Origin of the sequence: Legionella bononiensis (assembly GCF_016786215.1) — a bacterium.
Lineage (GTDB): Bacteria > Pseudomonadota > Gammaproteobacteria > Legionellales > Legionellaceae > Legionella > Legionella bononiensis.
On the sequence record NZ_JADOBG010000021.1, the window covers coordinates 1 to 57,671 of the forward strand.

Sequence of the window (57,671 nt, forward strand, 5' to 3'; positions counted from 1 at the left end):
GGGCCCAGGAATGGTACGCCTTAAAGAGGAATAATGGACCCTCCGCCTTCGCGGAGGGCGACGGTGTATTTATAGAGCATCGGTGTTTGTATTGGATGCCAATGCCTTGCATAGAGCGCCGATGCTTACAATGGACGACATTGCTTGCGAGGCTGGTGATACATTCCCCAACTTCGTCACCCACCGCGAAGGCGGGGGGTCCATTATTCATTTTTAACTACAAATATCTACATATAAATCGTCCCATTTGGGATTGATGGACTCAATTAGGTTTATTTTCCAAGCCCTAAGGTATTTTTTTAATCTTTTTTCCCGTTTAATTGCCTCAAGGATATCGGAGTGTTGTTCATAATAAACCAGACGCGTACAACCATGCTTGTTTGTGAAACCTTCAGTAGCTTTGTTCTTATGTTCCCACACTCTCTTAATGAGATTTGATGTGATTCCAATATATAAAGTTCCGTTTTTTTTATTTGTTACAATGTACACATACGAATATTGTTCCATGTTTTTCTCTTTTGGACTTACTATTCCTGGGCCCCCGCCTTCGCGGAGGGCGACGGTGCTTGTAGTTGCATAGGACGTCAATGATTGCATAGTGATCAAGTGCTTGCATAAAGCGCAAGTAACTACACTGGGCGACTTTGCTTGCGAGGATGGCACATTACTCCCAACTTCGTCACCCTCCGCGAAGGCAGCGATTATCCTGATCTGGATCATCACATAAATACATTCCATTTTCTATTGCGGAGTGGCCTCTGTAGTTGGAATCAAAATAATAAACACTGATACATTTTTTAAAAAAATTCTGAAGATTGGATGAAATTACTTCATCAGTACTAACTGCAACGATAGGTTATCATTTTGATTGACAAAGTCATTTTGAAGGGATTAATCAGGTTTATCGGGGCTAAGGCCTAAGAGTCTTTAACAGAGTGTGTACCCCGCATCTGATTGTTGCCATTTGCGGGATTCTATTCAGATGTACTAATTTATTCGGCAAACATTGAGCTGACTGATTCTTCAACATTCACTCGTTTGATTGCTTGCGCTAACATATCAGCAAGACTTACTACACGTATTTTTTCACAACTTTGAGCTTCGGCAGATAAGGGGATGGTATCGGTCACAACTACCTCGTCAAGACCAGAATGTCGTATATTTTTTACCGCAGGACCAGATAATACTGGGTGCGTGATATAAGCTCTGACACTTTGAGCCCCATTCTTTTTAAGCTCATGGGCTGCTGAACACAGGGTTCCAGCTGTATCCACAATATCATCGACGATAATGCAGTTTTTGCCTGCTGGCTCGCCAATAATATGCATTACTTCAGATTTATTGGGTCCGCTACGACGTTTATCAATTATGGATAACTCAGCATCATCCAGTCTTTTAGCAACGGCTCGTGCTCTTACTACGCCACCAACATCAGGTGAAACAATCATGATATTGTTCAGGTTTTGTTTTGCTATGTCTTCAATAAGAATAGGCGTTGAGTAGACGTTATCAACAGGCATGTAGAAGAAGCCCTGGATTTGATCGGCATGTAAATCAACAGTCAGAACGCGGCATATACCCACCGATGCCATCATGTCCGCAACTACTTTTGCTGTAATGGGAACACGTGCTGAACGAACTCGTCTGTCTTGCCGAGCATAACCAAAATAAGGAACAACAGCAGTAATACGACCGGCTGAAGAGCGTCTTAGGGCATCTGCCATAATCAGCAGTTCCATTAGATTGTTATTGGATGGCGCGCAGGTTGATTGAAGAACAAAAACATCTTTACCACGGACATTTTCTAATATTTCGACCATGGTTTCCCCATCGCTGAATGTACCAACGGTCGCTTGACCAATAGGTATTTGCAAATGAGAGGAGATTTTAAGCGCCAATTCAGGGTTAGCATTCCCGGTAAAAATCATCATCGTGGACATGTGTAAAAAGCCTTAGATTTAGGTTAATCGCTTAACTTAAACACATAGCAGAAGACAGCCAGAAAGATATTATTATTATTTGAGCGATACGAAGAACGCATCCTTCCAGGGTATCTTCTGCCGTCTGTTTACTTGTACCTAGATTCAACTACTGTTCTAGGTTGAATCAACAAGAAAGTGGCAGGGGTGCTAGGATTCGAACCTAGGTATGCAGGGATCAAAACCCTGTGCCTTACCGCTTGGCGACACCCCTAAAATTTGTAGATTCTTACATCATCCATGAGATAAAACTGCTATCATCCCTGCAATGTGCTGCGTATTTTGCAGTGGTTTTTGGATGATGTCAACTTTAGAAAGCAAATATTTATTAAATTTAAACTCAAATGACTTTTTAACCTTTTAGCAGCAGCATAAATGATCTGTTGTGCTAATCAATTGTTACCCACAAAGAGTACTTATTTTGCGGGTAACTTTATTGTTGATGCCGTTAAACAGTCCAATTCTTTATCACAACTTTAATCATAACCCCATTCCCTTCAAGACGAATCATGCTGGGCAGATCGATGCCTTTCACAGAAGTATATTTTGTGAAATCAATGGTATACCCACTTTGTCTTAATTGGACCAGATGATTAAATTGATCATGTTTCTCTGATTGAACCCCACCTGGAGCAGGCAATCCTCTAACCCAGTAGTACAGGTTATTCACTGGAAGACGAATTCCTGTTTGTTTCAGGAGTAATTCATCCGCGTTGCTGGAGGTAGATGTTTTTGGTCCATCCTGGAAGGTTACTGTGCCGCCACTTTTGTTAATTAGAACCGTACCACCACCTAATGGTCCCATTAACCGAATCTGATAAGATCCAGGGCCATGCTGTACCCAATTCATGGTAGCTGACCAACCTTTTGTTTTACTTTTGGCAGCTAGAGCACCTTTAATGTCCCATGAAGAAATAGTAGCGGTTTCTGCTTTACGCGCTGCCAGCGGAATCACTTTATTCGTTGGAAGTTCTTCAGCAGGGCGTGGGGGCGCACACGCAGTCAGAAAACAAATAGATACAATTGCACAACGTTTTAATGCATTCATTGCTCACCTCAATTCCATTTCTGTAGTTTTTCAATTAACAATACGCTAGACTGCATTTATATGCAATCAGTGTTAAAAAATATGAAACAAAAAGCAATATACCCAGGCACATTTGATCCTGTAACTAACGGTCACATTGATATTATTTCTCGTGCCGCGCGTATTTTTCCAGAACTTACAGTAGCCGTAGCCAGCAATAAAATGAAACGGCCTTACCTTGCTCTGGAAACACGAATTCAATTATTGGAAGAAGCTGTTGGTCATTTTCCGGGTGTTCAAGTGGTTGGATTTGATAGTTTATTAATTGATTTTGTTCTTGAACAAAACGCAGGTATTATTTTACGTGGTTTACGCGCTGTATCCGATTTTGAATACGAATTTCAACTAGCCGGTATGAATAGGAAACTTTCGAAAAAGGTAGAGACTTTATTTTTAACGCCTTCTGAAAATTTGATGTTTATTTCATCTACCCTGGTGCGAGAAATCGCCGCGTTAAATGGTGATGTTTCCCAATTTGTTCCTCCCGGCGTCGTTAAGGAATTAAATAAGAGACGAAATGAAACTCAACTCTAAGTGGTCTAAAAGTTTACTCCTTTTAATTTTAAGTGCATCACCGGTATATTCAGATACAGTACCTAATTTGCCACCTGGTTATGCGATAGCCAGTGCTCATCCATTAGCCACCAATGCAGGTCTGGAGATTATGGCTGCAGGTGGAAATGCATTTGATGCTGCAGTAGCTGTTTCCGCTGCACTGGCGGTAGTAGAACCTTATCATTCAGGATTAGGCGGCGGTGGATTTTGGTTATTGCATCAGGAACGAACCCATAAAAATATATTTATTGACGGTCGAGAAGTAGCTCCCAAAGCTGCTTCAAAGAATATGTTTCTGGATCATGAGGGTAATGTTAAACCTGGATTATCATTAAACGGTGGGCTAGCAGCTGCAATACCTGGTGAGCCTGCTGCACTGGTTTATATCGCCAGAAATTATGGACGTCTTCCGTTGGCTAAAACACTGGCTCCAGCTATTAAACTGGCGCAAGAAGGATTCCCTGTAGATGAACGATTCATCAGTTACTCAACGATGTATGACCGGATGGATCAATTAAAAAAATATCCTGCGAGTGCGGCTATTTTTCTAAAGAATGGTCAACCTTATGCTATTGGTGATCGACTGGTTCAAACCGATTTGGCAAACACTCTAAAACTTATAGCGGAGCAAGGTGAACAGGGTTTTTATAAAGGGGAAACGGCGCAACGATTGGTTAAGGGCGTTAATGCCGCTGGTGGAATCTGGACCCTGGAGGATTTGGCTCAATATCAAATAAAGGTGAGAGAACCTTTAATTGGCGCCTATCATAATATGTTAATTATTACAGCTCCACCTCCATCAGCAGGAGGTGTTGCATTATTAACCATGCTCAATGTATTAGCTAATTTTCCATTAGATACCTATAACAAATTACAATGGATACATTATGTTATTGAATCAATGCGCTTGGCGTATTGGCAACGAGATCAGTTTTTAGGGGATCCGGATTTTGTAACAATCCCTGTAGATAACTTAATCAGTGCAGAAAATGCGAAGTCATTAAGTACCTTAATTTCTCCTGATAAACCTATTTCCAGTAAGGCATTAAAAGGTGAATCTTCTGAACATAAATCGAAGACAACGACAACGCATTTTTCAATTATTGATGCTGAAGGAAACCGAGTTGCTGCAACAATGACGGTGAATTTTATATTTGGATCCAGTGTCGTTGCTGAGGGAACTGGAGTTTTACTCAATGATGAAATGGATGATTTTTCAACCAAAACAGGAGTTGAAAATGTTTTTGGTATTGTGGGCAGCGATAAAAATGAAATAATGCCTGGTAAAAAACCCTTATCCAGCATGACGCCTACTTTTCTTGAACTACCCGGTCGCGTGGCTATTTTAGGTACTCCCGGTGGGAGCAGAATCCCTACCATGGTATTAATTGCCTCATTACTTTTTAACGATGGATATGGAGCGATTAGCATGGTATCCGCCATGCGTTTTCATCATCAATATTTACCCGATCTGGTGCAATTTGAACCGGATACCTTCCCGAAATTTATCCAGGAGGGATTAAAGGCAATGGGCTATCAATTAATGCCGCTTGATCAAAATTATGGTGATATGCAGGCGATCACCTGGGATAAAGAAAAAAATGTGTTGACCGCAGCTTCGGATCCCAGAGGAATTGGTTTATCGGCGAAAGTTGCAACGACGCCAAAAGGTTATGGAGTGAACTATTAGTTATCTTTTTCTCCTATCAGCTCTTTAATAGCCTGGTAGGTTTGATTAATCAATTCGTCTTTATTATCAACTGTAAATTCTGACGCTTTTATTGGTTTTCCGATATGAATTTCTGCTTTCTGATTCAGATTAATCTGAAATGATCGAGCAGGAAGAATATCAAAAGCTCCTCTGATGCCTATAGGGATTATTGTTGCTTTTGCCTGTATGGCCGTAATGAATGAACCTTTTTTAAATGGAGCCAGTTTGCCATCCTTCGAACGGGTGCCTTCCGGGGCAATCCAGATAATAATCCCACTTTCCATGAGCTGTTGTGCATAAGCCAGATCTTTAATTGCCTGATATCTGTTTTTTCTATCTACAAAAGGAAACTCAGCTGCTTTCATACCTTTTCCGAGTATGGGAATCCTGGACAGCTCTTTTTTGGCCAGCATCCGGATTGAATGATTGGGAAAAGCTTTGAACCCTAAGGGGATATCGTAAGCACTGGAATGGTTGCACATCAAGATAGTTGCTTCTCCAGGCTGAGGCTGGACGTTTAAATCATTGATAACCTTGTAATCTACTTTTACTTCATTTAAAAGTTGATCTATCCAATGATGAATGGTTTTATCTACCCAGGGTCGGGTTGGCGTACTGAAATAGTATTTAAATATAGAACGCAGACTCACTACTGTTGTATAAAAACATAATGCGAGGACTATCCAGGCAGTTCTTAATCGGCTTATTTTCATTATCATTGCGTTTGGTTTATTGACGGGTAATCATACAGCAAGCCAATTAAATTGCCTAGATGAATTATGATAGCAGAGATTGTTAGATAATCTTCTGTAATTAGGATCCAAATATACGGCTTAGTCGTGACAATACATCGTTATCTACTGGTTCAATATCATGGATATCAAAACCTTCAGACATGAAGCGTGTCTCATTCCACCGTTCTTCCATCCACATGGTGTATTTTGTCGTATTTAAATAAGCCATGTTCTCTATTTCATCTCTAACATCATGACGTCTCTCGTCTTCAGCAAGCTCGTAATAACGTAATCGATAATAAGGATTTTCAGACATTACCTCTGCTGCCTTTTTAAAATAAGGGAGAGCTTCTTGTCTATTTCGAGTATAGAAGTGAATTAGATCGCCTTTGATATAATAGATTTTACCCAGAACGGCTCTAATGTCTTTACCGGGTTTCTGTTCATTCAGAGTTATGAATGAAGAAAGATTTTGGTGTAATAAATCCAGCCACGGTTTAATTTGTGGTACAAATTCTTTTCTAACGGATAAACTATCATTAAAATCGATGGGAACGCGAATTTTTTCAATGATACACTCGATTTTCCGCAGCAATAATTCATTATATCGTTGTTTATACTGCGGTACATTTTTCGATAGATTGCAACTATCTAATACTTTTTGAGCCTCATTCAATTGCTCGAGACTTGCCTCTTTAACATCAGGAAACATTTTTTTATCGATGTCAATCAGGGTTCCCGCATAGTCAATGGTCACTGGGATAAGTGGATTATCCTGAGGTGAGATTCGGGCAATCTGCTGAGCAAGATAAATATTTTGCTTTGCCGCATCTTCTGCCGTAGGGAAATTCATGTGTTCCAATTCCTCTCTGATCGTCTCCTGGTTCTCTGCTAATTTGGTCAGGTAGTAACTTTTTAATACATTCAAATTATTTTTATCGAATTTAATATTGGTGTGAGACTCGAATAAGCTTGTTGCTTCCTTGAAATCTCTGTCTTTAATGGCTTCATTAAACAGGTAGGTAATCCATTCTTCCTTTAAAACGATGTCCTGCATTGAATGATCCTGATCTAAAATATCAGGTGCAAGTCGTACAGCTTGCGCCAGGAGAGTTATAAAATTAGTTCCAAACAGTAATTTGGTTAAGGGAAATTTGCTTTTTTCTTTTTTAGCATCCTGTAAATAGGACTGAGCTACAAACTTCCTTAATTCAGAATCAGGTTCCAGATGAGTTAATTGTTCCGATGTACTCATATGCTTTTTAATATAAGCAACAGATTTATTTTTATCTTCAATTCGTGGTGATTGAAACAAGGTTTCTATAAGTTCAATCGCGTATTTTAATGCATTAAAAAGAGAGTGTTTTCTGGGCAAATAAAAGTCGATGTACTCTTCTACAAATTGATTTTTGATTTCTTCATGCCAGTTTAATGCCTCAAGATACTGTTCTTGACCTACCAGATAGGTTGCATAAAGTTCTGCAAAATGACTGTTTTTCATGCATTCCCTTAGCTCAAGTCGTTTAAAGCGATAATGTAATCCATCGATTGCGCTTAAAATAACGGAGTCATCCTGAGCATCAATGCTGGGAATGAATTGGTACAATTCTTCACTAAGTAAGGTTTGTCCAAAAGGAAAAGCCAGATGCACTGGGGAACCCCAGTGAGTGATTTGATCTGAATGTGTAATATAATAACTCATGAGCAGTTGTTGTAACTCTGTAGAGTTCCTGTTCTCTCTTGGCTCGTTGAGTAATGATTCAAAGCGGTCAGATATAATGGGCGGATCAAATTTAAATTGATTAGGCGCATGAAATCCTTTCAGATAACCTTGATAGGCGATTTTAGCGAGAGTCATTTCTACTTTATTGGCCTGGCAATGATTTTCAAAACCCAGCCACCCTTTAAGTGACTGAAACAGTGATTGCAACCAACTTACTCGAAACACCTGTATCCCATCAGTATATAACTGGCCTTTTGGATGTTTTTTAATCTGTTCCCAAAATCTGCGATACTCTGCTTCATCAATGTCGTAAATGATAAAATCAGGACGATATACGATGCCTCTTTCTTTATATCGTCTGATAGTATGACTTCCTAATTTGATACGCAGCATTAAGTGCCCTTATGACGCTTTTAGAGAGTGGTATTTTATAGTAAAGCTCACTGTTGTTCAAATTATTTGTAATCTGGCTTTAATTGTCGCATTTTAGAGTGGGCTATGAGACACTATGTATCGGTTGGCATTGAGGACAAAACGCTGAATGGCGACCAGCGATTACGATGCTCTCGATGATAGAGGCGCAACGGTAACACGGTTGTTTTTTTCGACCATATACTTGAAGCGATATACTGAAGTAGCCTGGTTTACCATCGAAGGTATAAAAATCTTTTAATGTGGTTCCACCTGCTGCTATAGCTGATTCCAGCGTTTTTTTGATATGGACAGTTAACCGACTTAAAATCTTTGCTGATATATTCTTGACTGGGGTTAATGGATGCAATCCTGTCAGATAAAGACTTTCCGTGGCGTAGATATTGCCAACACCTACTACTATTTCATTGTTCATTATGAACGATTTAACCGGTTGATTTTTATTCTTCGCTCTTTGGATTAAATAATCAGGGTTAAAATCTTCAGATAGAGGCTCTGGTCCTAAATGACTCAGGAGTGAGTGTTGATGCGGGTTGTCTTCTATATAAAGGAACAAACCAAATCGTCTGGGGTCACAGTACCTCAGTATTAATCCGTTAGCAAGAAGCATATCAATATGATCATGCTTTTCTGCTTTTGTTCCTGCGGGCACTATTCTTAAATGCCCCGACATTCCTAGATGAATCAGTAAATATCCTTCATCAAGGTGAATCAACAGGTATTTAGCTCTTCGTGTGATGGCTAATATCTTTTTACCTATACACAGCTCGTCAATATTCGAAGGAACTGGTATTCTGAGTGAGTAATTACGAATGCTGACATTCTTAATTATTTGACCCTTCAGATGGGGTTTAATTCCTTGTTTTGTGGTTTCAACTTCAGGTAATTCAGGCATTATTTTTTATCATCATGCTCAATGATTCGTCCTTGTTCCTTTTTAGTTGATTCACTGGGGAAAAAATACTGTTTTGCAAGGGCAGCAAGATATAAAATGCCACCGATTACCACGCCCCAGATAGCGACGTAGAAAAACATGAATAATAATCCGATAACAATTGCGATACCAACTCCAATCACTATAAATGGAACTAAATTTTCAAAAATCTTTTCTAATTTATCGTTCATGGCTTCATCCATATGAAAGTTATTAATTAATTATCGGCTACATAATGAAATCATGCAATGTTATCATTGAAAATGTGTTATCATTATACTATATGGATATAATGTTTTTGAAATAGTACTTCCAGATGGTGGATGTATTATTTTTTTATTACCTATTTTTATCTAAAGCGGGGTTTCTATGGTTTTCGGATTTTTAAACCTGTCCTTTTGGGGGTATGTTCTTGCAACTGTAGTTTTAACACAAATAACTATAGCGGCAGTAACAATTTATCTTCATCGCAATCAAACGCATAGAGCGTTGACATTGCATCCAATCATCAGTCATTTCTTTCGTTTCTGGTTGTGGTTAACAACAGGTATGGTTACTGCTGATTGGGTTGCTATACATCGTAAACATCATGCTACAACGGATGTTGAGGGTGATCCTCATAGTCCTGTGGTATTAGGCATTAAGAAAGTGTTTTGGCAAGGAGCTGAACTGTATCGCGCCGCACGAAAGGACCGAGATATGGTTGCGAAATACTCACACGGTACCCCTGATGATTGGTTGGAGCGTAATGTTTATGCCCGTCATTCCGCTAAAGGTATTATGTTGATGTTGTTCATCGATTTATTTTTATTTGGCGCTCCTGGATTGACCATTTGGGCCATTCAAATGATTTGGATTCCATTGTTTGCTGCCGGAGTAATTAACGGTATTGGGCATCATTGGGGTTATAGAAATTTTGAATGTCTGGATGCAGCAACCAATATCATCCCCTGGGGATTTTGGATAGGCGGTGAAGAATTGCATAATAATCACCATACCTTTGCGTCATCAGCCAAGTTTTCTGTTAAATGGTGGGAGTTTGATATTGGCTGGATGTATATTCGCGTTCTTTCATTTTTTGGTTTGGCTAAAGTTAAGAAATTACCGCCAAAACTGGCTATGGATGAAGGTAAGCTGCAAGTGGACATCGATACAGTTAAAGCGGTAATTTCCAATCGCTTCCAGGTCATGTCCAATTATTATAAAGCTGTAATCAGACCGATACTCAAGCAAGAAAAAAGTCAAAGTATCGAGACTAAAGAAGACAAAAAGCTGTTTCAACGTGCTGGGCGATTGTTACGTCGTGAAGACAAGTTACTATCAACCAAGGCTAAAACACGGTTGCAAACTCTTTTGGAAGCTCGTGAGCAATTACGTATTGTTTATAGTTACAAACAATCTTTACAGAATGTATGGATGAAAACTGCCACATCACAAAAAGAACTGATTGAAGCACTACAACAATGGTGCCGTCAGGCTGAAGAGTCTGGTCTTGAAGTATTGAGACAGTTTGCTCAACAGTTAAAGGGTTATGTTCCAGTTTATGCTAAGTAGTATTCAAATAAGAGTGTGGTTTTTATAAACCACACTCAATTTCTCTTCAAAGCTTATCCTATTTATTAAGTCCAGAATTTACTATCTTAAATTTAAACCGTATTAGCCTGTATTAATGAAGCGCTGAGGAGTCCTGGCATTTATTTAGCCAATTTACAGATCGCTATTGACTCGCACTGAGCAAAATGACGTCATCCTCGTGAAGGTGGGGATCCATTTAACAAACGCAATCAGGTGCTAATTTGATACATGGATTCCCGCCTTTGCGGGAATGACATATTTCTTGCTCACACAGGACTGTAGTTAACCAGGTGAGTAATTAATTTTCAGGATTCCTCAGAATGAAGCATAATACAGGATCTAAGTGGCAATAAACTTCATTGTTTCCCCGTATTACGCTTTGCTAATACGGGCTACGAAAAGAGTCGCTCCTTATCTTAATAGCATTAAGCATCAATTTTAGTTATTACAAATAAAATCATTTGGAAAAACTACAGATACACTGTTGTTGGAACCGTTCAAAAATACATTACCTGCCTTTAACATGCATTGACCAATTTGTTGACTATTTTTTGCTATCATATTTGGTAGGTTAGAGAACTGGGTGGCACTTATTGTATAAGGCATAGGTGAACAGGTTAATTTTCCTATGGTTTTAGGCGAACTTCCACCTTGCAGAATAATTGATTTACTAAGGCCGTTGTCATTAGTGACATTAAAAGCAACACTTTGATCGGGTTGAATTGGGGGGCTGGATACTGCAACCTGGATTTCGCAAGAATCATCATTTGCATGGGCATAGTGTGGTACGGTCAATGCAACCAGTGAAAGAGTTGTAGCCAGTAATTTATTTATCATAGTTCCCTCATTAAGTGAAAATCATGTTTCAATACATGTAACTGATCAACAAGTCTGGAATACATCATCTCGAATGGAGAGCGAGAGTCCCTGAAACTGGCATGTTGCCTGCATTTGAAAATCCTTCACTGCGTTCAGGATGATGAAATTCTCGAGGTTGTTGAGAAGCTACCAAATCATAGAGTAACTGCTTGAAAGAAATAGATTTCAAAGCCTTGACAGGGTACATTTAATCAAATTTTAATGCAAGATGATCAGGGACTATAAAGGCTGCGCCTCATTATGAGGCTTAACTTTAGTGATTAATGGAACTTTAAAATGATGAATCAAGCACGGATATTTATAAATAGAGTGATTCTTGGGTGTGTTGATAATTCCGAATTCGACGTACCGCGAGTTGTTCGTGGGATCCATTTCGATCTTGATGAATATATTATGTTCGTTAATCATTCTGAATCTGTGGATTCCGCGAACAAGTCGCAGGACGTTGGGTATAATTTGATGAAATGGCAACACATCCTAATATCAGTAGGTATTTTATTCTGTTCTGTTTCGCTACATTCTGCCGTGATAACCACTTCCTGTATGAATAACACAGCAAACTTTGATTTCGAACTACAGCAACCATTTCATTCAAATCGAATGGTCAAAGGCTGGGGGCCGAAACCGAATACCCTGCAATTAAGTTCAGAACTGCTCAACTGCATTGTTCCAGCTAACTTAGGTTGGCAAAGGCAACGTATTCTTGCCGCAGCGGATTATTGGATTAAACGCAAATTAAATTATTGCCATCATTATGTGCCGGATTATCAAACTCCTGTAAGAGAACGAAATGCCAAAAAACATAAAGGTGGATATTGCAGTGTTGCCAAAAATATTATGCCCGGTTCAACCCATTATCAGCAGCAGATCAGATGGAATTATACGGGAATCGGTTCTGAAACGCTGGGCAATTGGGTGAATAACACCATGTGGTATGGTATGGATTGCAGTAATTACACTGCTTTTTTGTATAATTTTGCTTTGGGATTAAGATTCAGCAGTAATATAAAATATCAGGCAGGACAACGTTCGGATAAGTCACAAATTAATTTATCTCCCAATCAACAATCAGGCACCCATGTTCTGGATAATCCAAAGGCAGCAGGAAAATTGGTTTGTAGAGACAATACGCTGGAGGTCAATCACTCCTGTGCAGGGCATGGTGGGTACTTATCGGTAATTGATCAATACGGAGCGAAGCATCCAGGCAGTATTCGTGCTTCGGATTTGGCGGCTTTACATCCTGGAGATTTATTGTTTATTTCCACTCCCCGAGCTGACGCTATAAACCCATCAGCCGTTGTACATGTCGTGATGTGGACAGGCCAACAAATTAATGACGATGCAAAGGGCATTCATCCAGATCAGATTGCGCCTAACGGATTCTGTTCTCAAATGGAATGGATGCCTCATTTGGGCGATTGGATCATCACGGACAGTCATTATCAAGGACCAGACTATCGAATCGTTACCCCTTGTTATTATTTAAATAATTTATGGGGTGTCAGACGGATAATTTATTAAACCCGAATGTTTAATCCTTATTTACACAAATCATGTATGCATCAAGAGCATTGGTTTATTTGAACCTCGATTTTAAATTGATTAAATACAGTTTGAAGTACTTCACCTGTGCTCTTCAAGTAATCTGCCTTGATACTGGAGTCATTTTGGATAGACACTTAAGCTACCGTTTACGCAATTGTTTGAAAATGTTATTATGTGCGCTCTTATTGGTCAGTCGAGCTGTTTAAATGAAACTTGAAGAACTTTTTATGCGTGATCTTGAAGAGCAAAAGGTGAGCGCTGTACGTGATATTGAACGAAGAATTTCATTTAGTGTTGGAATATCAATGTTTGGATTTTTTGCAACTGCCGAGTCCAGAGCCGAAGTTCCTAAAATCAGGAAGAAAGGTCAGGCTGACTTAACCCAAATTAATACACTTTATGAAAAGGAACGGACAATCAAAACATCCTGGTTGAATAACCATACGGCTGTTCTGAGTGAATTAAAACAGAAGTTTCCTGAACTTCCGGAACAGGAAAGCATGGTGCCCCAGTTATAAGAGGAAATTTATAAAAAGCTAATGACTATTTATGATCACCAGGGAATCACGCCGCCATCAAAACGATGCAGTTTATCGGCGTGGCTCCTGGATAGTTCTTTTTCAGCTTGATTGAGCATTCCTGTAACACTGGTTTGAACATCAATTAACGCGTCAGGCCCACCTAAATTCGTTTTTACCCAACCTGGATGAATGAGCATTACATGAACACCTTTATCTTGTACATCTATAGCAAAGCTGCGCATGGCACAATTGAGAGCCGCCTTGCTGGTACGATAAGCATAAGATCTGCCTTGATCATTTTCTGCGATACTTCCCATTCGAGAGCTGATGACTAAAATATTTTTATCTTGACTGGCCTGAATATTCGGCAGTAGGGCATCACTTATTTTAACCACACTAATGCAATTGACGTTTAAAACATCGATAAAATTGGTTCTGCTGATATTGCCTGTGGTGACACCTTGCTCCCCGGTTATCCCCGCGTTATTTACCAGCAAATCAATGGGGCTGTTCTTGAGTGTTTGCTGCAAAGACGCTATGTCATTATCCTGAGTGACATCCAGTTGAATGATCTCATCAGCATATTGCTTCAGTTCATTCGCTTTTGCAGGATTTCGACAGCAGCCAATAACATAATAGCCTTTTTCTTTTAGTTGACGAGCGATTTCAAGACCAATACCTCGATTAGCTCCTGTAATCAATGCGGTTTTCATAAGAGTCTCCATTCTATTTGACGTATTCCTGTAAAACCAGAAGAGTCTGTTTTGCCATGTCTTTTATTTTGAACAACCACCAAGGATTTCAATTGATGAATTATTGATGTTCAAAATATTGGTATAATTCATTTAAATCCTGAGTAGAATAATAGACTAATAATTCTCTGTACATGATTAAAAGTCTGGTATGTCCTTGAGTGCGGGCAATCAATTATCTAAAGGAGCAAATGTTCAAATCAAACCACTGAAGATGATTGTCTTCAATTAAGTTTCTTGTCGTGTTATCCGAAAACCGGTTGTGGTACTGGCTGTTGTATCGCTTCAGTTAAATCCAAGATGCTTTTAGATAATCCAGACCGGGTTGAACCATAAGCGAAGAATCCTGCACCTGTGAGAGCGCTGGCAACACCCACCGCAGCAATACTGATACCCAGCGGTGCAGCAATACCCAAGCTACTGACACAAAGTGCAATCCCTGCGGCAGATGCGATTGCAGTTCCTAAACTCATCATCAGGATTCCCGCTGTTTTCCATAATTCAGAAGGATGCCCTTTTGCGCCATATCCCGTAGCGATAAGCTCATCTACATCCGATTGTTTTGGTTGGGTATTTTGAGTAGGTAATGCGTTGTGAATGACAACTATCGTGTGAAGGAACTTTCGTGGATCAGACTGAATCTCCCTGGAATTTCTTAAGCTGCATAGTTGTTTATAAACAGATAAGGCCTGATTATGTAGGGATAATGCAGCACTCTCATCATCACCAATTTTTATACTGTTAATTTTCGTTTTTAGGTCCTGCAATTTAAGAGTACAAATCTGGAATAGACTCTCATTCAATTCCTTCTGGGTGCCCACTTTGAGTCCGTTACGAATTGAGTCAACCGGTATGCCGCTGTCTATTAAAGCCTGGCAATTGGCTGGTGTGTTCAGTCTCTTTTCATACAATTTTTGCATGTAAATGAAGAGTACATCTTCACGACAGGCACTTCGCATCATAAGACTAAAATCTGCTTGTCTTAACCAATGGCAAGCGGAGAGCCAATTATTCAGCGTTTCCGCGCAGCTTCGCTCATGAATATCTGGACCGTTTACTGACTCTGTATGCCCATTTTCATTGAGTTCCAACATAAGGGTACTTGTTTTCAGTCGCAGAGGAGCATTAATGACTTTCTCAACTAAATCCTGGATGTTTGTTTTTGAAAGAAGACGTCTTCTATACATATCAATGAAACATTGAGCTACGAATTCAATATCCCTTTGATCCAGATTTGCCGTGGTGATTCGGCAAATTCCATTAAAAGTATCTTGATTCAATACAGAAGGATTTGCTGAGGCTAATCTATCGATGGCTAATTGAAAGGCAATGGGTCTCCAGGATTCTTCTTGACCGTTATAATTGCCCGTGAAAAAAAGTGCATCCTGAGCTACTCTCATAAGCGCTTCAAGATTTTTCAGATAGCCTGGTTTTAATAACGACGGACGGGCATGCATTAAGCGTTCACAAACAGCGCGAATTGGGTTGACTACGCGTTCGTCATCTTTTATCTCAGCAGGTAGTTCATACTGAATGTGATGTGTTTGTAAAAATTGAGATAATTGTTGTCGCGCGCTCACCAACTGCTCCAAAAATAAATTCAATGTGGATTATAACAACTAATTTGTTTAAATAAAGAGCACATGAGGTTATTTAATGTATTATTTATGGTGTAAAAGAACAATGGAATTTATTATATCGTATTGGTCGCAATAATTTTTAAAAAGGTGCTTGCATGATTATTAAGGAAATTCATATTGCGCAGTTGACCATACCATTGATTCGCCCATTTATTACGGCAGTAAGACGCACAGATTGTGTTGATGATGTGGTGGTAATGATTAAAACCGATCGTGGCAATATAGGCTATGGTTCAGCAGCATCAACACCGGCGATTACTGGTGATAGTACAGCATCTATTGTGACCGCAATTAAGGATATTCTGGGACCACAATTAATTGGACGAAGCATTTCAGAGTTGAATTTATTATTGCAGATGAATAACCAGAACCTGGCAGGTAATTCCTCAGCAAAAGCGGCTATGGATATAGCTCTTCATGATTTATTTGCCCAAAATTGTGGTTTGCCACTGTATAAGTTATTGGGCGGTAATAGCAACAGCATTAATTCGTGTATTACCCTAAGCGTTAAGGGTGTTAATGAGATGGTAAGTGATGCAATTGATTGGGTTAAACAAGGACATCGCACTATAAAAATCAAATTGGGATTAAATCCGGCTGACGACATACAACGGGTTAGCGCAATTCGTAAGGCGGTAGGTGATGGCATTACGTTGCTTGTTGATGCGAATCAAGGATGGTCTTATGACGATGCGCTTGAAATGATTGATTCATTCAAACACCATCAGTTGAATATTTCTTTAGTGGAGCAACCGGTTGATGCTTGCGACATAGCTCATTTAAAGGCTATTAGTGACCGGGTAGATTGCTCCATTATTGCTGATGAAGCGTGCTTTTCACCCGAAGATACATTGAATCTAGCAAAAATTGATGCCTGCGATGGAGTCAATATCAAGTTAATGAAATCAGGTGGCATAGAAAACGCTCAAGCAATTTATAACATCGCTAAAGCAGCAGGGATGGACATAATGGTTGGCTGTATGCTGGAGTCACCTATCGGAGTTGCTGCTGTAGCCAGTTTTGCTTTAAGTAAACCGGATATCTTTTATGCTGACCTCGATCCCATTTATTTGATTCGCGACAATTATATTCTTGGCGGCGCACAATGCCTTGGCACGCAAATTATTCTTTCAGACAAGCCGGGTTTGGGTATTGAAGGGATCTCGCAGGGATTAAATCGGATTGGAGAGATCCACTAATGTCATATTACATTCAGTTAGCCAGTTTATCGATTATTATTCTTTATGCCGTGATGTTATTTCGCAATGTAGATCCTCTGGTGGCTACGGCACTTTGCGTAGGATTAGGTTTTTTGTGGAATCTGAGCAGTCCTATTGCCATAGGCAATACCATGGCCGGTGCTTTAGGCTCATTTATGGCTTTAGTCGGTTTTATCATCATGCTGGGTCGAGGGTTAGGAGAGGTACTAACGCACACACAGGTCAGCCATACTTTAGTCCATCAAATTGTTTATGGTATCGGGATTAATACGCAACGACGCGCAAAAACAGGTATTGTGCTCTCTTCTTTTATCATTGTGGCTTTACTTGGAACATTGGCTGGAGGTTTAGCCATTCTTGCTCCCAGTTTGCGCCCTGTTGCTGGTTCCGTTGGATTATCACGTCCAAGCCTGGCTGTATTAATGCAGGCTTCTGCTGAAGAAGCTTTAATCCTGGGGCCTTTTGCCCCTCCGGTGGTTACTTTATTGGGTGTTACTGGCCTTAGTTATGGGACTGTGTTTCTTTATGCTGCACTTCCGGTGGCTTTGGTTACTTTAATTACTACCTGGATGATGGCTTCACGATTACAAAGACAGTATGCTCATGAACTTTGCGAAAATGAAGACAGCTCTGAACCCTTTATTCCCAATAAGCAGCAAAAGCGTACAACCTTGATTTTTTTGTTCGCTTTTTTGGCGTGTGTGGTCTATGGTTTATTCGCTCAGGCAAAAACCTCCTATGTTATTTTTGTTATGTTATTTTTAGCGTTTATTACTGGATTAATGAATCAACTAAGTATAAAACAGGTATTTAGTTTGTTATTTACAGGGATGCAAAAAAGTCTGCACCTGTTTTTTTTATTTATATTATTTGATCCTTTTATGTCGTTGATTCATCAGGCAGGAGGTTTTGATGCTCTAACCCAATTATTAACGCCTTTAATCCAGTTGGGTGGCAAACCTGTATTGTCCATGTTAATAGGGTTCACTGGTGCTTTTGGCATGCCCGGAGCCGCTGAAGCAACAATCAAAATGTTGCATCAGCTCTTTTCTCCTTCGGTTATTTTGATGCAGTTGCCTATGATCTCGTTTGCGTTATGTATGTTATTTGCCACCCGTGTGACAAATTATGCATATCCAGGAGCTAATATGTTTGCTGCAATGGGCTTTGCAGGTAGTGAAAACGTCAAAGCAATGATCCAAAATGGACTTACCGTGACTGCAGTGCAGGTTTTATTTTTAATTGTATATAGTTTATTCATTTGAATAAACTGAGGGATAAGCCATTGACAAGTGGCGCAATTTACTTTGTAGTAATGTCATTCAGTAGTCATTTCAAAACAGGGAGTTGTTATGGAACAAATGATAGCTGTTGTTACCGGAGGAACCGGGGGAATAGGGTCTGCTATAAGTCAACGTTTATCGACGGATTTCAAGGTTGTTGCTTGTTATTTTAAGGATGGACGCCACGAAGAAGCAAAACAATGGCAAGCAGAACAAAAGCAACTGGGTTATGATATTGATATAGTTTATGGCGATATTGCCCAGTACAGTGATTGTGAAAAAATAACTACGCTGATTATGGAGCGATACGGGCGTATCGATGTGCTGGTTAACAATGCGGGCATTACTCAAGACTGCAGCCTGCGAAAAATGACTCCGCAACAATGGCAACATGTGTTGGATGCCAATCTGACCAGTGTATTTAACATGACTCGTAATGTCATTCCTGTAATGTTGGAAAAAGGGTATGGCCGAATAATCAGTATCTCCTCTATTAATGGGCGCAAAGGGCAATTTGGACAATGCAATTATGCTTCAACCAAGGCAGCGTTGTTTGGATTTACCAAGAGTCTTGCATTAGAAGTAGCAAGTAAAGGGATTACTGTGAATACGGTTTCTCCTGGATATATAGAAACTCCAATGCTGGCCGCTGTTAAAGAAGAAGTGCTCAATTCCATCATAGCCAATATTCCGGTTGGTCGATTAGGATATCCTCGGGAAGTGGCGGATGCAGTAGCATTTTTGTCTTCTCCTGACAGTGGATTCATTACAGGTGCTAATCTTGATGTAAATGGTGGCCAATACATGTAAGTAGATTCAGGCAAGTAACAATAAAAAACGGTCTACTTTGCCAGAATTATTTGAAACATTTGAGCCTATTGTTATAAATAAAAAGAGAATTTCATGCAGAATAATAATGTTGTATTGATTACAGGTGGAACAGGAGATATAGGTACTGCGGTCGCAAAACAATTGGATGCGAGTTATAAGCATGTCATTGCGCTTGATCTGATTTCGGACGAAAAAGGAAAGGCCTGGAAACAGGATCTGCTGGATCAAGGATATAAAAATATATCATTTCGCCATATGGATGTTACCGATTTTGATCAATGTCAGGAAGTGATTAGTGTCCTCATCAAAGAGTTGGGACCTATTGACGCATTGATTAATAACGCGGGTATTACTCGTGACGCCGTGTTTACTAAAATGACCAAACAACAATGGGATGAAGTGTTACGCGTTAATCTTGATGGAATGTTTAATGTGACACGACAAGTTGTTGAAAGCATGAAAGAGCAGGCTTCAGGCCGGATCGTCAATGTGTCTTCAGTGAATGCCCAAAAAGGACAATTTTCCCAGGCAAATTATGCTGCATCAAAAGCTGGAGTCTATGGTTTTACTAAAAGTCTGGCGCAAGAGTTAATGAGTAAAAACATTACTGTAAACAGTATTTCTCCTGGATATGTCAATACTCGATTAATGCAAGGGATCAGACCCGACATTTTGGCGAGTATCATTGAGTTAATACCGGCAAAAAGATTGGCTGATCCACAGGAAATCGCCTGGGCAATCGAGTTTTTGATCAGTGAAAAGAGTCGTTATATTACAGGCGCAAATCTCAGCGTTAACGGTGGATTACATATGTATTAAACTATAACGCATTTAACTTTTGAGATTACCTATGACCCGTTTAATTAAAAAATATAAAAATCGTAGGCTTTATGATACTGAAACCAGTCAATACATCACACTTGAACAGTTACAACGTTATGTAGTAGATGGCGTTGCATTCAGAATTGAAGATTCAGAAACTGGGAAAGATCTGACTAATTCAGTATTGCTGCAGATTATTGTCGATATGGAAGCGGGTCCTACTCAATTTTTATCCCCTGAAATTTTGCGCCAGATTATTTCTTTGGCAAACCATCCCATGCATGTTTCATTAAAAGGAATGATGGAACAAATGTTTCAGGCTATGGATAAACCCTTACAAAATAATCCGTATCAACAGGCAACAGAAACCTGGAATAACCAGATGCAGCAAATGATGCAGCAATGGCAGAAACTATTTAAAGGGTAAAATTATGGTGCAGTGCAAAATTATTTTGTGAGATACATTGACATTTCTTATATATAGGGTCTATTATTAAATTGTGCAATGCAGCATATTGGAGAAAATCATGAACCAGGCAAATTTTGAAAAATGGAGTGAAATGGCTAAAAAATTACAAGAGCCTTTTCAAGCTATAGCGGAATTGAATGTTAAAACCTTACAAGGCTTAAGTTATCTGAAACCTGATGAACTTGCTCATGTTAAAAAACCTGAAGAAGTTCTTGAAAAGCAAATTAATCTGGCTGTTGAGAATGGTCATAAAGCTTTAGATTATATGCAACAGTCTTTTCAGATTATTGAAAAAGCAATGTTAGGATTAGTTAAAGAAGCTAAAAAAACAGCTACTGAAATTAAATAATATTCGAAGATTCAATGAAAACATCCTAAAGGTTTATTGAGAATTCAATAAGCCTTTATTATTTTTAACTCTATTGGTCCAATAAATGATTATTGGAGTAAAGAGAACCGTCGGGCCTAGCCAGAGGTAAATAGAGTGTTCAATAGTAATATTGGTGACCAGGAATGCAGTAAATACAGCAATAGTACCTCCTAACATTGCTCCTAAATGCCGGGTAATTCGAAGTTTATATTGAACCTGACCTTTATAATAAATTAATGCATCACCAAAACTAAAATTTCCTCCCAAAAAACCAAAAATTAATAGAACCGTGGATTGAACCCTATCGGTATTAAAATACCACAATCCCATGATGATCATCATAATGGAGGCTGAGATCATAGCCGAACAAATGATCCAGTCTGATATTGGTATAACTGGCTCACGTCGTCTTGCATAACGAAAACCGCTATAAGCCAGGTAATAGCTAAAAATGGCAATCAAAAAAAGAAACATATTGGATTTGATGAGGGCCATTGGTAACGCCGTAATAAAAATTCCTGTCATTCCATAAAAAAAATAACGACCATATTTTTTGTGGGTTTTACTTCCTTTGGGAGTGGCAATGGCTGCTACAGAGCAGGCTAGGGAAATACTGCCGCATAGAATATGAATCCCCAATAAAAAGTAAAATATCATTCAACAATTCTTAATAGTAAACGGGAGGTAAATTTCATTATCCTATGAGATGTTTTATAAAAGCAATCTGCTTACCAAAGGTCGGGAAGTTAAAGTAGTTAATAAAATCCATTTTATTGTGTAATTGGGGTCGCATCTTGCCTTTTGATCGTTTAGACATTTTAGTATGGATGATTGGCAAAATGCTCTTGTCCCTAATGAATGAGTTAGGTGCATTTATGGCGTTTTGCGACCGAGCCTTTGGCAATCTTGCCAGATTTAATACCTGAATAAACGATACTGGGAGCAAGATGAAACAGGAACTCAACATTAATAGATTATGTTCAGAACCTAGCTTGTTTTTGGTATCAAGCCTACGGATAGAATACCAGAAATGACGGAATGTTCATCATTATCTGATGTATCCCCACTTGCTCCCGCAGCCCCTATAATTTCATTATCAATATTGAGGATGAGTACACCGCCTGGAGCAGCAATAAGTCGTCCTTTTGAAGCAATCATTGCTCCCTCCATTAAGTCAGGAATTTCATGTGCCTTGAGTGCCAAACCTCGCGAACCTATGCCCATACCCAGAGCACCATAGGCTTTAGCAAAGGCTATATCAAACCGCAAAATACCTGCTTTATCTTGACGTTGGAATGCTACAAGATGTCCACCTGAGTCAAGAATTGCAATTGACATCGGTTGCAGCGATAAGTTCATACTTTCAATAAACGCCGCCTCAATAATGGCATTTGCTTTTTCCAGAGTTAATCTATTCATTATTTATCCATTTAGATTGAAGGAACTTGTTGTTTGGCCTTATGAAAACTTCATTAATTTGATCACATAGTGATTCTCTTATTGTATCTATTTATATATCAAAAACTCTGATATTGCATGTCGAATATGGTTCACTAATCCGATTAACACGCTTATTGTTACTATTCCATTTACAAAATGGAGTGGATCATTCAATGATCAGTTTTAAGCCGGCGTAGCCTGGGAGTAGGCCTCACAGGCCGTATCCCAGGTTTTCATTAACCCTGTTAAACAATGATACGCACCCTCAGCTAAAGAATGGCCGTATTCCGGTTTCCATCGTTATGTTCCGATTGGAGTATTGCAAGAAAATTGGGGATATGATGGTGTTGAAGGCGAGTTTGGAGATAGAATGTAAACTTGGGATACGGCCTGTGGGGCCTACTCCCGGACCAGGCTTGCTGAAATTGAAACCCTTTATCTTGCTTCCTTAAATAGTAAAGATTGCGATAACTCATAATTACTGGAGTAAAAAATAATATGAACGATGTTTTCATTAATAAAGATCACGTTGAACTCTTTAAAATTCTTAAATTTGAAGGTATCGCCTCAAGTGGAGCAGAAGCTAAGGAAATGATAGCTGCGGGCACTGTATTGGTAAACGGCGTAATAGAAAAACAGAAAAGAAAAAAGATGGTTGCAGGAGATACGATTGAATTGAAAGGTGAGATCTTTCGGCTCAAGTTGAGTGCCAATTAACATTTTTATACACTCAGGCTCCAGTTATACGGGTGAAAATCAAAAAGAATTACAGCGTTCTAAAGATATTTTCATATTGTGAGATTAGTAGGGTATTTTGCTGCAGAACATTAAATCTGATTAATAGATAATCAAAATTATAGGTGTTATTGCTCACAAATCGACCAAAAATCTCTGGAATATAAACATATAGATGACCACCAGCATTTTAATGTATAAAGCTTGTCGGGTTCTATTATTATTTGACCCATGTGTGTTATTGTTGTACAATTCATTTTGTTTCACATCTTAAGAGTCCTGATGCCTTTATATTCTGATCAAACCTTTTTTAAAAATGAACAAAAATCGAAACCATTGAATTTTAATCAAGCCACATTCAATGCGATTTATAGTGGTGATACCACTAAAGAATTATCAATAACTGATAATGTAATCAGTTGGTTTATTGATTTGCCTCGCAGTATCGATAAGTCTATGAACATTCTTAAAAATATCATAAGGTTTAAAGATTATATTGATGAAAAGACCCAGCACTCAGCCCAAGACCTATTAATAATAGGAGATGACTATAAACTCATGTTAATTTGTTATGGCTATACTGATTGTAATCATTCAATGGTTATTGATGGAGATATTGACTCTTATGCTTCTCTTCTGGAGCCATTGCTTCAAGGTGCAATTGATGAAAAAAAATCGCTACGACTAATGATTCAATTCAACCAAAAGATATATGCTAAATGGATACAACCTCATTTGGAAACTACTCTGGCTGATGGTGAAGATTTAATTGAGTTGCTTGATGTATTGTATAGTGGTGGTTATCAGACACAAAAATTAACTTAGAATCTTGTTCACGAATATTTTCAAATCATCTTATAAAATGCTGAAAGATAATAATTTGAGTAGATCTGAATAACAGCCAGCGTAGGTCGGGCAACAAATTGCTCGACATGGTGCTAATGAAAGTTATATAAGACTATTTTAGAGCAAAATGTTAAGAAAAGATTGAGTATAAAGTAAATTTAGGAGAGTGATAACAAGGATCTTTAGTCGAGCAATTTGTTGCCCGACCTACGCTTGCTCTAAACTAGGGTTTAATTAATAGGATTCAAGAAAATACTTACCATTTTGACTTAAATAATAGATTTTTCTTTGCTTTAAATAGACACTTACGTACACAATTCCCGCGCGAGCAACTTCCTTATGAAACTCCACAACCGATAATTTGTTGTGGTCGAATTTATCTAATGCGTTTTTAAGTATGTCTGGGTCTAGAGATTCACCAAAGATAAACGAATTTTTATCTATGGATTTATCGATTTCTGCTGCAGGCAAATGGTACAACATAGAATCTTTAGAATAAAACGCAAGTTCATCATTGGTTACGTCATAAGTTTGTCTAATGACACCTAATTTCATTAATTTATCTGTAAATTTAACAAAGTCACCAGGAGCTCGATATCTATCTACACAAAGTGCTTTTATTTGTTGTTGCACTTCATTCCCATGAGCAAAAAGTGTGGTTGAAATGAGTAATAAAATTAAAAAATATCCGTTTCGAATTTTAGTGAGCATCATGTGTTTTTTATTTGGGTAAATAAATGGTAAGTGATGGTATCACAATCTTAATATAGGATTTAAGCAGAAAATATGTGCTGGCCTTTATTTTGAGTATAACTCATTCAAAATTCTAGATCCTATTATTTGGCATAAATAGCAATTCCGCATAATGATGAGTTTGCGGACGCATAGAACTGACCTTCAAAATATGTAATTCATCGCAAAAACTAGCAAGCGTAGGTCGGGCAACAAATTGCCCGACCTAAGCTTGCTAAAAACCAATGTTCGTGCAAAAAAATTAATTTAAATTAATTTATAAGACAGGCCTCTTCTTCAAGAGCTCCACTTAATACAGAATACTCTCCATTTACCCAATGAATCATTGCGTTGCCAGATTGTTTAGTGGGTCTATATAAATGGCTAGTGACATGCTCTAAATATCCTGGATTAGTAAACATGGCCACAGCGATGCGATTCCTTAATAATTTATATTGTCCATTAGTGTACATTAAAGAAATTTCGCCATCCCTTGTAACATTCGCACCTACTAGCACGCCCATGGGATAACCATCGATCTGAGTATATTGAGTAGAATATGGGCTTGCAAATTGTGTACTTGTTTTAAAATCAATTTTCAATTCGTGCATACCGTACTCAGCTGGCCATTGAATATGACCTAAACCTTCTTGTTTGCTGAGCGTTCCTGATGGATTGAAAACCAGTGTCCCTTTATCCCGCTCTACTTCATCAACAAATACTCGAGCCTGCCAAGTACCCATAACCATTTTTGTTGATTTAATGTTTACGAGATGTCTGTTTGATAGAGAATCATAGATGGTCATGAAGCTTTCATACTCACTACCGTCAATTGCCGAAGCAGGAAAATTGATGCTAATGTTAATTTTGCTGGTTGCCTTAGGCGCTAAATTTTTTATAGGAATCTTGATTTTACTCAGATGGTTAGCATCGGATTTTTTGGTTACCGCGAGTAGATAGTCGCCTTCATCACTACGGATATAGTAGTCTTTGTCCAAATACATTCGTCCTAAACGAGTGAACAATAATTCACTGTCCTTTTTGCCACGAGATACAACAAAATAGCCTTTATTCGTCAAAGCAAGATCAAATGGGTTATCCGTAACTGAAATAGGGCATTGATTAATAGTTAACGGCTCTTTAGTTAATTTAAATATATTATCGGCATACAATTGGGGTGAAACAACCAGGGCTGCTGCCACTAGCATCGATTTAATGTGCATGTAAATTCCTTTTAAATGAATACACTAATTTAAAGAAAAACCCTTTTCTTTATCGCAAAACCTTAACATTTCTATTATCTTGACTCAACCTGATTGTTCTGTGGCAAAAAATTAAACTTACACAGCTCATATTGTTCCTGGCCCCCTAACGCAAAAATTTAAAAATCTCTCTATATCATAGAAAAATCCAGTAATCCAACTTGAAAACATTAGTCGACTTAGCCTGGGAGTAGGCCCCACAGGCCGTATCCCAGGTTTTCATTAACCCTGTTAAACACTGATATGCACCCTCATCTAAAGAATGTCCGTATTTCGGTTTCCAACGTTATGTTCCGATTGGAGTATTGCAAGAAAATTAGGGAGATGATGGTGTTGAGGGAGGGTTTGGAGAGAGAATGTATGTGGAATGTAAACCTGGGATACGGCCTTTGGGGCCTACTCCCAGGCTACGATTGCTATCAAATCTACATACATGCTTAACCTAATCTTAATTCAAGATTAGTTTTGACTTCAGGCCATTCTGACTTAATTATACTAAAAAGCACAGTATCTCTGATAATGCCATTTTGAAGCAGCATATCTTGTCTTAAAGTTCCTTCTTCTTTAGCGCCCAATTTTCTTATGGCTGCCTGAGAGTGTTTATTTCTACTATCTGTTTTTAACTGCACTCGATTTACATTTAGAGACTCAAAAGCATGTTTTAACATTAAGTATTTGCTTTCTGGATTGATGTTAGTACCCCATGTCTCAGGGATATACCAAGTATATCCTATGCTAATTTTGCAATGAGCCATATCAATGTCGTAAAACCGAGTAGTGCCAATTATTTTTTGATCATAGTGTCTGCGAACAACGTAAGGAAACTGTTGTTCCTGATTTTTTGCCTTTATTGCGGCCTCAAACCAATAATTAAAATTCTCACCAATACCGTTAGTTGGAATAAAATTCCAGATCTCTGGATATTGTGCTGCATTGTAGAGCGATTCAAAATGTGAATGATCTATGGGTTCAAGGAGTATACTAGTACCTTGTAGGGTTTGTGGATTTTTAAATAACATACGTGAGTTTAAAAGGAATGAGTTTGAATAATGTATCATACATTTTATTTCAAAATATTAAATCAGGGGTCCCGGCTTAACTAATAAAATTTCATCCCGTTTAAGTCTGCGTGCATATCCCGGTGCGTAAAGCCTGAAATGCAGGATTCCATCAGGGCTTTCTAATGAGAGATCTGATTTCAAATGTTCCGTTAAACGATATAATTGTTTCTCTCACTGAATCTGAAAGAGAATTAATAAAAGAAAGAACCATTGCAAGATTAGAAGCCGAACGTGCAAGGGTATTGAAATAGAAATTAATGAGGTCACTATGACAGAAGAAACACAAAGAGAATTCATACAAAATAATTTGGAATTAATCCAAAAATTTCTTGAGGAATCGAAACCTCATGAAGATGAAATAAGTGCCAGTATTCAAGCAACTATCGCCCAATTTTTATTAAACACACGCATTGAGTTAAATAAACGCGCAAATGGTCAACAGTGGATCAGTACAGAAGACATTATCCAAGCACAAATTTCAGTGTTGAGGCGTTCAATAGTTGATCTAGAGCGTTATTATTTAACACTAGGGAATGGAGAAACTTTGCAATGAAGCAACGACAAACGACGCTCAATTTCCCGTTGGGCAATAAACCTAAATAGCAGGCGTAGCCTGGGAGTAGGCCCCAAAGGCCGTATCCCAGGATTTCATTAGCCCTGTTAAACATTGGTATGCGCCCTCAGCTAAAGAATGACCGTCTTCTGCTAAAAAACTGATGGTCTTCGATGGTTGCTGTCTCAATGTCAACATCAAGGTCTAATCACATGATTTCGGTGAAGAATTCCAAAAACACATAATATACGGATAATAAAATTAAGTGTTCAAGTGTCATAAATTATGTGCAATAGTCGTTACCTAATGTGTAAAATAATTATTTTTTAATTAATAAGAATATTAGATGATTTATACAGACGTATTGGATTTTTGGTTCGACGAATTATCTCCTGCCGACTGGTGGAAAAAAGATACCAATTTAGATGACTTAATCAAAAGTAAGTTCCTTGAATTACATCGTCAGGCTTCAAATGGTGAATTATTTGAGTGGCGTGATACTCCATCAGGTTCACTAGCAGAAATCATTGTATTAGACCAATTTTCACGTAATATTTTTAGAGGTACGCCACGAAGCTTTTTATTTGATGGTATGGCAATTGTATTAGCGCAATTTGCTATTAAGAATCATTTTGATAAAGAACTTGAGCCTACTCAACGAGGCTTTCTCTATATGCCATTTATGCACAGTGAGTCGGCAATCATTCATGAGCAAGCAAAGCAGCTTTTTAGCCAGCCTCAAATGGAAGATAATTATGAATTTGAGTTGAAGCATGCTGCTATTATTGAGAAATTTGGACGATATCCTCATAGGAATTCAATTTTAGGTAGAGAGTCTACTCCAGAGGAATTAGAGTTCTTAAAGCAAGCAAATTCTTCTTTCTGAAGGCCCAATTGTGGGAATAACATACCATTTCCCACTCATGTAACAAAACCCATGTAACGAAGAATTAAACATAGCTAGAAAGAGCGTGCAAATTGAGCCAGGCCTGAATTGTGAATTATGCTCTATTTCGAAAATTCAAAATTCAAGACCTAACCTCAAAGTGCTAGATCTTTGGAAGATAGTGCCCCTCATTTTTGTGAATTCTTTAATTTATGTATTAAAATTGAACTTCATTGAGTTTTCATTGTTTAATTAACTGTTTCAAGTAACTATTGATCAATTTTATTTGGCTGTTTACAACGAGTGCCATTTATTTAAATTGTACTGATGCTCAAGTGATAGAAGAATTGAGTAATAAATGGTAGTAAGGGGTAGGCGAGCGTATTTTAGTGGAGGAACGAAATGGAACATAGGGCAGCAAAAGATATTTATATTGATGAAACAGAGAATTCAGCAATTAACTCGATCATAAAAAAGGGGATAATTGACTATAATGCTCCATTTTTTGGTTCGAACCCTGCACATCCTTTTACCATTTATGTAAAAGATCTTAAATCAGAAGTTATTGCAGGTCTTACAGGTTTTTACAAAGGGAACTATGCGCGTATAGATTTATTTTGGGTTCATAAAGAATTTCGTCATCAAGGATTAGGTAAAAAATTGTTTTTGAAATTGGAAGAATTCAGTAAAACAAAAGGATGCTGCTGTATTCAACTGGATACCTTTGACTTTCAAGCGCGACCTTTTTATGAAAAGCTAGGGTTTGAATGTATCGGCACTATATCTAAATGGGTTGAAGATAGAGATTGTCACTTTATGAGGAAAATCATACCTTAGTACATCAAGAGAGCCAGGGCTTACTTTTTGTTAAATGTATTGCCAGGTAACAAAAAATCAAGGCATGCCCCCCTAAGTACGTATAAGTATACAGCCAAGAAGCGCCTGCGTTGTAAAGAGCCTCTACATAGTCACATCTCTAAATTGCTTGGAGGGGATATGTCTATTTTGCTTCTACACACTCATTGCCACAGATTGTTATATTTGTTCTTTATTGATACAATTATTCTCACTATTGGGAGTAATACACATGAGATTTATTGGTAAACCGCAGGGTTCATCCTGCAACTACAATTTTGATTTTTCAACAAATAGAGATTCTGAACGACGTATGCCTCATAGTGAACCTACACTATATTTTGATACCTATGGATTTCCTAAATCAAATCTAGAATATCTTAAGAATATTTTGGGCTTAAAAATAAATGGAGATAGATATTCTACCATCACTTCTGATCCAGCTTTTTCCATTATGGGCAAAGATGATGTGATTTCTGCAATTGAAATTATTTTAACATCTGAAAAATCATTTCTGAACTTAGAGTTAAAGCCACATAAGAAATTATTTAATGAATTGATTGATTTTTCAAAATCCTTAGGTGGCCAACTTCAGGTAAATAAAATCGATGATTCAACAGGCTACGAAACGCAGAGCGAATTATTTGATGCGCTTATGGCAAAGAAAAGCCAACCAGTGAAACCAGAAAACAGACAATCTAGTTGCTCAATAAGCTAAATGAACAGTTAGCAAGGGTAGCAAGCGTAGATACTGTCTTTAAAAGCAAGCTAAGTATTAATTAAAAGCGTGCACTTACATACAGTATCTACTTTTAATGCAAAAATTTCTTAGTCTGACGGCTATGAGTTGCGATCCAACCTACTTGCTTTTTTGCTTTATCAAGAAACTTCATGCATTTTATCTAGTGTTCGTTGGGTTAAGTATTTTAATTATAGTTTTATTCGTTTCAAGATCCCCTCATCCGCCTGTCGGCACCTTCTCCCTGATGGAGAAGGCGATTTTGGCGAGATCTCAATAACGTTTTAAATTGAACATTGGGGATTGCGTCAAAAAAGCTTAAGGCTATTGGATAAGCTAGTGTAGCAACTGTAATCATGATGCAGCGATGAGATTGACTCATTAAACCCAACATGAGGCGTTCTGACTGATTGTTTGTTGGGTCAAACGACCCAACCTACCTTGCTTCCAGTGTTACCTATTATTCCGGTTTATACTCAACTGATCCCTTCTCCCTTTTTAAGGGAGAAGGGTAAAGGATGAGGGTTACGGTTCAGCGAGCGTAAGTTGGGTCGCGACTTGATATTCGATCTTTGTTTTCATTTCTATCTCATGTTGTATCGCGACTCATAGCCGTCAGGCTAAGGTGACAATTTAAAGTAGCCTGGTTGCTTGCAACCAGGAATAAACCAATAACCTAAATCAAAAACGCGGTTGTGAGCAACCGGGCTACAGAACTGGAAACATTCTGATTGTACAAAATTATGATGGGATCGTTCAGGTGAAAGTCTTGAATTTTGATTTTACGAAACCATAGAATAATTCACAATTCAGAGCCTGACCCTGAGCCATCTCTGTGTCCTACTAAGTTAACAGGGGTTCTTTGTCTCCTGCTTTCCAAGGTGAATATTTTTTCATTACACTTAAAAAAAGAGGGGATTCTAAAAAAAACTCGAGCCACTAAATTAGCCGATGAAATTTTGATTGCATAAACCAATCTTTATCAACCATGCAAAATTGACGGATGAAGGGAAAAATAGCGATGTCAGCCAGACAAGGATTGTCAGAAAATAAATATTGAGAATTTAATAATTTTGTATTTAATGCGTTAAGAAAAATTAGTGCTTGTTTTCTATAATAGAGTGGCTCACCAAGCTCAGATTTTTGAGGATATTTGTAACCATCTAAGATGGGCTTAAACTCAAAGTCATTCTGATGAATTAAATTAAATATTTGTTGTTGCGCATCAGGCTTGAGCCAATTATCACGGTCAGATTGTTCAAGTGCCCACAGCATAATATCGAGGCTTTCATCAATTACTTTGCCTGAGTCTGTTATCAGTACCGGCACTGTGGCTTTTTCTGATGCCATAATCAACTCTTTAGGCTTATCACTAAGCGTTACTTCGCGTATTCCAACTTTTATTCCTGCATATTTAAGGGCCATTCGCGCACGGATTGCGTACGGACAACGTCTAAAACTATACAAATAATTCAAAGTTATATTCTCCAAAAAATACGTTCTAACAGAGAAGGATAGAGTTTAATTGAGATGATGCCATATAGATGTAAATTTAAACACCAGAAAATGTACTCGGTTAGTGCAAATGAGGTCAGGCTTCGACATGTGAATTATGCTATAGTTTCTTGAATTCAAAACTCAAGACCTGACCCTGAATGTTTCCGAATTCAAAATTCAAGACCTGTCCCTGAATGTTTCCTCGAATATTATATCAATAAGAAATTCTATTCTTGAAAAATGGGCTTAAACACTCATATTTTAGCAAGCTTGTAGCATTGTTTGTTACGAACCCATAAAATTGAACTACCTTGAACAATGAAATAATGTTATGAATGATTCAATCCATATTGTTTGTCCTCACTGCCATACAACCAATCGTTTGCTTGCTACACGATTGGTTGAAAGTCCAAAATGCGGAAAATGTCAAACAGCACTTTTTGATGGCAAACCTGTAGGCGTAGATACAGAGCACTTCGATCTTCATCTCATAAAGAACGATATTCCTCTGCTTGTTGATTTTTGGGCAGAATGGTGTGGTCCATGTAAAATGATGGCACCTTATTTTGAAGCAGCAGCAAAGATTCTAGAACCTCGAGTTAGGTTTATTAAAGTTAATACAGAATTTCAACACGTATTAAGTACTCGCTACCAAATTCAAAGTATTCCTACGCTGATACTTTTTTCTCATGGAAAAGAGAAAGCACGACACTCAGGGGTGATTAGCACACAGGATATGGTTCGCTGGGTTAAGCAATATTTATGAGTTTTGCATCGGGCATAAATTGGCGTCCTGGTTCACAACTAAATGGTTCATAAGTCTATTGATATACGGGGTAGAAATCTGGTGTATTCAAGGATTTGTAGTTTATATGGAACCTGATCTTTATAATAAATAAAATCTACTATAATCATTGAGTAGGAGCAAACGATGATCTAAGGACTGGCTCATGGCTCATTCAGATTTTATCAAACGCAATGGAATACTTATACTGGGACTTGCTCTGCCTATTCTTGTTATGGCGTTCTTTTTTTTGGCTAGCATCATGCCATTACATGTCGCCAATCCTCCATTATACGATATGATTTTTACTGTGCAGGATTATTCATCGAATAGCCAACCTCCAGTCACTGCTAATTTTGTTGTAATAGACGGAACGCTTAAAGTTCAGTATATAAAAAACAGAAATAATGTATATAACGGTTGGAAAAAACTCTATTTATATGAAGCCAAAAGCCAGAAGGTCAGGCAATTGTCTTTAGCTCTCCCTAAGGATATCGACACGATACAGGACATGAAAGAAGAAACAGTGGATGCTACCAAACATTTGAAATTGGATACTTCTCTTGAGTCGCCAGATGGATATTTATTGTCTTCTCAGGGGAACACAAATAACAGCGGTTTATTGGGCTCACTGCTTTGGGGTGGTAGTTACAGTAACGAAGCATGCTTAAAAAAGGGAAGTACGTGTATTAAACTCCAGGGTAGTGACAGTCAAATGTATTTTTATCCCGGTTATTTGCAATTTATTGGATGGGTTAAATCATGAATCGTGAAGAGGCGTTGGCAGAGATCGCAAGGATAGCCAAAAATTTTAATCTCGATATAGACGACATTAAAGAGGTATTTAAATCAACTCCTGAACGAACGACCATGCAATCCAATAAGTTGATGAATACATTGTTGGCTTATATAGGCGGTATTCTTATTTTTTCCGGGATCTGTATTTTTATAGCGATGCAGTGGGATAACATCAATACGTTCAACCGTATATTGTTAACTCTTGGTGTGGGATTCTGTTTATTCATCTCTGCCGTGTTTTGCACGAGAATTGATGGTTTTAGTAAAGCTGCTGGACCGTTGTTTTTGCTTGCGGCACTTCTACAACCAACGGGTTTGGCTGTTTTGTTTCATGAATATTTCCCTATAATGAATCCGATACGCGGTGTTTTAATCATCAGCTTGATGATGTTTATTCAGCAGGGCTTTACATTTATAAGTACCAAGCGGACAGAGCTTGCCTTGACGACCATTATTTTTGGAGTGTTGTTTTTTATGGCTGCGTTTGAATTGCTGGCCATACCTTATAAAACCGAGTGGTTTGTTCTGAGTAGCTCCATCTTATGTCTGGCATGGGTAATTAATAATTCCAGATATCAAGCGATAGCGTCAGTTTTATTCTTCTTTGGTTCGTTGGCATTTTTCCTCATTACCTTCGATATTCTCAGAAATCAATTCTATGAGCTGCTTTATTTAGGCCTATGCTGTTTTATGATCTTTATTGCCATAGTATCCAGCAGCCGAACTTTATTAATTAATGCGTCTCTTGCGACTTTAGCATATATAGGTTACTTCACAGGAAAACATTTTCCTCATACGCTCGGTTGGCCTCTCACGCTCATCGTGATGGGATTCATCCTGATTATTTTTAGTGCCTGGATTATTAAATTGAATCGTCATTACCTTAAAACCTGATTTCTTTTCTACGCCCTCTGACTATTACGATATGCTGTACATTGTTGTATAATGTGTGTTTTTAGAGCAATTAAGTTTGCACGTATTGTTAGAGATGTTTTGTGGAATTTGAATTGGAACATAAATTGGAATTGGGTAAGAAATCTGAATATGAGGCACATTATAATGCCGATAAATTATTTCCTATTCCTCGAGAAGGTAAACGTCTTGAAATAGGGATTAATCCGGATCAGTTGCCGTTTTGGGGATTTGATTCCTGGAATCATTATGAGGTTTCATGGCTTAATGCTAAAGGAAAGCCCATAGTTGCTGTAGCGGAAATCGTTTATGATTGCCATTCTCCAAATATTATTGAGTCCAAATCATTAAAACTGTACTTTAATACCTTTAACAACACTCAATTTGACTCCATCGCTGATGTGGAGCGCATTATTATTCATGATCTGAGTCAGTGTTTAAAATCTGATGTATCCGTTACGATTCATCAATTAGGGAATAGTAAAACAATAGGTCTTCAGAATTCATTCAATGGTGAATCTATTGATTCTTTGGATATAGCGTGTTCCGTTTACTCCGTTGATCCTTCATTTCTAACCGTTGATGGCGATCTGGTGGAAGAAACGTTGTATTCTGATTTATTAAAATCCAATTGTTTGGTGACGTATCAGCCTGATTGGGGAAGTGTACAGATTAGTTATAAGGGTCCCAAGATAAATCGAGAAGGCTTATTAAGATACATAGTTTCTTTTCGTAATCATAATGAATTTCATGAGCAATGCATTGAACGCATTTTTGTCGATATTATGACTCAATGCAAGCCACAGGAATTAACTGTATACGGACGTTATACCCGTAGAGGCGGTTTGGATATTAATCCTTATCGTTCAACATTAAAACCGAATCTGAACGCTAAAAATATCAGGCTGGCAAGACAATAGAGCTATAGTTTCTCTGGTTGTTCAATTGAGGTTGATGGTGGATTAAGAATGGAACGAATTAATTCAACACCAACCTTGTTACGCTAACTGATTCGATATTAATGTGTAACAAAAGTGCGACATTCCTGTGTAACTGGTTTTGTTGGCACCACTATTTGAACATTAATTCCTTTTATAGTTGGACTGACAAGAGCCCCTCTGAGGTAATCAATTAAGGGTACATCGACTACTTTTCCAAATTGGGAGGAGGCTTGTCTGAAATATAATTGGTCATTAATCTTTATCGCAAAGCCCAAGTGCGAAATATTCAATGATGTTCCTATTTGTTTACGTAAATCCCAGTTAGGCCGAACGATTTCGATTATTGAGCCTGATGGAATTTGGGAAAATAGATACAGATTGGGTTCACCATTTTTTGAAAATAATGCGCTTAATGGGATGTAAGGAATTGTTGAAAGAGTTGTTTGTAGTGTACTGCCTTTCTGTTTTAATTCGGCTAAACGTTTAGTCTGTTCTGTTTTATTCTCATGTACTAATCTGATGGTGTCCAGGGTTTTATGTGCATACCAACCTGATTTGTTAATCATTGCCTTGGCATAAAGAGCTACTGATTTATTGTGTTTGTCTTTGATGGTCAGAGTAATGTCTTTAAGTAAGCCTCGTTGTTGATTATTGTGATTCCAGTCTATGGACGTAAAGTGATTGCGGTTGATGTATGAAATTTTACCTTCATAATAACGAGTGTATTTTAAACATTGCTGAAAGGTTTCAAGTGAGTTTGCTGTAGCCAATGCAAGGACTGTATTGACATAAGTATCACAATCAAAACCATCGGTCCGATAGCGCGGGAACTGATCATAGCGTGCATTTGCTCCTTCACCCAAAGAGCCCAGGATATAGGGGACACCTTTAAATTGGCTGCTAATCCAATCTATTCGTTCCGTCATGGAAGAGTTCGGCATGGTGTTAAGTGTATGATATAGTTCCTTAATTGAAGAATTGGCCTGTTGTTCAATCGCATTTGAGTCAATTGCATAACAGGAATAACCGGTTATTAAACAAATCATAATCAATAAGAGTTTTAAGGGAGCGGGCGTGTATTTCATAAGTAGTTTTAGATGGTTTAGGTTCAGTTTAGGTTACATGCTACTCCTTTTTAAGTCTTGGAGGCAAGAATGCTCAATATAATCTGGTTAGGAATGATTTTGATTGCCGTAATTGTAGGTATTATTGAAGGGCGAATTGATGAGGTCGTTCGAGCAGTAACTGATTCGGCCAAACTAGGCTTTGAAGTGGCAATTGGATTGACGGGGATTATGGCTTTATGGCTTGGAATCATGTCCATCGCAACGGAATCCGGCTTGGTCTCTTTATTGGGCAAAGCGCTCAAACCCATACTCAGACGTTTATTTCCGGATATTCCCGTTGAGCATCCTGCAATGGGAGCTATGGTAATGAACATAGCTGCAAATATGCTTGGTTTGGCAAATGCTGCCACTCCTTTTGGTTTACAGGCTATGAAGGAATTGCAAACTCTAAATAAGCATATGACAGTAGCAACAAATTCTATGTGTACCTTTTTAGCTATCAATACCTCTAGCGTTCAATTGATTCCTGCTACCGCTATAGCGTTTTTGGCAGCGAATGGCAGTACCAATCCAAGCAGTGTGATTTTCAGTTCTTTGATTGCAACGTCAGTTTCAACCATTGTAGCAATCATTGCGGTACGGCAATTTGCGACTTTTAAACGATTTCAAATTGAAAGGGCGGACAGTTTATGAGTGGATTAGCCAATCAATTATCCAATTGGATGTTTTTAGCTTTTATAGTGGGTATCCCTTTATACGCGGCTATTAAAAAAATTAATGTATTTGATGCATTTATAGTAGGAGCAAAGCAGGGATTTGATACGAGTATTAGCATTATTCCCTATTTAATTGCAATGATGGTAGCAATTGGTATGTTAAGGGCATCAGGATTTTTTGACTTGCTTAATCAACTGTTAGCCCCTTTGTTGACCATGATAGGGATGCCACCTGAAGTCCTTCCCCTAGCCTTGATTAGACCGTTTTCCGGAAGTGCTTCTACGGGAGTTATGGCGGAATTAATTCATCAGTATGGTGGCGATTCAATAATTGCCAAAACCGCGGCAACCATGATGGGCAGTACGGAAACAACATTTTATGTGATTGCGGTATACTTTGGTTCGGTAGGAATAAGACGGACTCGTCATGCAATTCCCGTTGGGTTATTAGCTGATTTTGCAGGCGTTATCGCTTCAGTACTAATATGTCGATATTTATTTGGATAAACAGGATAATTGTACTTGCACTAACATTTTGAGAGTATTTTGTTTTCATTGACTCTGTAAAAAGAACGAATTAACCCACATCAATATTCTTTTTACCTGAAGCCGCAATATTGGCTTGTTCAATTAGTTTTAAACGAGCCAGTAAAGTACCCGCTCTGGCTTTGAACGAAGCCAATTCTCGTCCAGATATTGGAGATGCTGTAGGCAGCGAAATTGTTGTTGGGTTTCTTGGTAGATTATTCACATGCAATTCATAATGACAGTGGGGGCCAGTAGCTAGGCCAGTTTGTCCTACATAACCTATTACTTGTCCTCGTTTTACCCTGCTACCCTTTGATAATCCTTTTTGAAACTTGAGCATATGACCATATATAGTGCTGTACGTTTTATCATGTTTGATTTTAATCATGTTGCCGTAGCCATTATGTCTATCTATTATTTGGATTACTCCATCGCCTGTAGCCTGAATCGGTGTGCCAATAGGTGCTGCCAGATCTATCCCTTTATGCGCTCTTTTGTAATGCAAGATTGGGTGATTTCTCGATAGTGCAAAGGTTGAACTGATATGACTGAATTTAATGGGGTATCTGGAAAATGCTTTCTTAAAGCTTCTACCCTGTGGCGTGTAATAGTCATGATCTCCATTGGCTTTATTATGGCGAACAGCTTGAGCTGTTTTGCCGCGATTAGTGTAGGATACTGCTTGAATATCTCCAATTTGAACCATTTTATCATTAATGTAATAGGCATTGTATACTATAGAAAACTGATCTCCGGCGCGTATTGATCTGTTGAAATCAATTTCCTTACCCAGTATTTCTGTCATTTGACGAATCAGTTTATAAGGTATGTTCATTCTTTGTGCGGTAGTAAATAGAGAACCTTTAACCGTTGCTGTGATATAAAGATCCTGACTGGTCATTTTTTTTGAATCAATTTTATTTTTATAGTGTTGTCCTACTCGATACACTGTAAGTGTCTGAATATTGTTCATAGGTATAATCAGTTTTTCGAGTTTGTTTTTATTGATTAAAAATTTAATTTCCTGATTGAGCTTGATATTGGTAAGTGCCTTGGCATGTGGATTTTTATCCAGTACTGCATGCAAATTTTGAGCGCTTAAACCCAGTCTGCTAAAAATAGCTCCCATGGTATCGCCTTGTCGTGGCTTTATAGTTTGCCATACATTGTCTTTAATTACCGCTACTTTTGGAGGAGCTTTCTCTACAATTTTTGGAGTATCTACTGGTTTTGCAGCGACGATTTCCTGAGATTTTATTATGAATTCTTTTTCAGGTAGTTTAGGCAAGGATAAGGTTCTATTGGTATAATCTGTATTTTTGCGATGCGCGAAATTCTTAACTAAATAATAGGGTAATGAAAAGGCAATAACTAACGCGAGAGCAGTTAATAGCTTGGATGGTTTACCAGAGTGTCGTTTTGAGATATTTGGTCTTTTTGCCATTGGTTGCCTATACTGCTGTCATTCCCATGAATGATGTAGTTCTACGATTAACTAATGTATCACACTCAAGGAATGCACGTGACCATTAACTCTAGTTAATTAATATAACCACATATTTAGATAGTTTGTATTATTTTTCTCAATTTCGTGTAACAAGTTATCTTTAATTACATAATTGGTATAGCAGGAATTTGCTAACCGGGCTAAGATACTCGGTGTGAGAAGATTGGTCAATCATTTATAAAGGTTTTAATGTATGTTAGAAACAATTTCAGAGTGCCAACTAGAATTAATGCGGGGTTGCGAGGAAGTACTTCCGCAGCATGAGTTAACCAAAAAATTACAAAAAGAAGTCCCTTTAAAAATTAAAGCGGGCTTTGATCCTACTGCACCTGATTTACATTTGGGACATACTGTATTACTCAATAAACTAAGACAGTTTCAATTGTATGGTCATGAGGTCATTTTTTTAATCGGTGATTTCACAGCGATGATTGGCGATCCCACCGGAAAAAATGTAACCCGTATGCCATTAAGTGAAGAAACAGTTATTGAAAACGCAAAAACGTATCAGCATCAGGTGTTTAAAATCCTTGATCCGGACAAGACGACCGTTGCATTTAATTCGCAATGGCTCAACAAATTTAATGCCGTTGATTTAATTCGTTTGGCATCGACACATACAGTTGCGCGGATGCTGGAACGTGATGACTTTAATAAACGATATACAACAGGACAGCCTATAGCCATTCATGAGTTTCTATATCCTCTATTACAAGGTTATGATTCGGTAGCCTTGAAGGCAGATGTAGAGCTTGGCGGTACTGATCAAAAATTCAATTTGTTAATGGGACGAGAGTTGCAGAAACATTATGGATTTGAACCGCAGGTTGTGATGATGACACCATTAATAGAGGGATTGGATGGTGTGAAGAAAATGTCGAAATCTTTGGATAACTATATAGGTATTAATGAACCTGCTGTTGAGATGTTTGGTAAAATAATGTCGGTATCTGATGACTTGATGTGGCGTTATATTGATCTTCTAAGTTTTAAAACAGGCAAGGAAATTCAAAAGTTAAAGACATCTGTAGAAGAAGGACTAAATCCTCGCGATGTAAAAATTGAATTTGCCAAAGAGATTGTTGCTCGTTTTCACGATCAAAATCAGGCCGAAACAGTGCACAAGGAATTTATAGAGCGATTTCAAAAAGGTGTTATCCCAGAGAATCTGGAAGAGTTATCCTTAATAGGAGATGATTCCGTTAATCTTGCACAGTTATTAAAACAATTAGATTTGACAGCAAGTACTTCAGAGTCTATAAGAATGGTGAAGCAAGGTGCGGTAAAGATTAATGGTGATAAGGTCTCTGATCCCTCCTTAATATTACCTTCAGGTCATACTTATATAATACAAGTTGGTAAGCGAAGAATTGCCAAGCTGCGTTTACAAAAAGCAGACTGAAATAAATTTTAGAAAAAAATGCAAAAAGTATTTGACACTGATAGGGAAATCAGTAGAATACGCAACACGCCTTCGGGGCAGGTTCATTAAGATAACCGCTGAAAGCATCTAAGCGGGAAGCCTCCCTCAAGATGAGTTTTCCCATGAAGCCCGTTGAAGACTACGACGTTGATAGGCAAGGTGTGGAAGCGCAGTAATGTGTGAAGCTAACTTGTACTAATTGGCTGATTGTCTTGACCATATAATCTGAGTTGCTTTGGGTTGTAGAAGCAGACGATAAATTAGAGTAGAATGTGTTACCTCAAATCTTTACCAGGCCTTAGGCTTTGTGATTCAAATGAAATCACCAATCTTAAGGATAACAGTTTTCCTGGCGACAATAGCGGTTTGGAACCACCTGATCCCATCTCGAACTCAGAAGTGAAACGAACATGCGCCGATGATAGTGTGAGGTCTCCTCATGCGAAAGTAGGTCATCGCCAGGGTTTTATTTAAGTGTCCCATTTTGATTTGATACAATTAAATGGGTCATTGAGTTTTTTACAAATAGTGTGAAAGCGTACAGGCTGGCGTAGCTCAGTTGGTAGAGCAACTGACTTGTAATCAGTAGGTCCCGGGTTCGATTCCTGGTGCCAGCACCATCTAAGTAGAAAAGGATGTCAACTAAAGATGTTGACATTCATTTCATCTTAAAAGACAATAGCGTTCTTTTTGGAGGGGTTCCCGAGCGGTCAAAGGGATCAGACTGTAAATCTGACGGCTCTGCCTTCGAAGGTTCGAATCCTTCCCCCTCCACCAGTTAAATGTAGAAAAGTTAGAAAGCGGGTGTAGTTCAATGGTAGAACTTCAGCCTTCCAAGCTGATAGCGTGGGTTCGATTCCCATCACCCGCTCCATAATTGTAGTATTAATATTTGCTTGTTCATCAAGAGTCAGCAAGCTGATATGTTAAGCCCACATAGCTCAGGCGGTAGAGCACTTCCTTGGTAAGGAAGAGGTCGTTGGTTCGAGTCCAGTTGTGGGCACCATGTAAATATCAATTAGCAAACGGGGAGACTTTCCGATGGCGAAGGAAAAATTTGAGCGTAAAAAACCACACGTAAATGTGGGAACTATTGGTCACGTAGATCATGGTAAAACTACTTTGACAGCTGCGATTACAACAATCATGGCGAAGAAGTATGGTGGTACAGCTAAAGCGTACGATCAGATTGATGCCGCTCCAGAAGAAAGAGAGCGTGGAATCACCATTTCTACAGCACACGTAGAATATGAATCTGCTAACCGTCACTATGCGCACGTGGATTGCCCAGGACACGCTGACTATGTTAAAAACATGATCACCGGTGCTGCGCAGATGGACGGAGCAATATTGGTGGTATCAGCTGCTGATGGCCCTATGCCACAAACCAGAGAACACATTTTGTTGTCTCGTCAGGTTGGTGTACCCTATATCGTCGTATACATGAACAAAGCGGACATGGTAGACGATGCCGAGTTATTAGAGCTGGTTGAAATGGAAGTTCGTGATCTGTTAAGCAGTTACGAGTTCCCTGGTGATGATATTCCAATTGTTGTTGGTTCAGCATTGAAAGCATTGGAAGGCGACACGAGTGAAATTGGTGTACCTTCGATTGAAAAACTGGTTGAGACACTAGATTCATACATCCCAGAACCAGTACGTAATATTGATAAATCATTCTTGTTACCGATTGAAGACGTATTCTCTATTTCTGGACGTGGGACAGTTGTTACTGGTCGTGTTGAGAGTGGAATCATTAAGGTTGGTGAAGAAGTTGAGATTGTTGGTATCCATGATACTCAGAAGACAATATGCACGGGTGTTGAAATGTTCCGTAAACTTCTTGATGAAGGACGTGCAGGGGATAACGTAGGTGTATTGCTACGTGGAACCAAACGTGACGAAGTGGAACGTGGACAAGTATTGGCTAAACCAGGTACTATTAAGCCGCACACTAAGTTTGAAGCTGAAGTGTACGTATTGTCAAAAGAAGAAGGTGGGCGACATACACCATTTTTCAATGGATATCGTCCTCAGTTCTATTTCAGAACTACCGACGTAACAGGTACTTGTGATCTTCCATCTGGAATTGAAATGGTAATGCCAGGAGATAACGTACAATTAGTTATTAACCTGCATGCACCTATTGCGATGACAGAAGGTTTACGTTTCGCAATTCGCGAAGGTGGCCGTACAGTAGGCGCCGGTGTTGTTGCGAAAATTATCGAGTAAGAAGTGTAAAAGTGTGTTGGCATGAATTCAAAGAGTTCATGCCAATAAAATTTAGGCCAGTAGCTCAATTGGCAGAGTGGCGGTCTCCAAAACCGCAGGTTGGGGGTTCGATTCCCTCCTGGCCTGCCAACTACCAAGTAAATATGAAAAGTTCAAACGAAAATCAGAGTAACATAAAAGATATACTATCTTGGTTGGCTGTAGTATTAATTACTGCAGGCGCTTTTTTTTGTACCTATTATTACACTTTTTCAGGTCCAATTCAGTCTATAGTTTGGCTTGGTTGGTTATTGACGACCTTGTTCCTTGGATATTTGACCACTACCGGTAAGCGAGTTTTTGTTTTCGCTCAGGAAGCTAAAATCGAATTACTAAAAGTAGTTTGGCCAACTCGTCATGAAACTGTACAAACAACAATTATAGTAATGGTTATGGTTACATTAACTGGATTCATACTCTGGGGAGTTGATTCATTAATGATGTGGGCTATAGCTAAAATAACACATTTAGGGTGAATATGGTGGACGAACACAAAGTAAAACAGTGGTACGTTGTACATGCCTATTCAGGATATGAAAATTTTGTTATGCGTGAGATAACTTCGCGTGCATTACACCATAATCTACAAGATAAAATAGGTGAAGTTGTAGTACCATCTGAAGAAGTTGTAGAAATGCGCTCTGGTCAGAAACGTAAAAGCACACGTAAATTTTTTCCAGGTTATGTGTTGGTCAACATGGTTATGGACGATCAAACCTGGCACATGGTGCGTGCGATACCCAGAGTACTAGGATTTATCGGCGGTACCAGTCAAACTCCGACACCAATATCCGACAAAGAAGCTCGTGCTATTATGCAACGCGTTGAAGACGGTGTAACAAAACCAAGGCCCAAGATTCTATTCGAACCGGGTGAGGTTATTCGTGTTAAAGAAGGACCTTTTGTGGATTTCAACGGTGTCGTTGAAGAAGTAAATTATGAGAAGAACAGATTAAGAGTTGCTGTATTGATTTTTGGACGCTCTACTCCTGTGGAACTTGAATTCAGTCAAGTTGAGAAAACATAGAAGTCAATTAAGAAGATTCCTATAGGATAAGATCCTGATAATTTATTTAACCAGAAAAGCATTTAAAGTTTAATAAAACCGGGGAGCTAGGACTTAATAGATGGAAATTAATCTATAAAAGCTAGTGCATGACCCATAAGGAGTAAACATGGCAAAAAAAGTAGAAGCATATATAAAATTACAGATTCCAGCGGGTAAAGCGAATCCAAGTCCACCAGTAGGTCCTGCATTAGGACAACGTGGTGTTAATATCATGGAATTTTGCAAAGCGTTCAATGCTGCTACACAGCAAATGGAACAAGGCCTGCCAACTCCTGTTGTGATTACTGTATATAGTGACCGTAGTTTTACCTTTGTTACTAAAACACCTCCAGCATCTGTATTATTGAAGAAAGCAGCAGGTATTCAAAGTGGCAGTGGTACACCTAATACTAAGAAAGTAGCTAAGCTACACGTCAGTAAACTTGAAGAGATTGCTCGAATTAAGCAGCCTGACCTGACCGCAGCAGATTTAGCGGCCGCAGTTAGAAGCATTGCAGGTACTGCACGTAGCATGGGTATTGACGTTGAAGGTTTAGAATAAGGGGTTACCATGTCAAAGTTATCTAAAAAACAAAAAAAGGTTATCGAAGCAGTAAAAGTAAATCATTTATATACTGTTACAGATGCTGTTGCATTATTAAAGCAATTTGCATCAACCAAATTTCGTGAAAGTCTGGATATTAGCGTGAATCTTGGAGTAGATCCTCGTAAATCTGACCAAGTTGTAAGATCTTCTACCAATTTACCTAAAGGTACAGGAAAAACTGTACGTGTTGCTGTATTTGCACAAGGTGATAATGCTGCAAAAGCGAAAGCCGCTGGAGCTGATATTGTAGGATTTGAAGATCTGGCAGATCAAATTAAAGCCGGTTCTATGGATTTCGATGTTGTAATTGCAACTCCTGACGCGATGCGTATCGTTGGCCAACTAGGTCAAATTCTTGGACCAAGAGGCTTAATGCCAAATCCAAAAGTTGGAACTGTAACTACCAATGTTGAAGCTGCTGTTAATGATGCTAAGTCTGGACAAGTTCGATACCGTACTGATAAGAATGGTATTATTCACTGTTCAGTAGGTAAAGCTGATTTTGCTGCTGAAGATGTGTTGGAAAATATAGTCGCATTGATAAGTGATCTGAAAAAAGCGAAACCAGCTTCTTCAAAAGGACAATATTTGAAGAAAGTTTCACTATCTACTACAATGGGACCTGGTATACCTATTGATATTTCATCAATACCTGTGTAACATTACATCCCATTTTTACGAATTCACGGCATAGATTTGGTTCCATGCCGTCGAAGACCGCAGGTGCGTAAGCTTAATTTCCTGCGCAGACGGTGAACCGGCTCCTTATAAAGAGACGGCCACCATAACTGTCAAATCCTTGTGATTTGTACACATTAGGAGGTCAGTAACGTGACATTAAATTTAGCTGCAAAAAAAGCCGTTGTTGAAGAAGTGACTGCAGTCGCGTCTAAGGCTATTTCAGCAGTGGTTGCTGATTATCGAGGTTTAACTGTTAATCAAATGACGCATTTACGTAGTGAAGCGCGTAAATCTGGTGTTTATCTTCGAGTTGTAAGAAATACTTTAACAAGAAGAGCATTTAAAAACACTGAATTTGAGTGCTTGAACGACCTGTTGGTAGGTCCGTTGTTCATCGCTTTATCACTGGAAGCACCAAGTGATGCAGCTAGACTACTTAAAGAGTTTTCCAAGACATTTGAGAAACTTGAGATTAAAGCATTATCAGTCGGTGGCAAAGTATACAGCGCTAATCAAATTGATGCTGTTGCAAGCTTGCCAACACGTGATGAAGCTATAGCCAAGTTGATGTATGTCATGAAAGCGCCAATTGAGAAATTTGTCCGTACTCTTGCTGAGCCGCACGCCAAATTGGTGAGAACGGTGGCAGCAGTTAAAGATAAAAAAGCAGGATAACCCCGCTTAATCATTAATTAATTTTAAACTAGGAGCTAGTAATGGCTGTGTCAAAAAATGATATTTTAGAAACAATTTCCAACATGTCAGTTATGGAAGTTGTAGAGTTAATCGAAGCAATGGAAGAGAAATTCAATGTTTCTGCTGCCGCTGCTGCTGTAGCTGTTGCAGCACCTGCTGCTGCCGCTGCTGCTGCTGAAGAGCAAACAGAATTTACTGTTGTAATGTCAAGCTTCGGTGCTAACAAAGTTGGCGTAATTAAAGTAATTCGTGGATTAACAGGTCTTGGTTTGAAAGAAGCTAAAGATCTGGTAGAAGGTGCTCCTTCAACTGTTAAAGAAGGTGTATCTAAAGACGAAGCTGCAAGCATCAAGAAAGAGCTTGAAGAAGCTGGTGCTACAGTTGAAGTTAAATAATTAAGATATAAATGTAATTTAGGAACCCAGCCATGTTTACATGGCTGGGTTTACGTGTTTGAAGTCATCAATAATTTACAGAGGAATCACCATGGCCGTTGCAGAAGCTAAACCTCAATATTCACATGCTGAGAAGAAACGATTTCGCAAAAGCTTTGGTAAGCAGACCGATAAAATGGCAATACCAAATCTGCTTGAAATCCAACTAAAATCCTACAGGGATTTTCTCCAAACTGATTGTAAATTGAGTGAGCATCTTAATACTGGGTTACATGCTGCATTCTCTTCTGTATTTCCTATAGAAAGTTTCTCAGGTAATGCACGATTAGAATATGTAGGTTATAAACTAGGTGAACCTGCATTTGATGTAAGAGAATGTAAATTAAGAGGTTTAACTTATTCAGCGCCATTAAGGGTCAAAATAAGACTTGTTGTTCTTGATAAAGATGCAAGCGATGATCCTAAGCCAGTTAAAGATATTCGAGAACAAGATGTATTCATGGGTGAAATACCCTTAATGACTGATGTAGGTACTTTTGTAGTTAATGGTACAGAGAGAGTTGTTGTATCTCAGTTACATCGTTCACCCGGCGTTATATTTGAGCATGATAAAGGCAAAACACATTCATCAGGAAAGCTACTCTACTCCGCGAGAATCATTCCTTATCGTGGTTCATGGCTGGATTTTGAATTTGATCCAAAGGATTGCGTATACGTCAGAATCGACAGACGACGTAAATTACCAGTAAGTATATTATTAAGAGCACTTGGTTACGAAGCAGAAGATATCCTAAGTGAATTCTTTGAGATCACGAGCTGTCATCTTAAAAATGGTGAATATCATATTGATTTAATACCTCAAAGATTGCGTGGTGAAATCGCATCATTTGATATTTTAGTACCAGACACTGGTGAACTTATAGTAGAGCAAGGTCGTAGAATAACTGCAAGACATATAAAGCAAATGGAAAAATGTCACATGCAAGATCTGATAGTACCTAGAGACTATTTAATAGGTAAGACTCTTGCTAAAAATGTGATTGATACATCTACTGGTGAGTTTATTGCTCAGGCTAATGATGAATTGACAGAAGAATTGCTGGATACAATGGCTAATAACGGTATATTACAAATTGATATGATATATACCAATGATCTGGATCATGGTTCCTATATTTCGGATACCCTTAAAATTGATCCAACATCATCACAGTTAGAAGCATTGGTAGAAATTTACCGTATGATGCGCCCAGGCGAGCCACCTACCAAGGAAGCAGCTGAAGCGCTATTTAAAAATCTGTTTTTTGTTGATGATAGATATGATTTATCTGCTGTTGGTCGTATGAAATTCAATCGACGAGTAGGCAGAAAAAATGATGATGGTCCAGGAACTTTGACTAAAGAAGACATTATGGCTGTTATCAAAACTTTAATCGATATTAGAAATGGTATCGGTATGGTGGATGATATAGATCATTTAGGAAATCGAAGAGTACGAAGTGTTGGTGAAATGGCAGAGAATCAATTCAGAGTTGGATTGGTGCGTGTTGAGCGAGCTGTAAAAGAGCGGTTGAGTCTTGTAGAATCTGAAAATCTGATGCCACAGGATTTAATTAACGCTAAACCAGTATCTGCTGCTGTAAAAGAATTCTTTGGTTCCAGCCAATTATCACAATTTATGGATCAGGTGAATCCTTTATCCGGTGTTACTCACAAGCGCCGTGTTTCTGCGTTAGGCCCAGGTGGATTAACAAGAGAGCGAGCAGGATTTGAAGTTCGTGACGTACATACAACTCACTATGGTAGAGTATGTCCTATTGAAACGCCTGAAGGACCAAACATTGGATTAATTAATTCACTGTCTGTTTACGCAAGAACTAATGATTATGGTTTTATTGAAACTCCATGCCGTAAAGTAATTAACGGTCGGGTTACTGATGATATCGAATATTTATCAGCAATAGAAGAAGTTGACCAGTACATTGCTCAATCAAGCGTAGCTCTTGATGATGAAGGAAACATTCTTGCGGATTTGGTACCGTGTAGGCATCAAAATGAATTTTCTCTGACTACTCCAGATAAAATTAATTATATGGATGTTTCGCCTAAGCAAATTGTATCTGTTGCTGCATCATTGATTCCTTTCCTTGAGCATGATGATGCGAACCGCGCCTTGATGGGTTCAAACATGCAACGCCAGGCAGTACCTACGCTTCGATCCGAAAAGCCACTTGTCGGTACTGGAATGGAGCGAATAGTAGCTTCTGATTCAGGAGTATCTGTAGTCGCCAAACGTGGAGGCATAATCGATTTAGTAGATGCTTCACGTATCGTTGTAAGAGTTAACGATGATGAAACCACTGCTGGTGAAACCGGTGTGGATATTTATAACCTTACGAAATACTTCCGTTCAAATCAGGATACATGTATCAATCAGCGGCCAATTGTATCAACTGGCGATACCATCCAACGTGGTGATGTACTAGCTGATGGACCTTGTACAGATATGGGTGAACTCGCATTAGGTCAAAATCTTCTAGTTGCCTTTATGCCTTGGAATGGATACAACTTTGAGGATTCGATACTTATTTCTGAACGAATTGTACAAGAAGACAGATTTACTACAATTCATATTGAAGAGTTAACTTGTATTGCTCGAGATACTAAGTTAGGAACAGAAGAAATCACAGCAGATATTCCTAATGTTGGTGAGTCAGCATTATCGAACCTTGATGAATCAGGCGTAGTATATATCGGTGCTGAAGTAAATGCCGGTGATATATTAGTTGGTAAAGTTACTCCAAAAGGAGAAACCCAATTAACTCCGGAAGAAAAATTGTTAAGAGCGATTTTCGGTGAAAAAGCATCTGATGTTAAAGACTCATCACTTCGCGTTCCTTCAGGTATGAATGGTACTGTTATCGACGTGCAAGTATTTACACGCGATGGACTTGATAAAGATGCCAGAGCTAAAAGTATTGAAGAAGATCATTTAGCCAGGGTACGTAAAGACTTAATCGATGAACGACGTATTCGAGAAGAGGACATCTATCACCGTGTATCTAATTTACTATTGGACAAAGAAGCTACAGGTGGTCCTGGTAATCTTAAACCAGGCTCCAAAATTACTCAGGAATACCTGAATAATGTAGATAGAGAGAAGTGGTTTGACATACGTCTGGATAATGACTCAATCAGTCAACAGTTAGAACAATTGTCTAAACAATTGGAACTGTTATCTAAAGAAATGGAAAAACGTTTTAACGACAGTCGCAAAAAGATAATTCAAGGCGATGACCTTGCACCGGGTGTTCTAAAAATTGTTAAAGTTTATTTAGCAGTTAAAAGAAGAATTCAGCCAGGTGACAAGATGGCGGGCCGACATGGAAATAAAGGGGTAATTTCAATTGTTGTTCCAGTAGAAGATATGCCTCATATGGAAGACGGTACGGCAGTAGACATAGTACTTAATCCATTGGGTGTACCGTCACGTATGAATATTGGTCAGGTACTGGAAACGCATCTAGGTCTCGCAGCTAAAGGTTTAGGACATAAAGTAGCTCAATTGCTGGATAGTAAGAAATCTGCTGCCGAAATTAGATCGTTCCTACTTCAGATATACAACCATGATGGCGTGCAACGAGTTAATCTTGATTGTCTTAACGATGAAGAATTATTTAGGTTGGCAGATAATCTGCGGGCTGGTGTGCCAATGGCAACACCAGTATTTGATGGCGCTTCTGAAGAAGAAATCAAAAGTATGCTTCAATTAGCAGGTTTATCACCAGATGGTAAAACAACCTTGATAGATGGCAGAACCGGCAGTAAATTTGATAATCCAGTTACTGTAGGATACATGTACATGCTGAAATTGAATCACCTGGTTGATGATAAGATGCATGCGCGGTCTACCGGATCTTACAGCCTGGTTACGCAACAACCACTTGGCGGTAAAGCTCAGTTTGGTGGACAGCGATTTGGGGAAATGGAAGTCTGGGCATTAGAAGCTTATGGTGCTGCGTATACATTACAGGAAATGTTGACTGTGAAATCAGATGACGTTGGAGGTAGAACAAAGATCTACAAAAATATAGTCGATGGAGACCATCGTATGGACCCAGGAATGCCTGAATCATTCAATGTATTATTGAAAGAAATCAGAGCGCTGGGAATTGATATCGAGTTAGATCACGATTAACTGTTCAGCGATACATACTGACTAACCAATTTTTGGAGGCATAGACTTGGCTACTCTAAGCAACGACCCAATGAGAAAAGCACCTGTAATGAGCGATTTACTTGGCATTCTCAAACAACAAGGGCAAAGTGAAGAATTTGATGCGATTAAAATTGCATTGGCATCTCCCGAATTAATTCGTTCATGGTCCTATGGTGAAGTAAAAAAACCTGAAACTATTAACTATCGTACATTTAAACCAGAACGAGATGGTTTATTCTGTGCCAAGACATTCGGACCAGTAAAAGACTACGAATGTTTATGTGGAAAATATAAACGACTGAAGCATCGTGGTGTAATATGCGAAAAATGCGGTGTAGAACTGGCTCTCGCTAAAGTCAGACGTGAGCGTATGGGTCATATTGAACTTGCAAGCCCAGTTGCTCATATATGGTTCCTTAAATCACTTCCTTCAAGGATTGGTTTATTGCTTGATATGACGTTGAGAGATATTGAACGGGTTCTCTATTTTGAAGCATTCGTGGTTGTTGACCCTGGAATGACAGAGTTAGAACGAGGTCAATTGCTTAACGATGAAGTATATCTTGATGCAATGGAGCAATATGGTGACGAATTTGATGCACGTATGGGTGCGGAAGCTATTCGTGATCTGCTACGCCAAATTGATTTGGAAGAAGAAATTAAGAGTTTACGAGAAGAGTTGCCAACTACAAACTCCGAAACCAAAATCAAAAAAATTACCAAACGATTGAAGTTACTGGAAGCATTCTATGAATCAGGTAATAAACCTGAGTGGATGATTATGGATGTGTTACCTGTGCTACCACCTGATTTGAGACCTTTGGTTCCTTTGGATGGTGGTCGATTTGCTACTTCTGATCTAAATGATCTATATCGACGTGTAATTAACAGAAACAATCGGTTAAAACGTCTCCTGGATCTGAATGCTCCGGATATTATCGTTCGAAATGAAAAGAGAATGTTACAGGAATCTGTCGATGCTTTGTTAGATAATGGCAGAAGAGGACGAGCAATAACAGGAACAAATAAGAGACCACTTAAATCTTTGGCTGATATGATTAAGGGTAAGCAAGGTCGTTTCCGTCAGAACCTTCTAGGTAAGCGCGTAGATTATTCGGGACGTTCTGTTATTGTTGTAGGCCCCACCCTTAAATTACATCAATGCGGTTTACCCAAAAAAATGGCTTTGGAATTGTTCAAACCTTTTATTTTCTCCAAATTGGAGTTCAGAGGTTTAGCAACAACAATTAAAGCGGCTAAAAAGATGGTCGAGCGTGAAGAGTCAGTAGTATGGGATATTCTTGATGATGTAATTCGAGAGCACCCAATCTTATTGAACCGAGCACCCACGCTTCATAGACTGGGTATCCAAGCTTTTGAACCTGTTTTGATTGAAGGTAAAGCGATACAGCTTCATCCATTAGTATGTACAGCATATAACGCTGACTTTGATGGAGACCAGATGGCGGTGCATGTGCCCTTGACTTTAGAGGCACAATTGGAAGCTCGTTCTTTGATGATGTCAACCAATAATATTTTATCACCGGCAAGTGGTGAGCCTATTATTGTTCCGAGTCAGGACGTTGTACTTGGACTGTATTATCTAACTCGTGAAAAAGTAAACGCGTTGGGCGAAGGTAAGATCTACGTCAGTGCACAAGAAGCTCAGAATTTTTATGAATCTGGTCATTTGGATATTCATGCCAAAATAAAGATTCGAATGCCTAAAGAGGAAGAAGGTTCAACTGGCTATAATCTTGTAGAAACTACGGTAGGTCGAGCAATCCTTGCTGAAATTCTACCCAAAGGTATGCCCTTTGCGCAGATCAACCGCACTATGACTAAAAAGGTAATCTCTAAGGTTATCGATAGCTGTTACAGAAATTTTGGTTTAAAAGAAACCGTTATATTTGCAGATCAGTTGATGTATACCGGATTTAAATATGCGACTCGATCTGGTATCTCCATTGGTATTGAAGATATGGAAATACCTGAAGATAAAGCCAGTATCATTGATCATGCTGATAATGAAGTTCGTGAAATTGAATCTCAATTCCGTTCTGGTTTGGTGACTAACGGTGAGCGTTATAACAAAGTAATTGATATTTGGTCCCGCACTAATGAATTGGTAGCTAAGTCAATGATGACTAGAATTGCTACTGAAGAAGTTATCGATGCGAAAGGTAACACAGTAAGACAAGAATCATTCAACCCTATTTTCATGATGGCTGACTCTGGTGCTCGGGGTTCTGCAGCTCAGATTAGACAGCTGGCTGGTATGAGGGGATTGATGGCTGCACCTGACGGGTCAATTATCGAAACTCCGATTACTGCTAACTTTAGAGAGGGGTTGAACGTATTCCAATACTTTATTTCAACTCACGGAGCAAGAAAAGGTTTGGCTGATACCGCGTTAAAAACTGCGAACTCTGGATATTTGACTCGACGATTGGTCGATGTGGCGCAGGATGTTGTTATTACAGAAGATGATTGCGGTGTAGATACTGGTATTTTAATGCAACCTTTGATTGAGGGTGGAGATATTGTTGAACCACTACATGAGAGAGTATTAGGTCGAGTGGTTGCCGCTGATGTTTATATACCGAATCAAAGTGAGCCAGTTGTCAAGGCGGGAACACTTCTTGATGAAGACTGGGTAGAGCGCCTGGAAAAACAAGGTGTTGACCAGATTATGGTTCGATCGCCAATAACCTGTCAAACACGGTTTGGCTTATGTGCCAAGTGCTATGGTCGTGATCTTGCACGTGGACACCTGGTCAATACTGGAGAGGCAGTAGGTATTATTGCAGCACAGTCAATTGGTGAGCCTGGTACACAGTTGACAATGCGTACGTTCCATATTGGAGGAGCTGCATCAAGAGCAACTGCCGCGAATAACATTCAGATTAAGACAAAAGGTTTGATTCGCTTACATAATATTAAAACAGTAACCCATGAGAATAAAAATCTTGTGGCAGTCTCAAGATCAGGTGAAGTAACTATTGTTGATGAATTTGGCCGTGAAAGAGAGCGATATAAATTACCTTATGGAGCTGTAATTTCGGTACAGGATAATTCTCCGGTAGAAGCTGGACAAGTAATAGCTACCTGGGATCCGCATACACATCCAGTGATATCAGAAGTGGCTGGTAACCTAAAGTTTGTTGATTTGATTGATGGTATGACCATGAACAGACAAACTGACGAACTTACAGGCCTAAGTAATATAGTAATCATAGATGCGAAGCAACGTAGTGCCGCTGGACGAGATTTGAGGCCTATGGTGAAGTTAGTTACTGATGAAGGTGAAGATATATTCCTGGCTGGAACAAACGTCCCTGCGCAGTATTATTTGCCTGTTGACGCGATTGTAAACTTTGAGGATGGCGGGCATGTTGGTATAGGAGATGTTATTGCTCGTATTCCTCAGGAACGTTCTAAGACACGTGATATTACAGGGGGTCTGCCTAGAGTTGCTGACCTGTTTGAAGCGCGTAAACCTAAAGATTCAGCAGTAATGGCTGAAGTTTCAGGTCTGGTTAATTTTGGTAAGGAAACTAAAGGTAAAAGAAGACTGATTATTAACGTCTCTGAAGATCAATGTCATGAAGAGTTGATACCAAAATGGCGTCATATTTCAGTATTCGAAGGTGAGCATGTTGAACGCGGAGAGTTAATTGCTGAAGGTGCACTTAATCCTCATGATATATTGCGTTTGTTGGGTGTTGGTGCATTAGCAAATTACATTGTAAATGAAGTACAGGATGTATATCGATTACAAGGCGTAAAAATTAATGACAAACATATCGAAACAATAGTAAGACAAATGTTACGTAAACGAGTTATCACTTTTGCTGGGGATTCTAAATTCCTGGTAGGCGAACAGATAGAAGAAAGTGTCATGCTGCAAGAAAATGACAAACTTATTGCTGAAGGAAAACAGATTGCCAGAGGAACTCCTATTTTATTAGGTATAACCAAGGCATCTCTGGCAACAGAATCCTTTATTTCTGCTGCTTCTTTCCAAGAAACAACAAGAGTTCTAACTGAAGCTGCTGTCAGTGGTAAAATTGATGATTTACGTGGCTTAAAAGAAAACGTGATGGTTGGTCGCTTGATTCCTGCGGGAACAGGGTATACTTATCATCAAAGCCGAAAGGCAAAAAGAGCAAGGGCTGCAGCAGGTGGTGAGCATGCAACACATACTGTTACTGCAAGTGATGTTGAACACGCGTTAAGTGAAGCATTAAACGCGGATAATCATGATCATTAGTCTGGATTCAAAAACGGCAGATTTAAACTTGACAAATCTGCCGTACCTATATAGAATCCGGCCTCCTTATGCATTCGAAATATTCACAAGAGACAGATCGGAGTTAAGTACAAATGGCTACTATTAATCAGTTAGTAAGAAAGCCTCGTGTGGACGTAAAGAAAAAAAGTAACGTACCTGCACTAGAGTCATGTCCACAAAGACGCGGAGTTTGTACTCGCGTTTATACTACTACACCTAAAAAACCGAACTCAGCTATGCGTAAGGTTGCTCGTGTACGTTTAACTAATGGATTTGAAGTTTCATCATATATTGGTGGAGAAGGCCATAACTTACAGGAACACTCTGTTGTTCTAATTAGAGGTGGTCGTGTTAAAGACTTACCTGGTGTGCGTTATCACACAGTTCGAGGTAGTTTAGATACATCAGGAGTTAACGATCGGAAACAAGGTCGTTCTAAGTATGGTACAAAAAAACCAAAAGATAAAAAATAACTGATTGTAGGAAATTGAGATGCCAAGAAGACGAGAAGTACCCAAACGTGAAATATTGCCAGATCCTAAACATCATAGTGAACTGTTAGCAAAATTTATTAACGTATTAATGGTCAGCGGTAAAAAATCTACTGCTGAGAAAATAATTTACGGTGCATTAACTGTGCTTGATGAACGCGTAAAGAAAACTAAAAAATCGGATGAAGATACTGGAGAGACCGGTTCAAGCAGTAATGCTGGATCTGTTCTTCGATATTTCGAAGATGCTTTAGATAATGTGCGTCCCAGCGTAGAAGTAAGATCACGACGAGTTGGTGGTGCAACATATCAGGTACCTGTTGAAGTAAGACACGATCGAAGCATTGCTTTAGGGATGCGTTGGATTGTTCAGGCCGCTCGTTCACGTGGGGAAAAAGGCATGATGCTTCGTCTGGCCGGTGAGCTGATGGATGCTTATGAAAGTAAAGGCTCTGCAGTGAAAAAACGTGAAGACACTCATAAAATGGCCAAAGCCAACCAGGCATTTGCTCATTTTAGATGGAACTAAGAGAGAGGTAGGCCGTGTCAACTCCATTGAAACTGTATAGAAACATAGGTATTGCTGCCCACGTTGATGCAGGAAAAACAACCACTACTGAGCGCGTACTCTATTATACGGGTATGTCGCATAAGATTGGTGAAGTTCATGACGGAGCTGCAACTATGGACTGGATGGTTCAGGAGCAGGAACGCGGCATTACAATTACCTCTGCAGCAACAACATGCTATTGGTCCGGTATGGATAAGCAGTTTGAACCTCATCGAATCAATATTATCGATACTCCAGGACACGTAGACTTTATGATTGAGGTAGAACGATCGTTACGTGTGTTGGATGGTGCAATAGTTGTATTTGATTCAGTGTCAGGTGTGGAACCACAATCTGAAACTGTATGGCGCCAGGCAAATAAGTATGGTGTGCCAAGAATCGTATTTGTGAATAAAATGGATAGAATGGGTGCAAACTTCCATCGTGTAGTGACCCAAATTAAACAACGATTAGGTTCTAGTCCAGTAGTTGTTCAACTTCCCATCGGTGCTGAAGAAGAGTTCAAAGGAGTCATTGACATCATCAAAATGAAAGCGATTCATTGGGATGAAGAAAATAAAGGAATGACTTTTAAGTACTTGGATATACCTTCTGAGTTGAAAGATGAGTGCGAAGAGTATCGTGCATTAATCATCGAAGCAGCTGCAGAAGCTTCAGAAGAATTGATGGGGAAATATCTAGAAGGTGAAGAGTTCACAGAAGCAGAAATTAAAAAAGCGTTACGCTATTTAACTGTTACTAATAAAATTGTTCCTGTTTTTTGCGGGTCTGCTTTTAAAAATAAAGGGGTTCAGGCAGTTCTTGATGGAGTAATTGAGTATCTACCGTCACCAACTGATATTCCCGATATTCAAGGTATCGATGAAGACGGCAATGAAACACATCGTAAAACAAGTTATGATGCTCCGTTTTCTGCCTTGGCGTTTAAAATTGCTACAGATCCATTTGTAGGTACATTGACCTATTTCAGAGCTTATTCTGGGATTTTAAAATGTGGCGATACAATTTATAACTCGGTGAAAGGGAAAAAAGAACGCATTGGCCGACTGCTGCAAATGCACGCGAATTCCCGTGAAGAAATTAAAGAAGTTAGAGCGGGTGATATTGCCGCTGCAGTCGGACTTAAAACAGTCATGACCGGTGATACACTTTGTGATCAGGATCATGTAGTAATCCTGGAACGAATGGATTTCCCAGATCCTGTTATAGCAGTTGCTGTAGAACCAAGAACCAAAGCGGATCAGGAAAAAATGGGTATCGCTTTAGGAAAATTGGCTCAGGAAGACCCATCGTTCAGAGTACATACTGATGAAGAGTCTGGTCAGACAATTATTGAAGGAATGGGCGAGCTCCATCTTGAAATTATTGTTGATCGAATGAAAAGAGAGTTCAATGTCGATGCAAATGTTGGTAAACCGCAAGTTGCATATCGTGAAACATTGAGACAATCTGTAGAGCAAGAAGGTAAGTTTGTAAGACAATCAGGCGGGCGCGGACAGTATGGTCATGTCTGGTTGAAAATTGAACCTCAAGAACCTGGTACAGGTTATGAGTTTGTCAACGCTATTGTTGGTGGTGTTATTCCTAAGGAATATATTCCAGCTGTTGATAAAGGGGTCCAAGAACAATTACAAAATGGTGTTATTGCTGGGTATCCAGTGGTAGATGTAAAAGTAACTCTATTTGATGGTTCATTCCATGAAGTAGATTCTAGTGAAATGGCGTTCAAAATTGCTGGATCTCAGTGCTTCAAGCAAGGTGCTTTAAAAGCCAAGCCAGTTTTGCTTGAGCCTATTATGGCTGTAGAAGTCGTTACTCCTGAGGACTATATGGGCGATGTTATGGGTGACCTAAACAGACGTCGTGGATTGGTACAGGGAATGGAAGACTCTCCAGCGGGTAAAATTGTTAGGGCAGAAGTTCCACTTGCAGAGATGTTTGGTTATTCAACCGATTTACGTTCTGCTACTCAAGGAAGAGCAACGTATACGATGGAATTTTCTAAGTACGCTGAGGCACCAAATAATATTGCTGAAGCAATTATCAAGAAA

General features: G+C 38.9%; 56 protein-coding genes, 6 tRNA genes, 1 rRNA gene and 1 other annotated feature (1 of these 64 running past the window's edge). Of the genes, 43 read left to right on the top strand and 20 right to left on the bottom strand.

Annotated elements, in window-relative coordinates:
- Nucleotides 1-213 precede the first annotated feature (213 nt).
- The 4 genes from IZU94_RS12455 to lolB all read right to left on the bottom strand — a co-directional run bounded on the left by IZU94_RS12455 (nt 214) and on the right by lolB (nt 3,027).
- Nucleotides 214-507, bottom strand: coding sequence for a GIY-YIG nuclease family protein (locus IZU94_RS12455; protein WP_203111615.1), 294 nt, complete (start codon nt 505-507; stop codon nt 214-216).
- A 485-nt stretch (nt 508-992) separates the two neighbouring features.
- Nucleotides 993-1,940 (bottom strand): ribose-phosphate pyrophosphokinase, encoded by a 948-nt coding sequence (locus tag IZU94_RS12460; protein WP_058472750.1) that lies wholly within the window; start codon nt 1,938-1,940, stop codon nt 993-995.
- A 178-nt stretch (nt 1,941-2,118) separates the two neighbouring features.
- Nucleotides 2,119-2,193: transfer RNA gene (locus IZU94_RS12465), tRNA-Gln, on the bottom strand.
- Nucleotides 2,194-2,427: 234 nt separating this feature from the next.
- Entirely contained in the window at nt 2,428-3,027 is a 600-nt protein-coding gene (gene lolB, locus IZU94_RS12470) for a lipoprotein insertase outer membrane protein LolB (RefSeq protein WP_203111047.1), read from the bottom strand.
- Nucleotides 3,028-3,087: 60 nt separating this feature from the next.
- On the opposite strand from lolB, the gene coaD reads away from it, so the two are divergent.
- Both coaD and ggt read left to right on the top strand, forming a co-directional pair.
- Entirely contained in the window at nt 3,088-3,600 is a 513-nt protein-coding gene (gene coaD / locus IZU94_RS12475; RefSeq protein ID WP_203111049.1) for a pantetheine-phosphate adenylyltransferase, read from the top strand.
- The gene (ggt, locus tag IZU94_RS12480; RefSeq protein WP_203111051.1) at nt 3,584-5,311 is read left to right on the top strand and encodes a gamma-glutamyltransferase; all 1,728 of its coding nucleotides are present in this window, start codon (nt 3,584-3,586) and stop codon (nt 5,309-5,311) included. Before coaD ends, ggt begins: the two co-directional genes overlap by 17 nt.
- On the opposite strand, the gene IZU94_RS12485 is transcribed toward ggt, so the two are convergent.
- The 4 genes from IZU94_RS12485 to IZU94_RS12500 form a co-directional block, all read right to left on the bottom strand.
- On the bottom strand, nt 5,308-6,045 hold the full coding sequence (locus IZU94_RS12485; RefSeq protein WP_203111052.1) for a lysophospholipid acyltransferase family protein: 738 nt from the start codon (nt 6,043-6,045) through the stop codon (nt 5,308-5,310). The genes ggt and IZU94_RS12485 overlap by 4 nt on opposite strands.
- A 100-nt stretch (nt 6,046-6,145) precedes the next feature.
- Nucleotides 6,146-8,182, bottom strand: a complete 2,037-nt coding sequence (locus IZU94_RS12490) for a hypothetical protein (RefSeq protein ID WP_203111053.1) — start codon at nt 8,180-8,182, stop codon at nt 6,146-6,148.
- A 103-nt stretch (nt 8,183-8,285) separates the two neighbouring features.
- Nucleotides 8,286-9,116, bottom strand: coding sequence for a bifunctional DNA-formamidopyrimidine glycosylase/DNA-(apurinic or apyrimidinic site) lyase (gene mutM / locus IZU94_RS12495; RefSeq protein WP_203111054.1), 831 nt, complete (start codon nt 9,114-9,116; stop codon nt 8,286-8,288).
- The gene (locus IZU94_RS12500) at nt 9,116-9,346 is read right to left on the bottom strand and encodes a hypothetical protein (RefSeq protein WP_203111055.1); all 231 of its coding nucleotides are present in this window, start codon (nt 9,344-9,346) and stop codon (nt 9,116-9,118) included. Before IZU94_RS12500 ends, mutM begins: the two co-directional genes overlap by 1 nt.
- Nucleotides 9,347-9,524: 178 nt before the next feature.
- Between IZU94_RS12500 and IZU94_RS12505 the strand changes: the two genes are divergently transcribed.
- Nucleotides 9,525-10,709 (top strand): DesA family fatty acid desaturase, encoded by a 1,185-nt coding sequence (locus IZU94_RS12505; protein ID WP_203111056.1) that lies wholly within the window; start codon nt 9,525-9,527, stop codon nt 10,707-10,709.
- A 459-nt stretch (nt 10,710-11,168) separates the two neighbouring features.
- Here IZU94_RS12505 and IZU94_RS12510 read toward each other — a convergent pair whose 3' ends face one another.
- Nucleotides 11,169-11,567, bottom strand: coding sequence for a hypothetical protein (locus tag IZU94_RS12510; RefSeq protein ID WP_203111057.1), 399 nt, complete (start codon nt 11,565-11,567; stop codon nt 11,169-11,171).
- Nucleotides 11,568-11,885: 318 nt separating this feature from the next.
- Between IZU94_RS12510 and IZU94_RS12515 the strand changes: the two genes are divergently transcribed.
- Complete coding sequence (locus tag IZU94_RS12515) at nt 11,886-13,133, top strand: hypothetical protein (protein ID WP_203111058.1); 1,248 nt, start codon at nt 11,886-11,888, stop codon at nt 13,131-13,133.
- A 230-nt stretch (nt 13,134-13,363) separates the two neighbouring features.
- Entirely contained in the window at nt 13,364-13,675 is a 312-nt protein-coding gene (locus tag IZU94_RS12520; protein ID WP_203111060.1) for a hypothetical protein, read from the top strand.
- A 35-nt stretch (nt 13,676-13,710) separates the two neighbouring features.
- Here the strand turns inward: IZU94_RS12520 and IZU94_RS12525 are convergent, their stop codons facing one another.
- Together IZU94_RS12525 and IZU94_RS12530 are read right to left on the bottom strand one after the other, a co-directional pair.
- Entirely contained in the window at nt 13,711-14,391 is a 681-nt protein-coding gene (locus IZU94_RS12525; protein ID WP_203111062.1) for an SDR family oxidoreductase, read from the bottom strand.
- Nucleotides 14,392-14,675: 284 nt separating this feature from the next.
- Nucleotides 14,676-16,010, bottom strand: coding sequence for a hypothetical protein (locus tag IZU94_RS12530; RefSeq protein WP_203111063.1), 1,335 nt, complete (start codon nt 16,008-16,010; stop codon nt 14,676-14,678).
- A 155-nt stretch (nt 16,011-16,165) separates the two neighbouring features.
- Here IZU94_RS12530 and IZU94_RS12535 point away from each other — a divergent pair, with 155 nt between their 5' ends.
- From IZU94_RS12535 to IZU94_RS12560, 6 genes are all read left to right on the top strand, one after another.
- A complete protein-coding gene (locus IZU94_RS12535) occupies nt 16,166-17,269 on the top strand; it encodes a dipeptide epimerase (protein ID WP_203111064.1) in 1,104 nt (367 codons plus the stop codon).
- Nucleotides 17,269-18,555, top strand: coding sequence for a Na+/H+ antiporter NhaC family protein (locus IZU94_RS12540; protein WP_203111066.1), 1,287 nt, complete (start codon nt 17,269-17,271; stop codon nt 18,553-18,555). The genes IZU94_RS12535 and IZU94_RS12540 overlap by 1 nt, the downstream gene beginning before the upstream one ends.
- Before the next feature lie 87 nt (nt 18,556-18,642).
- Entirely contained in the window at nt 18,643-19,383 is a 741-nt protein-coding gene (gene phbB, locus IZU94_RS12545) for an acetoacetyl-CoA reductase (protein WP_203111067.1), read from the top strand.
- Between the two features lie 93 nt (nt 19,384-19,476).
- On the top strand, nt 19,477-20,223 hold the full coding sequence (phbB, locus tag IZU94_RS12550) for an acetoacetyl-CoA reductase (protein ID WP_203111069.1): 747 nt from the start codon (nt 19,477-19,479) through the stop codon (nt 20,221-20,223).
- A gap of 31 nt (nt 20,224-20,254) precedes the next feature.
- Nucleotides 20,255-20,653, top strand: coding sequence for a polyhydroxyalkanoate synthesis regulator DNA-binding domain-containing protein (locus IZU94_RS12555; protein ID WP_203111070.1), 399 nt, complete (start codon nt 20,255-20,257; stop codon nt 20,651-20,653).
- Nucleotides 20,654-20,753: 100 nt separating this feature from the next.
- The gene (locus IZU94_RS12560; protein WP_203111072.1) at nt 20,754-21,044 is read left to right on the top strand and encodes a phasin family protein; all 291 of its coding nucleotides are present in this window, start codon (nt 20,754-20,756) and stop codon (nt 21,042-21,044) included.
- A 33-nt stretch (nt 21,045-21,077) separates the two neighbouring features.
- Here the strand turns inward: IZU94_RS12560 and IZU94_RS12565 are convergent, their stop codons facing one another.
- Both IZU94_RS12565 and IZU94_RS12570 read right to left on the bottom strand, forming a co-directional pair.
- Nucleotides 21,078-21,722 carry a hypothetical protein gene (locus tag IZU94_RS12565; RefSeq protein ID WP_203111074.1) on the bottom strand — a complete coding sequence of 215 codons (645 nt, stop codon included), beginning with the start codon at nt 21,720-21,722 and terminating at the stop codon, nt 21,078-21,080.
- 330 nt (nt 21,723-22,052) lie between these two features.
- On the bottom strand, nt 22,053-22,484 hold the full coding sequence (locus tag IZU94_RS12570; protein WP_203111076.1) for a GlcG/HbpS family heme-binding protein: 432 nt from the start codon (nt 22,482-22,484) through the stop codon (nt 22,053-22,055).
- Nucleotides 22,485-23,003: 519 nt separating this feature from the next.
- Here IZU94_RS12570 and IZU94_RS12575 point away from each other — a divergent pair.
- Nucleotides 23,004-23,222, top strand: coding sequence for an RNA-binding S4 domain-containing protein (locus IZU94_RS12575; protein WP_203111078.1), 219 nt, complete (start codon nt 23,004-23,006; stop codon nt 23,220-23,222).
- 300 nt (nt 23,223-23,522) lie between these two features.
- A complete protein-coding gene (locus IZU94_RS12580; protein ID WP_203111079.1) occupies nt 23,523-24,065 on the top strand; it encodes a hypothetical protein in 543 nt (180 codons plus the stop codon).
- A gap of 255 nt (nt 24,066-24,320) precedes the next feature.
- Here IZU94_RS12580 and IZU94_RS12585 read toward each other — a convergent pair whose 3' ends face one another.
- The 3 genes from IZU94_RS12585 to IZU94_RS12595 all read right to left on the bottom strand — a co-directional run bounded on the left by IZU94_RS12585 (nt 24,321) and on the right by IZU94_RS12595 (nt 27,099).
- On the bottom strand, nt 24,321-24,800 hold the full coding sequence (locus tag IZU94_RS12585; protein WP_203111080.1) for a DUF1398 family protein: 480 nt from the start codon (nt 24,798-24,800) through the stop codon (nt 24,321-24,323).
- Between the two features lie 290 nt (nt 24,801-25,090).
- Entirely contained in the window at nt 25,091-26,041 is a 951-nt protein-coding gene (locus tag IZU94_RS12590) for a flagellar hook-basal body complex protein (RefSeq protein ID WP_203111081.1), read from the bottom strand.
- A gap of 476 nt (nt 26,042-26,517) precedes the next feature.
- Nucleotides 26,518-27,099, bottom strand: a complete 582-nt coding sequence (locus IZU94_RS12595; protein WP_203111082.1) for a GNAT family N-acetyltransferase — start codon at nt 27,097-27,099, stop codon at nt 26,518-26,520.
- Between the two features lie 164 nt (nt 27,100-27,263).
- Here IZU94_RS12595 and IZU94_RS18325 point away from each other — a divergent pair, with 164 nt between their 5' ends.
- The gene (locus tag IZU94_RS18325) at nt 27,264-27,392 is read left to right on the top strand and encodes a hypothetical protein (protein ID WP_255557496.1); all 129 of its coding nucleotides are present in this window, start codon (nt 27,264-27,266) and stop codon (nt 27,390-27,392) included.
- Nucleotides 27,393-27,409: 17 nt separating this feature from the next.
- Complete coding sequence (locus IZU94_RS12600; protein ID WP_203111083.1) at nt 27,410-27,694, top strand: hypothetical protein; 285 nt, start codon at nt 27,410-27,412, stop codon at nt 27,692-27,694.
- A 42-nt stretch (nt 27,695-27,736) separates the two neighbouring features.
- Here IZU94_RS12600 and IZU94_RS12605 read toward each other — a convergent pair whose 3' ends face one another.
- Nucleotides 27,737-27,892 (bottom strand): hypothetical protein, encoded by a 156-nt coding sequence (locus IZU94_RS12605; protein WP_203111084.1) that lies wholly within the window; start codon nt 27,890-27,892, stop codon nt 27,737-27,739.
- Between the two features lie 148 nt (nt 27,893-28,040).
- Between IZU94_RS12605 and IZU94_RS12610 the strand changes: the two genes are divergently transcribed.
- The 3 genes from IZU94_RS12610 to IZU94_RS12620 all read left to right on the top strand — a co-directional run bounded on the left by IZU94_RS12610 (nt 28,041) and on the right by IZU94_RS12620 (nt 30,153).
- On the top strand, nt 28,041-28,580 hold the full coding sequence (locus tag IZU94_RS12610) for a DUF924 family protein (RefSeq protein WP_203111086.1): 540 nt from the start codon (nt 28,041-28,043) through the stop codon (nt 28,578-28,580).
- A gap of 402 nt (nt 28,581-28,982) precedes the next feature.
- On the top strand, nt 28,983-29,417 hold the full coding sequence (locus tag IZU94_RS12615; RefSeq protein ID WP_203111088.1) for a GNAT family N-acetyltransferase: 435 nt from the start codon (nt 28,983-28,985) through the stop codon (nt 29,415-29,417).
- Nucleotides 29,418-29,667: 250 nt separating this feature from the next.
- Nucleotides 29,668-30,153, top strand: coding sequence for a hypothetical protein (locus tag IZU94_RS12620; protein ID WP_203111090.1), 486 nt, complete (start codon nt 29,668-29,670; stop codon nt 30,151-30,153).
- Between the two features lie 960 nt (nt 30,154-31,113).
- Here the strand turns inward: IZU94_RS12620 and IZU94_RS12625 are convergent.
- On the bottom strand, nt 31,114-31,665 hold the full coding sequence (locus IZU94_RS12625; protein WP_369411321.1) for a glutathione S-transferase N-terminal domain-containing protein: 552 nt from the start codon (nt 31,663-31,665) through the stop codon (nt 31,114-31,116).
- Between the two features lie 337 nt (nt 31,666-32,002).
- Here IZU94_RS12625 and trxC point away from each other — a divergent pair, with 337 nt between their 5' ends.
- The 4 genes from trxC (at nt 32,003) to queF (ending at nt 35,085) form a co-directional block, all read left to right on the top strand.
- Entirely contained in the window at nt 32,003-32,437 is a 435-nt protein-coding gene (trxC, locus tag IZU94_RS12630) for a thioredoxin TrxC (protein WP_203111094.1), read from the top strand.
- Nucleotides 32,438-32,621: 184 nt separating this feature from the next.
- Nucleotides 32,622-33,221, top strand: a complete 600-nt coding sequence (locus tag IZU94_RS12635; RefSeq protein WP_203111096.1) for a hypothetical protein — start codon at nt 32,622-32,624, stop codon at nt 33,219-33,221.
- Complete coding sequence (locus IZU94_RS12640; RefSeq protein WP_203111098.1) at nt 33,218-34,147, top strand: DUF2157 domain-containing protein; 930 nt, start codon at nt 33,218-33,220, stop codon at nt 34,145-34,147. The genes IZU94_RS12635 and IZU94_RS12640 overlap by 4 nt, the downstream gene beginning before the upstream one ends.
- A 101-nt stretch (nt 34,148-34,248) precedes the next feature.
- Nucleotides 34,249-35,085 carry an NADPH-dependent 7-cyano-7-deazaguanine reductase QueF gene (queF, locus tag IZU94_RS12645; protein WP_203111099.1) on the top strand — a complete coding sequence of 279 codons (837 nt, stop codon included), beginning with the start codon at nt 34,249-34,251 and terminating at the stop codon, nt 35,083-35,085.
- Between the two features lie 98 nt (nt 35,086-35,183).
- Here the strand turns inward: queF and IZU94_RS12650 are convergent, their stop codons facing one another.
- Nucleotides 35,184-36,191, bottom strand: coding sequence for an N-acetylmuramoyl-L-alanine amidase-like domain-containing protein (locus IZU94_RS12650; protein WP_203111100.1), 1,008 nt, complete (start codon nt 36,189-36,191; stop codon nt 35,184-35,186).
- Nucleotides 36,192-36,260: 69 nt separating this feature from the next.
- Here IZU94_RS12650 and IZU94_RS12655 point away from each other — a divergent pair, with 69 nt between their 5' ends.
- Nucleotides 36,261-36,866, top strand: a complete 606-nt coding sequence (locus tag IZU94_RS12655; RefSeq protein ID WP_203111102.1) for a nucleoside recognition domain-containing protein — start codon at nt 36,261-36,263, stop codon at nt 36,864-36,866.
- Nucleotides 36,863-37,396: a spore maturation protein gene (locus tag IZU94_RS12660; RefSeq protein ID WP_203111104.1), complete on the top strand. Its 534-nt coding sequence runs from the start codon at nt 36,863-36,865 to the stop codon at nt 37,394-37,396. The genes IZU94_RS12655 and IZU94_RS12660 overlap by 4 nt, the downstream gene beginning before the upstream one ends.
- A 70-nt stretch (nt 37,397-37,466) precedes the next feature.
- On the opposite strand, the gene IZU94_RS12665 is transcribed toward IZU94_RS12660, so the two are convergent.
- On the bottom strand, nt 37,467-38,861 hold the full coding sequence (locus IZU94_RS12665; protein ID WP_203111106.1) for a peptidoglycan DD-metalloendopeptidase family protein: 1,395 nt from the start codon (nt 38,859-38,861) through the stop codon (nt 37,467-37,469).
- 256 nt (nt 38,862-39,117) lie between these two features.
- Between IZU94_RS12665 and tyrS the strand changes: the two genes are divergently transcribed.
- From tyrS to fusA, 19 genes are all read left to right on the top strand, one after another.
- Nucleotides 39,118-40,326, top strand: coding sequence for a tyrosine--tRNA ligase (gene tyrS / locus IZU94_RS12670; protein ID WP_203111108.1), 1,209 nt, complete (start codon nt 39,118-39,120; stop codon nt 40,324-40,326).
- Between the two features lie 41 nt (nt 40,327-40,367).
- Nucleotides 40,368-40,554, top strand: a sequence feature (23S ribosomal RNA rRNA prediction is too short).
- Between the two features lie 141 nt (nt 40,555-40,695).
- Nucleotides 40,696-40,811 (top strand): 5S ribosomal RNA (gene rrf / locus IZU94_RS12675).
- 80 nt (nt 40,812-40,891) lie between these two features.
- Nucleotides 40,892-40,967 (top strand) — tRNA-Thr (locus IZU94_RS12680).
- Nucleotides 40,968-41,039: 72 nt separating this feature from the next.
- Nucleotides 41,040-41,124, top strand: a tRNA-Tyr gene (locus tag IZU94_RS12685).
- A 23-nt stretch (nt 41,125-41,147) separates the two neighbouring features.
- A tRNA-Gly gene (locus IZU94_RS12690) sits at nt 41,148-41,221 on the top strand.
- 56 nt (nt 41,222-41,277) lie between these two features.
- Nucleotides 41,278-41,353, top strand: a tRNA-Thr gene (locus IZU94_RS12695).
- 35 nt (nt 41,354-41,388) lie between these two features.
- On the top strand, nt 41,389-42,579 hold the full coding sequence (gene tuf / locus IZU94_RS12700) for an elongation factor Tu (protein ID WP_203111109.1): 1,191 nt from the start codon (nt 41,389-41,391) through the stop codon (nt 42,577-42,579).
- Nucleotides 42,580-42,632: 53 nt separating this feature from the next.
- Nucleotides 42,633-42,708: transfer RNA gene (locus tag IZU94_RS12705), tRNA-Trp, on the top strand.
- 14 nt (nt 42,709-42,722) lie between these two features.
- Nucleotides 42,723-43,094, top strand: a complete 372-nt coding sequence (secE, locus tag IZU94_RS12710; RefSeq protein WP_058473109.1) for a preprotein translocase subunit SecE — start codon at nt 42,723-42,725, stop codon at nt 43,092-43,094.
- Nucleotides 43,095-43,096: 2 nt separating this feature from the next.
- Complete coding sequence (gene nusG, locus IZU94_RS12715) at nt 43,097-43,645, top strand: transcription termination/antitermination protein NusG (RefSeq protein WP_058473110.1); 549 nt, start codon at nt 43,097-43,099, stop codon at nt 43,643-43,645.
- Between the two features lie 148 nt (nt 43,646-43,793).
- Nucleotides 43,794-44,228: a 50S ribosomal protein L11 gene (rplK, locus tag IZU94_RS12720; RefSeq protein WP_058473111.1), complete on the top strand. Its 435-nt coding sequence runs from the start codon at nt 43,794-43,796 to the stop codon at nt 44,226-44,228.
- Between the two features lie 9 nt (nt 44,229-44,237).
- Nucleotides 44,238-44,933: a 50S ribosomal protein L1 gene (gene rplA / locus IZU94_RS12725; protein ID WP_203111111.1), complete on the top strand. Its 696-nt coding sequence runs from the start codon at nt 44,238-44,240 to the stop codon at nt 44,931-44,933.
- A gap of 171 nt (nt 44,934-45,104) precedes the next feature.
- Nucleotides 45,105-45,629: a 50S ribosomal protein L10 gene (rplJ, locus tag IZU94_RS12730; RefSeq protein ID WP_058473113.1), complete on the top strand. Its 525-nt coding sequence runs from the start codon at nt 45,105-45,107 to the stop codon at nt 45,627-45,629.
- A gap of 41 nt (nt 45,630-45,670) precedes the next feature.
- Nucleotides 45,671-46,045 (top strand): 50S ribosomal protein L7/L12, encoded by a 375-nt coding sequence (gene rplL / locus IZU94_RS12735; protein WP_058473114.1) that lies wholly within the window; start codon nt 45,671-45,673, stop codon nt 46,043-46,045.
- Between the two features lie 91 nt (nt 46,046-46,136).
- Nucleotides 46,137-50,243, top strand: coding sequence for a DNA-directed RNA polymerase subunit beta (rpoB, locus tag IZU94_RS12740; RefSeq protein ID WP_203111113.1), 4,107 nt, complete (start codon nt 46,137-46,139; stop codon nt 50,241-50,243).
- An 88-nt stretch (nt 50,244-50,331) separates the two neighbouring features.
- Nucleotides 50,332-54,537, top strand: coding sequence for a DNA-directed RNA polymerase subunit beta' (gene rpoC, locus IZU94_RS12745; protein ID WP_203111618.1), 4,206 nt, complete (start codon nt 50,332-50,334; stop codon nt 54,535-54,537).
- A gap of 113 nt (nt 54,538-54,650) precedes the next feature.
- Complete coding sequence (gene rpsL, locus IZU94_RS12750; RefSeq protein ID WP_010654837.1) at nt 54,651-55,031, top strand: 30S ribosomal protein S12; 381 nt, start codon at nt 54,651-54,653, stop codon at nt 55,029-55,031.
- A gap of 19 nt (nt 55,032-55,050) precedes the next feature.
- Nucleotides 55,051-55,578 (top strand): 30S ribosomal protein S7, encoded by a 528-nt coding sequence (rpsG, locus tag IZU94_RS12755; protein WP_203111115.1) that lies wholly within the window; start codon nt 55,051-55,053, stop codon nt 55,576-55,578.
- 14 nt (nt 55,579-55,592) lie between these two features.
- Nucleotides 55,593-57,671, top strand: partial view of an elongation factor G gene (fusA, locus tag IZU94_RS12760; protein ID WP_203111117.1) — the 5' portion only. Its footprint extends 6 nt past the window's final position; 2,079 of the gene's 2,085 nt are visible here — the first part of the coding sequence; the start codon lies at nt 55,593-55,595; its stop codon lies beyond the right edge, outside the window.

What these genes read in the sequence shown, in the direction of transcription:
- IZU94_RS12665 (WP_203111106.1), bottom strand. Translation starts at nt 38,861, where the DNA reads ATGGCAAAAAGACCAAATATCTCAAAACGACACTCTGGTAAACCATCC.
- IZU94_RS12610 (WP_203111086.1), top strand. Translation starts at nt 28,041, where the DNA reads ATGATTTATACAGACGTATTGGATTTTTGGTTCGACGAATTATCTCCT.
- IZU94_RS12585 (WP_203111080.1), bottom strand. Translation starts at nt 24,800, where the DNA reads ATGATGCTCACTAAAATTCGAAACGGATATTTTTTAATTTTATTACTC.
- IZU94_RS12620 (WP_203111090.1), top strand. Translation starts at nt 29,668, where the DNA reads ATGAGATTTATTGGTAAACCGCAGGGTTCATCCTGCAACTACAATTTT.
- IZU94_RS12535 (WP_203111064.1), top strand. Translation starts at nt 16,166, where the DNA reads ATGATTATTAAGGAAATTCATATTGCGCAGTTGACCATACCATTGATT.
- coaD (WP_203111049.1), top strand. Translation starts at nt 3,088, where the DNA reads ATGCAATCAGTGTTAAAAAATATGAAACAAAAAGCAATATACCCAGGC.
- IZU94_RS12525 (WP_203111062.1), bottom strand. Translation starts at nt 14,391, where the DNA reads ATGAAAACCGCATTGATTACAGGAGCTAATCGAGGTATTGGTCTTGAA.
- phbB (WP_203111067.1), top strand. Translation starts at nt 18,643, where the DNA reads ATGGAACAAATGATAGCTGTTGTTACCGGAGGAACCGGGGGAATAGGG.
- secE (WP_058473109.1), top strand. Translation starts at nt 42,723, where the DNA reads ATGAAAAGTTCAAACGAAAATCAGAGTAACATAAAAGATATACTATCT.
- IZU94_RS12615 (WP_203111088.1), top strand. Translation starts at nt 28,983, where the DNA reads ATGGAACATAGGGCAGCAAAAGATATTTATATTGATGAAACAGAGAAT.
- rplA (WP_203111111.1), top strand. Translation starts at nt 44,238, where the DNA reads ATGTCAAAGTTATCTAAAAAACAAAAAAAGGTTATCGAAGCAGTAAAA.
- IZU94_RS12655 (WP_203111102.1), top strand. Translation starts at nt 36,261, where the DNA reads ATGCTCAATATAATCTGGTTAGGAATGATTTTGATTGCCGTAATTGTA.
- IZU94_RS18325 (WP_255557496.1), top strand. Translation starts at nt 27,264, where the DNA reads ATGAGAGATCTGATTTCAAATGTTCCGTTAAACGATATAATTGTTTCT.
- IZU94_RS12650 (WP_203111100.1), bottom strand. Translation starts at nt 36,191, where the DNA reads ATGAAATACACGCCCGCTCCCTTAAAACTCTTATTGATTATGATTTGT.
- IZU94_RS12500 (WP_203111055.1), bottom strand. Translation starts at nt 9,346, where the DNA reads ATGAACGATAAATTAGAAAAGATTTTTGAAAATTTAGTTCCATTTATA.
- IZU94_RS12460 (WP_058472750.1), bottom strand. Translation starts at nt 1,940, where the DNA reads ATGTCCACGATGATGATTTTTACCGGGAATGCTAACCCTGAATTGGCG.
- IZU94_RS12565 (WP_203111074.1), bottom strand. Translation starts at nt 21,722, where the DNA reads ATGATATTTTACTTTTTATTGGGGATTCATATTCTATGCGGCAGTATT.
- IZU94_RS12600 (WP_203111083.1), top strand. Translation starts at nt 27,410, where the DNA reads ATGACAGAAGAAACACAAAGAGAATTCATACAAAATAATTTGGAATTA.
- IZU94_RS12455 (WP_203111615.1), bottom strand. Translation starts at nt 507, where the DNA reads ATGGAACAATATTCGTATGTGTACATTGTAACAAATAAAAAAAACGGA.
- IZU94_RS12560 (WP_203111072.1), top strand. Translation starts at nt 20,754, where the DNA reads ATGAACCAGGCAAATTTTGAAAAATGGAGTGAAATGGCTAAAAAATTA.
- IZU94_RS12490 (WP_203111053.1), bottom strand. Translation starts at nt 8,182, where the DNA reads ATGCTGCGTATCAAATTAGGAAGTCATACTATCAGACGATATAAAGAA.
- IZU94_RS12515 (WP_203111058.1), top strand. Translation starts at nt 11,886, where the DNA reads ATGATGAATCAAGCACGGATATTTATAAATAGAGTGATTCTTGGGTGT.
- IZU94_RS12635 (WP_203111096.1), top strand. Translation starts at nt 32,622, where the DNA reads ATGGCTCATTCAGATTTTATCAAACGCAATGGAATACTTATACTGGGA.
- IZU94_RS12605 (WP_203111084.1), bottom strand. Translation starts at nt 27,892, where the DNA reads ATGTTGACATTGAGACAGCAACCATCGAAGACCATCAGTTTTTTAGCA.
- rpoC (WP_203111618.1), top strand. Translation starts at nt 50,332, where the DNA reads ATGAGCGATTTACTTGGCATTCTCAAACAACAAGGGCAAAGTGAAGAA.
- trxC (WP_203111094.1), top strand. Translation starts at nt 32,003, where the DNA reads ATGAATGATTCAATCCATATTGTTTGTCCTCACTGCCATACAACCAAT.
- rpoB (WP_203111113.1), top strand. Translation starts at nt 46,137, where the DNA reads ATGGCCGTTGCAGAAGCTAAACCTCAATATTCACATGCTGAGAAGAAA.
- tuf (WP_203111109.1), top strand. Translation starts at nt 41,389, where the DNA reads ATGGCGAAGGAAAAATTTGAGCGTAAAAAACCACACGTAAATGTGGGA.
- IZU94_RS12575 (WP_203111078.1), top strand. Translation starts at nt 23,004, where the DNA reads ATGAACGATGTTTTCATTAATAAAGATCACGTTGAACTCTTTAAAATT.
- IZU94_RS12590 (WP_203111081.1), bottom strand. Translation starts at nt 26,041, where the DNA reads ATGCACATTAAATCGATGCTAGTGGCAGCAGCCCTGGTTGTTTCACCC.
- rplL (WP_058473114.1), top strand. Translation starts at nt 45,671, where the DNA reads ATGGCTGTGTCAAAAAATGATATTTTAGAAACAATTTCCAACATGTCA.
- IZU94_RS12640 (WP_203111098.1), top strand. Translation starts at nt 33,218, where the DNA reads ATGAATCGTGAAGAGGCGTTGGCAGAGATCGCAAGGATAGCCAAAAAT.
- rpsG (WP_203111115.1), top strand. Translation starts at nt 55,051, where the DNA reads ATGCCAAGAAGACGAGAAGTACCCAAACGTGAAATATTGCCAGATCCT.
- mutM (WP_203111054.1), bottom strand. Translation starts at nt 9,116, where the DNA reads ATGCCTGAATTACCTGAAGTTGAAACCACAAAACAAGGAATTAAACCC.
- phbB (WP_203111069.1), top strand. Translation starts at nt 19,477, where the DNA reads ATGCAGAATAATAATGTTGTATTGATTACAGGTGGAACAGGAGATATA.
- ggt (WP_203111051.1), top strand. Translation starts at nt 3,584, where the DNA reads ATGAAACTCAACTCTAAGTGGTCTAAAAGTTTACTCCTTTTAATTTTA.
- IZU94_RS12540 (WP_203111066.1), top strand. Translation starts at nt 17,269, where the DNA reads ATGTCATATTACATTCAGTTAGCCAGTTTATCGATTATTATTCTTTAT.
- IZU94_RS12580 (WP_203111079.1), top strand. Translation starts at nt 23,523, where the DNA reads ATGCCTTTATATTCTGATCAAACCTTTTTTAAAAATGAACAAAAATCG.
- rplK (WP_058473111.1), top strand. Translation starts at nt 43,794, where the DNA reads ATGGCAAAAAAAGTAGAAGCATATATAAAATTACAGATTCCAGCGGGT.
- nusG (WP_058473110.1), top strand. Translation starts at nt 43,097, where the DNA reads ATGGTGGACGAACACAAAGTAAAACAGTGGTACGTTGTACATGCCTAT.
- tyrS (WP_203111108.1), top strand. Translation starts at nt 39,118, where the DNA reads ATGTTAGAAACAATTTCAGAGTGCCAACTAGAATTAATGCGGGGTTGC.
- IZU94_RS12485 (WP_203111052.1), bottom strand. Translation starts at nt 6,045, where the DNA reads ATGAAAATAAGCCGATTAAGAACTGCCTGGATAGTCCTCGCATTATGT.
- IZU94_RS12510 (WP_203111057.1), bottom strand. Translation starts at nt 11,567, where the DNA reads ATGATAAATAAATTACTGGCTACAACTCTTTCACTGGTTGCATTGACC.
- IZU94_RS12595 (WP_203111082.1), bottom strand. Translation starts at nt 27,099, where the DNA reads ATGTTATTTAAAAATCCACAAACCCTACAAGGTACTAGTATACTCCTT.
- IZU94_RS12520 (WP_203111060.1), top strand. Translation starts at nt 13,364, where the DNA reads ATGAAACTTGAAGAACTTTTTATGCGTGATCTTGAAGAGCAAAAGGTG.
- lolB (WP_203111047.1), bottom strand. Translation starts at nt 3,027, where the DNA reads ATGAATGCATTAAAACGTTGTGCAATTGTATCTATTTGTTTTCTGACT.
- IZU94_RS12505 (WP_203111056.1), top strand. Translation starts at nt 9,525, where the DNA reads ATGGTTTTCGGATTTTTAAACCTGTCCTTTTGGGGGTATGTTCTTGCA.
- IZU94_RS12555 (WP_203111070.1), top strand. Translation starts at nt 20,255, where the DNA reads ATGACCCGTTTAATTAAAAAATATAAAAATCGTAGGCTTTATGATACT.
- IZU94_RS12660 (WP_203111104.1), top strand. Translation starts at nt 36,863, where the DNA reads ATGAGTGGATTAGCCAATCAATTATCCAATTGGATGTTTTTAGCTTTT.
- IZU94_RS12570 (WP_203111076.1), bottom strand. Translation starts at nt 22,484, where the DNA reads ATGAATAGATTAACTCTGGAAAAAGCAAATGCCATTATTGAGGCGGCG.
- rpsL (WP_010654837.1), top strand. Translation starts at nt 54,651, where the DNA reads ATGGCTACTATTAATCAGTTAGTAAGAAAGCCTCGTGTGGACGTAAAG.